General features: G+C 45.7%; 52 protein-coding genes and 1 pseudogene (1 of these 53 only partly in view). 18 read left to right on the top strand and 35 right to left on the bottom strand.

Annotated elements, in window-relative coordinates; all coding sequences use genetic code 11:
• Positions 1 to 36 precede the first annotated feature (36 nt).
• Together ntrB and ACLHG7_RS10685 are read left to right on the top strand one after the other, a co-directional pair.
• Positions 37 to 966, top strand: a complete 930-nt coding sequence (ntrB, locus tag ACLHG7_RS10690; RefSeq protein ID WP_410211008.1) for a nitrate ABC transporter permease — start codon at positions 37 to 39, stop codon at positions 964 to 966.
• The gene (locus tag ACLHG7_RS10685) at positions 963 to 1,799 is read left to right on the top strand and encodes an ABC transporter ATP-binding protein (RefSeq protein WP_410211007.1); all 837 of its coding nucleotides are present in this window, start codon (positions 963 to 965) and stop codon (positions 1,797 to 1,799) included. Before ntrB ends, ACLHG7_RS10685 begins: the two co-directional genes overlap by 4 nt.
• Positions 1,800 to 1,929: 130 nt before the next feature.
• On the opposite strand, the gene ACLHG7_RS10680 is transcribed toward ACLHG7_RS10685, so the two are convergent.
• The 6 genes from ACLHG7_RS10680 to ACLHG7_RS10655 form a co-directional block, all read right to left on the bottom strand.
• Positions 1,930 to 2,433 carry a GNAT family N-acetyltransferase gene (locus ACLHG7_RS10680; protein ID WP_410211006.1) on the bottom strand — a complete coding sequence of 168 codons (504 nt, stop codon included), beginning with the start codon at positions 2,431 to 2,433 and terminating at the stop codon, positions 1,930 to 1,932.
• Positions 2,434 to 2,532: 99 nt separating this feature from the next.
• A complete protein-coding gene (locus ACLHG7_RS10675) occupies positions 2,533 to 4,263 on the bottom strand; it encodes an ABC transporter ATP-binding protein (protein ID WP_410211005.1) in 1,731 nt (576 codons plus the stop codon).
• A 32-nt stretch (positions 4,264 to 4,295) separates the two neighbouring features.
• Positions 4,296 to 5,456, bottom strand: coding sequence for an ABC transporter permease (locus ACLHG7_RS10670; protein WP_410211004.1), 1,161 nt, complete (start codon positions 5,454 to 5,456; stop codon positions 4,296 to 4,298).
• A gap of 11 nt (positions 5,457 to 5,467) precedes the next feature.
• Positions 5,468 to 6,406, bottom strand: a complete 939-nt coding sequence (locus ACLHG7_RS10665; RefSeq protein ID WP_114898005.1) for an ABC transporter permease — start codon at positions 6,404 to 6,406, stop codon at positions 5,468 to 5,470.
• 209 nt (positions 6,407 to 6,615) lie between these two features.
• Entirely contained in the window at positions 6,616 to 8,394 is a 1,779-nt protein-coding gene (locus ACLHG7_RS10660; protein ID WP_410211027.1) for an ABC transporter substrate-binding protein, read from the bottom strand.
• Between the two features lie 192 nt (positions 8,395 to 8,586).
• Positions 8,587 to 10,344: an ABC transporter substrate-binding protein gene (locus ACLHG7_RS10655; protein WP_410211003.1), complete on the bottom strand. Its 1,758-nt coding sequence runs from the start codon at positions 10,342 to 10,344 to the stop codon at positions 8,587 to 8,589.
• A 746-nt stretch (positions 10,345 to 11,090) separates the two neighbouring features.
• Here ACLHG7_RS10655 and ACLHG7_RS10650 point away from each other — a divergent pair.
• From ACLHG7_RS10650 to ACLHG7_RS10625, 6 genes are all read left to right on the top strand, one after another.
• Positions 11,091 to 13,745 carry a TonB-dependent receptor gene (locus tag ACLHG7_RS10650; protein WP_410211002.1) on the top strand — a complete coding sequence of 885 codons (2,655 nt, stop codon included), beginning with the start codon at positions 11,091 to 11,093 and terminating at the stop codon, positions 13,743 to 13,745.
• 258 nt (positions 13,746 to 14,003) lie between these two features.
• Positions 14,004 to 14,654, top strand: coding sequence for an energy transducer TonB (locus ACLHG7_RS10645; protein ID WP_114898002.1), 651 nt, complete (start codon positions 14,004 to 14,006; stop codon positions 14,652 to 14,654).
• A gap of 61 nt (positions 14,655 to 14,715) precedes the next feature.
• Positions 14,716 to 15,603 carry a MotA/TolQ/ExbB proton channel family protein gene (locus ACLHG7_RS10640; protein WP_114898001.1) on the top strand — a complete coding sequence of 296 codons (888 nt, stop codon included), beginning with the start codon at positions 14,716 to 14,718 and terminating at the stop codon, positions 15,601 to 15,603.
• A gap of 2 nt (positions 15,604 to 15,605) precedes the next feature.
• Positions 15,606 to 16,028, top strand: coding sequence for an ExbD/TolR family protein (locus ACLHG7_RS10635; protein ID WP_410211001.1), 423 nt, complete (start codon positions 15,606 to 15,608; stop codon positions 16,026 to 16,028).
• 31 nt (positions 16,029 to 16,059) lie between these two features.
• On the top strand, positions 16,060 to 16,488 hold the full coding sequence (locus ACLHG7_RS10630) for an ExbD/TolR family protein (RefSeq protein ID WP_210009315.1): 429 nt from the start codon (positions 16,060 to 16,062) through the stop codon (positions 16,486 to 16,488).
• 100 nt (positions 16,489 to 16,588) lie between these two features.
• Positions 16,589 to 17,158, top strand: coding sequence for a GNAT family N-acetyltransferase (locus tag ACLHG7_RS10625; RefSeq protein WP_410211000.1), 570 nt, complete (start codon positions 16,589 to 16,591; stop codon positions 17,156 to 17,158).
• Between the two features lie 82 nt (positions 17,159 to 17,240).
• On the opposite strand, the gene fur is transcribed toward ACLHG7_RS10625, so the two are convergent.
• Positions 17,241 to 17,681: a ferric iron uptake transcriptional regulator gene (fur, locus tag ACLHG7_RS10620; RefSeq protein ID WP_410210999.1), complete on the bottom strand. Its 441-nt coding sequence runs from the start codon at positions 17,679 to 17,681 to the stop codon at positions 17,241 to 17,243.
• 330 nt (positions 17,682 to 18,011) lie between these two features.
• Here fur and ACLHG7_RS10615 point away from each other — a divergent pair, with 330 nt between their 5' ends.
• Positions 18,012 to 18,437, top strand: coding sequence for an outer membrane protein assembly factor BamE (locus tag ACLHG7_RS10615; protein ID WP_114897997.1), 426 nt, complete (start codon positions 18,012 to 18,014; stop codon positions 18,435 to 18,437).
• Between the two features lie 47 nt (positions 18,438 to 18,484).
• Here ACLHG7_RS10615 and ACLHG7_RS10610 read toward each other — a convergent pair whose 3' ends face one another.
• The 3 genes from ACLHG7_RS10610 to ACLHG7_RS10600 all read right to left on the bottom strand — a co-directional run bounded on the left by ACLHG7_RS10610 (position 18,485) and on the right by ACLHG7_RS10600 (position 20,480).
• Entirely contained in the window at positions 18,485 to 18,805 is a 321-nt protein-coding gene (locus ACLHG7_RS10610; RefSeq protein ID WP_410210998.1) for an RnfH family protein, read from the bottom strand.
• Positions 18,806 to 18,813: 8 nt separating this feature from the next.
• The gene (locus ACLHG7_RS10605; RefSeq protein WP_410210997.1) at positions 18,814 to 19,941 is read right to left on the bottom strand and encodes a hypothetical protein; all 1,128 of its coding nucleotides are present in this window, start codon (positions 19,939 to 19,941) and stop codon (positions 18,814 to 18,816) included.
• Positions 19,942 to 20,117: 176 nt separating this feature from the next.
• The gene (locus ACLHG7_RS10600; protein WP_410210996.1) at positions 20,118 to 20,480 is read right to left on the bottom strand and encodes a c-type cytochrome; all 363 of its coding nucleotides are present in this window, start codon (positions 20,478 to 20,480) and stop codon (positions 20,118 to 20,120) included.
• A gap of 203 nt (positions 20,481 to 20,683) precedes the next feature.
• Between ACLHG7_RS10600 and yihA the strand changes: the two genes are divergently transcribed.
• Positions 20,684 to 21,448 carry a ribosome biogenesis GTP-binding protein YihA/YsxC gene (yihA, locus tag ACLHG7_RS10595; protein WP_410210995.1) on the top strand — a complete coding sequence of 255 codons (765 nt, stop codon included), beginning with the start codon at positions 20,684 to 20,686 and terminating at the stop codon, positions 21,446 to 21,448.
• Positions 21,449 to 21,560: 112 nt separating this feature from the next.
• Here the strand turns inward: yihA and ACLHG7_RS10590 are convergent, their stop codons facing one another.
• Together ACLHG7_RS10590 and ACLHG7_RS10585 are read right to left on the bottom strand one after the other, a co-directional pair.
• Positions 21,561 to 22,451: an acyl-CoA thioesterase gene (locus ACLHG7_RS10590; protein WP_410210994.1), complete on the bottom strand. Its 891-nt coding sequence runs from the start codon at positions 22,449 to 22,451 to the stop codon at positions 21,561 to 21,563.
• Between the two features lie 126 nt (positions 22,452 to 22,577).
• On the bottom strand, positions 22,578 to 23,750 hold the full coding sequence (locus ACLHG7_RS10585; RefSeq protein WP_410210993.1) for a magnesium and cobalt transport protein CorA: 1,173 nt from the start codon (positions 23,748 to 23,750) through the stop codon (positions 22,578 to 22,580).
• Positions 23,751 to 24,011: 261 nt separating this feature from the next.
• On the opposite strand from ACLHG7_RS10585, the gene plsB reads away from it, so the two are divergent.
• The 3 genes from plsB to ACLHG7_RS10570 all read left to right on the top strand — a co-directional run bounded on the left by plsB (position 24,012) and on the right by ACLHG7_RS10570 (position 27,595).
• Positions 24,012 to 26,639, top strand: coding sequence for a glycerol-3-phosphate 1-O-acyltransferase PlsB (gene plsB / locus ACLHG7_RS10580; RefSeq protein ID WP_410210992.1), 2,628 nt, complete (start codon positions 24,012 to 24,014; stop codon positions 26,637 to 26,639).
• Positions 26,640 to 26,694: 55 nt separating this feature from the next.
• On the top strand, positions 26,695 to 27,006 hold the full coding sequence (locus ACLHG7_RS10575) for a TfoX/Sxy family protein (RefSeq protein WP_410210991.1): 312 nt from the start codon (positions 26,695 to 26,697) through the stop codon (positions 27,004 to 27,006).
• A 64-nt stretch (positions 27,007 to 27,070) separates the two neighbouring features.
• Positions 27,071 to 27,595: an SRPBCC family protein gene (locus ACLHG7_RS10570; RefSeq protein ID WP_410210990.1), complete on the top strand. Its 525-nt coding sequence runs from the start codon at positions 27,071 to 27,073 to the stop codon at positions 27,593 to 27,595.
• A gap of 167 nt (positions 27,596 to 27,762) precedes the next feature.
• Here the strand turns inward: ACLHG7_RS10570 and ACLHG7_RS10565 are convergent, their stop codons facing one another.
• The 5 genes and pseudogenes from ACLHG7_RS10565 to rpmI form a co-directional block, all read right to left on the bottom strand.
• The gene (locus ACLHG7_RS10565) at positions 27,763 to 28,059 is read right to left on the bottom strand and encodes an integration host factor subunit alpha (protein ID WP_114897987.1); all 297 of its coding nucleotides are present in this window, start codon (positions 28,057 to 28,059) and stop codon (positions 27,763 to 27,765) included.
• Entirely contained in the window at positions 28,056 to 30,458 is a 2,403-nt protein-coding gene (pheT, locus tag ACLHG7_RS10560) for a phenylalanine--tRNA ligase subunit beta (RefSeq protein ID WP_410210989.1), read from the bottom strand. Before pheT ends, ACLHG7_RS10565 begins: the two co-directional genes overlap by 4 nt.
• Before the next feature lie 59 nt (positions 30,459 to 30,517).
• Positions 30,518 to 31,495: pseudogene (gene pheS, locus ACLHG7_RS10555) on the bottom strand (phenylalanine--tRNA ligase subunit alpha); the annotation flags it as partial.
• A 241-nt stretch (positions 31,496 to 31,736) separates the two neighbouring features.
• Positions 31,737 to 32,096, bottom strand: a complete 360-nt coding sequence (rplT, locus tag ACLHG7_RS10550; RefSeq protein WP_114897985.1) for a 50S ribosomal protein L20 — start codon at positions 32,094 to 32,096, stop codon at positions 31,737 to 31,739.
• A gap of 11 nt (positions 32,097 to 32,107) precedes the next feature.
• Positions 32,108 to 32,308 carry a 50S ribosomal protein L35 gene (gene rpmI, locus ACLHG7_RS10545; protein ID WP_114897984.1) on the bottom strand — a complete coding sequence of 67 codons (201 nt, stop codon included), beginning with the start codon at positions 32,306 to 32,308 and terminating at the stop codon, positions 32,108 to 32,110.
• A gap of 176 nt (positions 32,309 to 32,484) precedes the next feature.
• On the opposite strand from rpmI, the gene ACLHG7_RS10540 reads away from it, so the two are divergent.
• Positions 32,485 to 32,961 (top strand): T6SS immunity protein Tdi1 domain-containing protein, encoded by a 477-nt coding sequence (locus ACLHG7_RS10540; protein WP_410210988.1) that lies wholly within the window; start codon positions 32,485 to 32,487, stop codon positions 32,959 to 32,961.
• Between the two features lie 122 nt (positions 32,962 to 33,083).
• On the opposite strand, the gene ACLHG7_RS10535 is transcribed toward ACLHG7_RS10540, so the two are convergent.
• Together ACLHG7_RS10535 and sppA are read right to left on the bottom strand one after the other, a co-directional pair.
• Positions 33,084 to 33,920 carry an alpha/beta fold hydrolase gene (locus tag ACLHG7_RS10535; protein WP_410210987.1) on the bottom strand — a complete coding sequence of 279 codons (837 nt, stop codon included), beginning with the start codon at positions 33,918 to 33,920 and terminating at the stop codon, positions 33,084 to 33,086.
• Between the two features lie 19 nt (positions 33,921 to 33,939).
• Positions 33,940 to 34,965, bottom strand: coding sequence for a signal peptide peptidase SppA (gene sppA, locus ACLHG7_RS10530; protein WP_410210986.1), 1,026 nt, complete (start codon positions 34,963 to 34,965; stop codon positions 33,940 to 33,942).
• Positions 34,966 to 35,277: 312 nt separating this feature from the next.
• Between sppA and ACLHG7_RS10525 the strand changes: the two genes are divergently transcribed.
• Positions 35,278 to 36,192, top strand: coding sequence for a lysophospholipid acyltransferase family protein (locus ACLHG7_RS10525; protein WP_410211026.1), 915 nt, complete (start codon positions 35,278 to 35,280; stop codon positions 36,190 to 36,192).
• A 15-nt stretch (positions 36,193 to 36,207) separates the two neighbouring features.
• On the opposite strand, the gene ACLHG7_RS10520 is transcribed toward ACLHG7_RS10525, so the two are convergent.
• On the bottom strand, positions 36,208 to 38,598 hold the full coding sequence (locus tag ACLHG7_RS10520) for a DNA internalization-related competence protein ComEC/Rec2 (protein ID WP_410210985.1): 2,391 nt from the start codon (positions 38,596 to 38,598) through the stop codon (positions 36,208 to 36,210).
• Between the two features lie 162 nt (positions 38,599 to 38,760).
• On the opposite strand from ACLHG7_RS10520, the gene ACLHG7_RS10515 reads away from it, so the two are divergent.
• Complete coding sequence (locus ACLHG7_RS10515; RefSeq protein WP_410210984.1) at positions 38,761 to 39,342, top strand: DUF2062 domain-containing protein; 582 nt, start codon at positions 38,761 to 38,763, stop codon at positions 39,340 to 39,342.
• Between the two features lie 43 nt (positions 39,343 to 39,385).
• Here ACLHG7_RS10515 and lolD read toward each other — a convergent pair whose 3' ends face one another.
• Positions 39,386 to 40,138 (bottom strand): lipoprotein-releasing ABC transporter ATP-binding protein LolD, encoded by a 753-nt coding sequence (gene lolD, locus ACLHG7_RS10510; protein ID WP_410210983.1) that lies wholly within the window; start codon positions 40,136 to 40,138, stop codon positions 39,386 to 39,388.
• The gene (locus tag ACLHG7_RS10505; RefSeq protein WP_410210982.1) at positions 40,131 to 41,366 is read right to left on the bottom strand and encodes a lipoprotein-releasing ABC transporter permease subunit; all 1,236 of its coding nucleotides are present in this window, start codon (positions 41,364 to 41,366) and stop codon (positions 40,131 to 40,133) included. The genes lolD and ACLHG7_RS10505 overlap by 8 nt, the downstream gene beginning before the upstream one ends.
• Before the next feature lie 416 nt (positions 41,367 to 41,782).
• On the opposite strand from ACLHG7_RS10505, the gene ACLHG7_RS10500 reads away from it, so the two are divergent.
• The gene (locus ACLHG7_RS10500) at positions 41,783 to 42,421 is read left to right on the top strand and encodes a PilZ domain-containing protein (RefSeq protein ID WP_410210981.1); all 639 of its coding nucleotides are present in this window, start codon (positions 41,783 to 41,785) and stop codon (positions 42,419 to 42,421) included.
• Positions 42,422 to 42,477: 56 nt separating this feature from the next.
• Here the strand turns inward: ACLHG7_RS10500 and ACLHG7_RS10495 are convergent, their stop codons facing one another.
• The 12 genes from ACLHG7_RS10495 to rsgA all read right to left on the bottom strand — a co-directional run bounded on the left by ACLHG7_RS10495 (position 42,478) and on the right by rsgA (position 56,285).
• Positions 42,478 to 43,437, bottom strand: a complete 960-nt coding sequence (locus ACLHG7_RS10495) for a DMT family transporter (RefSeq protein ID WP_410210980.1) — start codon at positions 43,435 to 43,437, stop codon at positions 42,478 to 42,480.
• A 322-nt stretch (positions 43,438 to 43,759) separates the two neighbouring features.
• Positions 43,760 to 45,148, bottom strand: coding sequence for a hypothetical protein (locus tag ACLHG7_RS10490; RefSeq protein ID WP_410210979.1), 1,389 nt, complete (start codon positions 45,146 to 45,148; stop codon positions 43,760 to 43,762).
• Positions 45,149 to 45,296: 148 nt separating this feature from the next.
• Positions 45,297 to 46,616 carry a hypothetical protein gene (locus ACLHG7_RS10485; RefSeq protein WP_410210978.1) on the bottom strand — a complete coding sequence of 440 codons (1,320 nt, stop codon included), beginning with the start codon at positions 46,614 to 46,616 and terminating at the stop codon, positions 45,297 to 45,299.
• 27 nt (positions 46,617 to 46,643) lie between these two features.
• Complete coding sequence (locus ACLHG7_RS10480; protein ID WP_410210977.1) at positions 46,644 to 48,779, bottom strand: DUF6160 family protein; 2,136 nt, start codon at positions 48,777 to 48,779, stop codon at positions 46,644 to 46,646.
• A gap of 13 nt (positions 48,780 to 48,792) precedes the next feature.
• A complete protein-coding gene (locus tag ACLHG7_RS10475; protein WP_410210976.1) occupies positions 48,793 to 49,485 on the bottom strand; it encodes a hypothetical protein in 693 nt (230 codons plus the stop codon).
• 14 nt (positions 49,486 to 49,499) lie between these two features.
• Complete coding sequence (locus ACLHG7_RS10470) at positions 49,500 to 51,095, bottom strand: hypothetical protein (protein WP_410210975.1); 1,596 nt, start codon at positions 51,093 to 51,095, stop codon at positions 49,500 to 49,502.
• 379 nt (positions 51,096 to 51,474) lie between these two features.
• Positions 51,475 to 52,044 (bottom strand): dCTP deaminase, encoded by a 570-nt coding sequence (gene dcd, locus ACLHG7_RS10465; RefSeq protein WP_114897967.1) that lies wholly within the window; start codon positions 52,042 to 52,044, stop codon positions 51,475 to 51,477.
• 149 nt (positions 52,045 to 52,193) lie between these two features.
• Complete coding sequence (locus tag ACLHG7_RS10460) at positions 52,194 to 53,345, bottom strand: mechanosensitive ion channel family protein (RefSeq protein WP_410210974.1); 1,152 nt, start codon at positions 53,343 to 53,345, stop codon at positions 52,194 to 52,196.
• Between the two features lie 254 nt (positions 53,346 to 53,599).
• On the bottom strand, positions 53,600 to 54,094 hold the full coding sequence (gene secB / locus ACLHG7_RS10455) for a protein-export chaperone SecB (RefSeq protein WP_410210973.1): 495 nt from the start codon (positions 54,092 to 54,094) through the stop codon (positions 53,600 to 53,602).
• Between the two features lie 117 nt (positions 54,095 to 54,211).
• Positions 54,212 to 54,502: a glutaredoxin 3 gene (gene grxC / locus ACLHG7_RS10450; RefSeq protein WP_410210972.1), complete on the bottom strand. Its 291-nt coding sequence runs from the start codon at positions 54,500 to 54,502 to the stop codon at positions 54,212 to 54,214.
• Positions 54,503 to 54,565: 63 nt separating this feature from the next.
• Entirely contained in the window at positions 54,566 to 54,982 is a 417-nt protein-coding gene (locus ACLHG7_RS10445; RefSeq protein ID WP_410210971.1) for a rhodanese-like domain-containing protein, read from the bottom strand.
• A gap of 226 nt (positions 54,983 to 55,208) precedes the next feature.
• Positions 55,209 to 56,285: a ribosome small subunit-dependent GTPase A gene (gene rsgA, locus ACLHG7_RS10440; protein ID WP_410210970.1), complete on the bottom strand. Its 1,077-nt coding sequence runs from the start codon at positions 56,283 to 56,285 to the stop codon at positions 55,209 to 55,211.
• A gap of 164 nt (positions 56,286 to 56,449) precedes the next feature.
• On the opposite strand from rsgA, the gene orn reads away from it, so the two are divergent.
• Positions 56,450 to 57,031, top strand: coding sequence for an oligoribonuclease (orn, locus tag ACLHG7_RS10435; protein WP_410210969.1), 582 nt, complete (start codon positions 56,450 to 56,452; stop codon positions 57,029 to 57,031).
• A gap of 73 nt (positions 57,032 to 57,104) precedes the next feature.
• On the opposite strand, the gene metG is transcribed toward orn, so the two are convergent.
• Positions 57,105 to 57,671, bottom strand: the end of a protein-coding gene (gene metG / locus ACLHG7_RS10430; protein WP_410210968.1) for a methionine--tRNA ligase. The gene runs 1,551 nt beyond the window's last position; 567 of the gene's 2,118 nt are visible here — the last part of the coding sequence; its start codon lies off the right edge, out of view — the gene reads right to left on this strand; its stop codon occupies positions 57,105 to 57,107.

Genomic DNA, 57,671 nt, shown 5'->3' with positions numbered 1-57,671 from the left:
ATCAAGGCTTCACTCCTCCAAATGAGCGATGACATCATGAGTAATGACACGAATGCCACCTCTGTCGATGCCGTAACGTTGGACGTTGCAAAAATAGCGACCTCCGCTGATGACGTACATGACACGAAAGACCTCATCACACCCGTAGAAAAGAAAGAGTCTGAATCCGTGAAAAGAATGAAAGAAGGACTGGTCAGCATCATTAAAGTGATCATTCCCCCCATGATCGGTATTGCGTTGTTCCTTTTTGGCTGGACCTTACTCAGTCAATATCGCCCAACATTACCGAACCCTTGGGTGACCTTTTTATCTGCGTTGGAATTATTTTCTCATCCCTTTTATGTTGAAAGCGCAAACGACCAGGGCATCGGCTGGAATATCCTATCGTCTCTAGGGCGTGTCGGCACAGGCTTTGGCTTGGCTGCACTGATTGGGATTCCTCTCGGCTTTATCATTGGTCGGGTGAAATTCATGCAAGCCATGTTATCACCCATCATTTCTATTTTACGACCCGTTTCACCGCTGGCCTGGTTACCGATCGGCATGGTGGTGTTTCAAGCCGCCAATCCTGCATCGATTTGGGTGATCTTCATCTCCAGTATCTGGCCAATTATTCTGAATACTTCGGCTGGCGTCTCGCAAGTGCCGCAAGATTACCTCAATGTCGCACGGGTATTGCGCCTATCAGAATGGAAGGTCTTTACTAAAATTTTATTGCCTGCGTCATTACCCTACTTATTAACGGGGATTCGTTTGTCGGTCGGTGTGGCATGGCTGGTCATCGTCGCAGCTGAGATGGTCAGTGGCGGAAAAGGCATTGGCTTTTGGGTATGGGATGAGTATCAAAACTCGCAATATGCACACATCATCGTTGGGATTTTCGTGGTGGGAATATTAGGACTGATTATTGAGCAGCTCTTAATTCTGATCACTAAACTGATTTCACGTGGGGAGACAACATCATGAGCGACAATACAATCATCAGCGCGAATAAGCCGTTAGGCACTAAAGATTATGTCTCGATTGAACAAGTCGGCATGAGCTTTAAGACCAAGAAAGGTCAATTTGAAGCCCTACGTGATATTAATCTTAAGATCACCAAGGGTGAATTTATCACTCTCATTGGTCACTCGGGTTGTGGTAAATCAACCCTGTTGAACCTGATTGCAGGACTGACGCTACCCACCAAAGGGGCATTGATCTGTAATGGTCGTGAAATTTCAGGTCCCGGTCCTGAGCGTGCAGTGGTGTTTCAGAACCATTCCTTGCTACCTTGGCTAACCTGTTTTGATAATGTGCACTTGGCGGTTGAGCGTGTTTTTGGCGCAACCGAAAGCAAAGCACAATTGAAAGAACGTACCGAAGCTGCGCTGACCATGGTCGGCCTCACACATGCCATCCACAAGTACCCCAGTGAAATATCAGGAGGCATGAAACAACGTGTGGGTATCGCACGTGCGCTGTCCATGGAACCACAAGTGCTCTTGCTTGATGAACCTTTTGGGGCACTGGATGCGTTGACGCGTGCACACTTACAAGATGAGTTGATTGAAATCGTTCAACAAACTCATGCAACCGTCGTTATGGTCACCCATGATGTCGATGAAGCCGTTTTGCTGTCTGATCGCATCGTCATGATGACCAACGGTCCAGCGGCGACCATCGGTGAGATCTTGACTGTGGACCTTCCTCATCCACGAGATCGTCTGCAATTGGCGAATAACCCGCAATATCACCAATTGCGCTCAAACGTGCTCGACTTTCTCTATCACAAAATGAAGCATCCTGTTTCGGCTTAGAATTCAGGACCAATACCAATAAAACGCAAGGACATGCAGCAACCTTCAAGGATTGAAGGAATCTTCCATTCCCATCAGCTTATTTTAAGGGAATTTAAAATAAGCTGACTTTCACAAATGCTCTCAAATGCTAAAAACTGACTGCAAATACATTCAGCTCTACACCAGTTTGCGGATGAATCATCGTGGACTCAAACACTAACCCGAGTTTCGCCAGTAATTTTTCAGAACGCTGATTACCCATATCAGTAATGGCAAGGATACGCTTAAAATCAAGTTGATCTCGCCCATAATGAAGCATTGCTAGAGCCGCTTCAAAAGCATATCCCTGATACCAGTATGCCTCTGAAAAGGCATAGCCGATATCAGTAGCTTGTAAGAAATCACGCTGAATCAAGCCGCAAACACCGACAGGAATATGGCTTTCTTTTAACGTCACCACTCGAAAACCCATCCCTTCGGCTCTGGATGTCAGTCGATTCAATATATGAATCTTGGCATCTTCCAAGGTCTTCACTGTAGTATTGCCAATAAATTCCAACCATCCTCGCTCATTCATTAAAGCCAAAAGGAAGGCAGCATCATCGGTATTCATTTTCCGTAAAATCAGTCGTTCCGTTTCAATTGCATCCAACACAATATCTCCTGTCAAACACCCATGCCATAAAAAGAAACAAAACTAAAAAGGGACAAAAACTTGTCCCTTTTTAGTTGAATGCACAACCCTATAATTTTAGTGCTGTAAACCCTTAGGAATTGCGCTGAGCAATTGCTTGGTATAGGCATGTTGAGGATTGTGATAAAGCTCATCCGAGTTCGCAAGTTCCACGACTTTGCCATGATTCATGACCATCACCTGATCGGCAATGTATTTCACAACCGACAGATCATGTGAAATAAAGATATAGCTCATGCCAAACTCTTCTTGCAGATCTTGAAGGAGATTCAAGACTTGCGCCTGCACAGATACGTCCAGTGCTGAGACCGACTCATCGCAAATTAAGACCTCAGGCTTCAAGGTTAAGCAACGAGCAATCGCGATACGCTGACGCTGACCACCAGAAAACTCATGCGGGTAACGATAAAAGGCCGCAGTCGGCAAACCCACTCTTTCCAATAACTGCATGGCCAGTTCAGTCCGACGCTCATCATTACGACCAATGTGATGAATCCGCATCGGCTCCAGCAAAATCTGACCTATCGTAAAGCGTGGATTGAGTGAAGCATAAGGGTTTTGAAAAATGATCTGGATACGGCGTTTGTAGTCATTAAACTCTTGATTAGACATCCCGATAATGTCACGCCCTTCAAATAAAGCCTGTCCACCTGTAGCTTGATGCAAACGCATCAATGTCAAACCTACGGTCGTTTTACCAGAACCCGACTCGCCCACAACCCCCAACGTCTTACCGCGCGCAAGTTTGAACGAGACATCGCTTACCGCCTTGAATTCTTTCTGACCAAAGAATCCCTCGCGGGTATAGAAACTCTTGCTCAGGTTCTGTACATCCAGAATAATGTTTTCATCACCAGTCAATCCCCGTGTGCGCTGCTTATCTGCTAGGGCCAAGTGCGCTGTATTTTCCTCGCAGGCATCGTTGATGAAATCACTGATCACGGGCAGACGCCAAGGACGCGTATCCAGTGTCGGACGACAGCGCAATAACGCTTTGGTGTACCCATCCTGCGGGGACTCCAAAATCTGACGTGCAGAGCCTTGTTCACGGATGACGCCATGTCGCATGACAATCACCTGATCAGCAATCTCACCCACCAGCGCCAAATCATGGGTAATAAACAGCACCGACATCTTATGCTTCACACGCAGGGCTTCGATCAGATCAACGATTTGCTTTTGAATCGTCACATCCAGTGCCGTTGTTGGCTCATCGGCAATCAAGAGCTTTGGCTCACAGGCGATGGCCATTGCGATCATGACGCGCTGCTGCTGCCCACCCGACATCTGACTGGGATATGCATCAATCTTGGTTGCTGGGGATGGAATACCGACCTCTTCAAGTAACGCAATGGCACGGGCACGCGCTTGCTTACCCGTCATCCCCATATGCAAACGCAAGACTTCTTCAATCTGGAATCCAACCGTGAATACGGGGTTCAATGAGGTCATCGGTTCTTGGAAAATCATGGCGATGTCTTTGCCGCACATTTTGCGTCGTTCAGCAATCGACATTTTTAGCAGATCTTTGCCTTCAAACTCCAGATAGCTGGTTTCGGCTATCTTTGCGTTATCTGGCGGGAGCAAGCCCATGACTGCCAGTGAACTCACTGACTTCCCACTGCCCGACTCACCCACTAGTGCAACCGTGGTGTTGTAGGGGATATCAAAGGTCACCCCTTTGACCGTTTCGATGAATGTCTTTTTGTCTGCACGGAAACTCACGCGGAGATCTCGGACACGGAGTAAAGGCGCCTGTTCTTGCTGTGGTTGATCTAAAGGATTCATGATCGTCTCTCTTAAATTTTGGCTGAGTTGAATTATTTCAATTTAGGATCAAGTGCATCACGCAGCGCATCCGTGAAGAGAGAAAATGCTGTGACCAGCACCGCCATCGCCACACTAGCTGCAGTCAACTGCCACCACTTACCGAGAATTAATTCGTTCTGCGCCTCATTCAACATGCTGCCCCAAGACACCACACCGACAGGAACACCAAAACCCAAGAAACTCAAAATGACCTCAGATTTAATAAAACTCACCACCAAGATCGACATCTGAACCAATGCCACATGACTGACATTCGGGAAAATATGACTAAACATTTTACTCAAGTGACTTGCGCCAATCGCATCGGCAGCAAGTACGTACTCGCGCGTTTTGTGCTTCATATATTCTGCACGAATCAAACGATACGTCCCTGTCCACCCCGTCAACGCCAAGATCAGCACAATAGACAAAATCCCTTTCTGCTGTAGAACCGCTGCAACAGCAAGGATCAGCAACAAGTAGGGAATCGAGGTAAATACGTTATAAAACCACTCCAATGCAGCATCGACACGGCCACCAAAGTAACCAGAAATCGCACCAAATATCGTCCCCAATGCAACCGCCAATAATGCAGCGATCAAACCCACGACAATCGAAGTCTCAGAACCTTTGATGGTTTTGTCGACGATATCATGACCCCATTTATCAGCGCCAAAAGGAAGAGTTTCCTTACGTACGATAGCGATCTTTTTACCTTCCGTCGCAAGCTTGGCGCGGATTTCATCCATATCTGCTTGCAGAGGATCTTTGATGCCGTAATCATTAAAGACTTCAGGAGTTGCAGAGGGCGCTGCCCCATCCTTAGCTCGTAAATCTTTGATAACACCAGATAGTGGATCCACAGGATTCTCAGGGAGAGCTGCTGCAGGTTTTGCTTCACTGGATTCGGTAATGTCTTCTTTCTCTGCACCAATGAAAGTTGGAGGTGCATAGTTCACACCAACCTCCTGATCCCAATTTTTGGCAATCACGCCGGTTACAGAAAGGATCAGCATCACTAAATACGCGACAACGATAGCCAAAGACACCATCGCCACGCGATCAGCACGTAATCGTCGCCAAGCCAACGCCCAAAGGCCACGTGATACCGCATGCGTCGCAGGAGCTGCTGAATGTGATGAAGCCGCGACAACGGGATTTGAATGAGTCATATCCTTCTCCCTTACTTCAGTTGTACGCGAGGATCAACCGCTTGATACATCAAGTCGGTCAACAAGTTAAAAATCATCGTCGCTGCAGCCACATACACCGTAATTGCTTTGATGACCGGAAAATCACTGCGCTCTACCGCCAAGATCACCTCGCGCCCAATGCCGGGAATACCGAAAAAGCGCTCAATCAAAAATGCACCAATAAGCAATGCGGGCAGGTTAGACATGACATCCGTGATGATTGGAATGGCAGCATTGCGTAGTACATGAACCCATAGAATTCGTCGCTCACCCATACCTTTGGCACGTGCTGTGCGGACATAATCCTGATTAATTTCATCCAGTACGAAGGTCCGGTACAAACGCAGGCTTGGTGCAATACTCACCACCAACATGATTAAAATCGGCAGTAAGGAATAATGGAATAAATTCTGAGTAAAGTTATCACCCCAGCCTTGTACAGGGAACAAGCTCCACTTATACGCAAACCAGTATTGGAACAAAATGATATAAACCAGAATGCTAATCGACATACCAACAGTACATGCGATCATTACCATACGATCAGTTAAGGAGCCACGCACAAATGCAATCGCCAGCGCTAACGCAACAGCAATCAACGTTTGAAGAATGGTCAAAGGAATCAGAATCGTGAGCGAAGGCCCTAAACGGGTCAAAATGATATGTGACACCGACTCGCCCGTACTCCAGCTCGCACCAAAATTAAAGGTTAGGATTTGCTTAATAAAAATCCACAACTGCACATAGTACGGCTGATCAATCCCCAATTGCTTACGAATGTTGGCAATCATGTCCGGATTAGGCATCTTGCCTGCCAAGATATACGCAGGGTCTCCGCCCACCCAGTTGAACAAAAAGAAGATCAACACGATCACACCGAGCATGGTCGGAATCATTTGCCCCAAGCGGCGTAAAATATAAACGGTCATGTGACGTCCTTATTATTCATGTGGTGCAAATCCTTGCATGGGTAAGATCTTTGCGCATCTTGCGGATTGTTTGCAAATGCCAACCCGATCAACATCGTAAGTAACGGTGTCTTGGGTGGCAAGAAAAATGATGATGGTTTCATACATTTCCTATCAATAAATTCATTTCAGTACGATGATGATAAAAAACAGCTAAGCGCGGGCTGAGCTTATTTGCTTTTATCAATATCCATAAACTCCCATTCGCCATGGACGACTGGGTGTTTTTTATAACCCATGACGCGAGGCTGAGAGAGCATATTGCGATAACGGGCATAACCCATTCGATAAGGCATATAGACTTCGAGAATACGGGCCATTTTATGATAAAGCACATCGCGCTCTGGACCGGCAGGCATCTGCTGACTTTGCTCATAGAGTTTGTCGTATTCAGGAATGATGGAACAGCCATTATTGGTCGCATAAGTATTGGGACCATAAAATAACTGCATAAAATTGTCACCATCAGGATAATCGGCAAACCAAGGGTTGGTGCGGCTTTGCAGTTTACATTGCTTTTCGGCTTTTAAAATTTCAGGGAAAGGTTTGACGTCACCGATCATATGGATATGAATTTTATCATAGGTCTTTTTCCACATTTCGGACTGCTCTTGACTTGCTGATCCAGCCCGCACGGAATAGTGGATGACCAATGGCTTACCATCGGGGAGTGTTCTCCAGCCATCTGGACCTATTTTATACCCATATTTATCGAGCAGTAGATTTGCTGCATCAGGATCGTATTGGACACTACTCTTATAGTTCGGGTCATACCCCACTACACCTGGAGGAATCGGATATTCCAGAGGAACAGCATCCCCATTCCATACGACTTGAATTTCCTGTTTGACGTCATGCGCCATGCCTATTGCACGGCGGAGTGCAATTTTGTCTTTGGTCAGCCCACCAACGATGGGATCTTTCATATTCCAATAATAATCACTCTGTTCGGGATCGACAATTCTCGACAGTTGTACCCCTTTTTTAACAAGTTCCGGCTTTAATTTGCCATTCTCAAGGGCCTGCGGCACCAACGGACCTTCTAACTGGAACTGATCCACTTCATCATTTTGGAAAGCCAACCAGCGTGATTGATCTTCGATCATGTCATAGATTTCGACACGGCCAATCTGCGGCATATGCTTACCCTTCATTTGGGCGACAATTTTTTGGTCCTCAGGATCAGTACCTGCTTTAAAGTCCCAGGTATAGCCACGATATTGTGGATTGGCGACCAGTGTTGTGCGTGATCCAGGCACCCACTTCTCGAGTTGATAGGCACCTGTGCCAACGGGATGGCTCATCACCCAGCCAGACCCATCTGCATATTTCTCAATCACTTCACGAGCAACTGCACCTGCAGGTTGATGCGCAAGAATCATCCCAAGATTAAAATCAGGCTTGGTGAGATGAATCCGTAGGGTATATCGATCAATCAGTTCAAAGCCTTCGACTTTACGATCATAATCAAATTTGCCCGTTTTCTTGGCATCAGCAATCAACTGATCCATGCCTTTGATTTTCCCTTCGAACATCCAGCCGTTCGGCGAGTGAATCTTAGGATCCAGCAAACGCTCATAGGAATAGACATAATCGGCCATCGTCAATTCACGCTTCTTGCCACCAAAAGCAGGATCAGGCGTGAAATAAATGCCTTTTTTCAAGCGGATCGTATACGTCTGCCCCCCATCAGTCACTTCTGGCAACGCTTCAGCAGTACGAGGAACCAGCTTTGCAGGTCGTGCAAGATAATCGTAAGTAAACAGCCCTTCATTGATGGCATAAACCACATGGGAGGAATACAAATCATTCACTACGGCCGGGTCATATCCTGTTTCTGCCGCAATAAAGACAAAGCGCAGTACTTTTGCCGGGTCAGCAGGATTCGTCGGTTTTTCAGCAACAGCAACTTGCACAGACAATCCACACACCAAACCAGCCAACAGCATTTTTTTAAACAAAACTGAATTCAACTCAATCCTACTCCTCAATTAACCTTGCTATACCAGAACCGAACTCACCAACGCGGGCAAACTCAGCCTCGTACTGAAGCTTCAACGCATGCAGCCTGAATGCTACATTTGTGCCAAAATCATTCACCCCAAGTAGCGTTTTTGTATTCCACTCGGGTTTTCTCAATTTCAATGCGGCACAATATCCAAATATTGCCAATCCGCACGTAAAATAGGATGCTTTTTAAAGCCTTTTACCCATGGGCGAATCAGCCAATTGCGGACAGGCGATACGCCGACTGACCACACACTATCAGCCTCTAATTGCCGATTCATCTGGATATACAAAGGCTGACGCGCGCTTCCTGTCGGTAGCGAAATTGCTTTTTCATATAGTGCATCAAATGCAGCAGAGGCATAGCAGGCATGATTACTCTGATGAGCATTAGGTCCATAGAGTAGCTGCACAAAATTCTCGCCTTCTGGGAAGTCCGCACTCCAGCTACTCGGAGAGATCATAAGCTGACACAACGTTGCGGCTTTCAAGTTGTCTGCAAAATTGCTCACCGCAAAACTGGATTGAATACCAATACTATCCAGCCCACGCTTCCAAATCTCAGACTGAATCATCTTATCTGTGCCAGACGCCACTGCAAATTTAAGAACAAGCGGTTTACCATCCGGCAATGTTCGATAACCATCCGTGCTACGTTTATAGCCGAAATGATCCAATAGCTTATTCGCAAGTTCGGGATCATAAGCCACACTGCTGCGATAGGTCGGGTCAAATCCTTCAACCCCTTGCGGGATAATCATTTCAGATTTAACAGCCTGACCCATGCGCATTTTTGAAACTTCTTGATCGACGCTATACGACATGATAATTGCACGCCTAAGCGCAATTTTCTCTAGGCTATTGCCACCAATGATGGGATCTTTATAGTTCAGAAACGTGTAAGTTAACGATGGCTCGACTTGTCGATATAAGTGGATATCCTGCTTAATAAAATCAGGTTTTAACTTCTCACCACTCAGTACCGTAGGCGCAACCGTTTGTGGCAGCTTATCAAAATCAAGTTGTTTACCCAGAAATGCGAGCCACCGAGATTGCTCTTCTTCGAGGATATTGATTTCAACACGCCCAATTTGTGGCATTTTTTTGCCTTTCATGTCACGAACGATTTGATCATCTTCCGAAGTTCCTGAAGACTTAAAATCCCAGACATAGCCTCTATAATTGGGGTTTGCGACCAAAATGACTTTGCTATGAGGCATATACTTTTGCAGCATATATGCCCCTGTTCCGACAGGATGACTTTGTGTCTGCCCACCGTAGGTTTCAATCACTTCTCGCGCAACAGCACCGAATGCGCTATAGGCCAGAATGGATAGGAAGTTATAATCCGCTTGCTTCAGTATTACTCGTAAAGTGTAGGGATCAGGTGTCTGTAGGCCGACAACTTTGGCATCATAATTAAAACGCCCCGTAGCATTCGCCTGCGCGACTAACTCATCCATACCGACAATCTTGCCACTCAAAAAATTGGCTGAAGGAGAATGATTCTTGGGGTCTAAAAAACGCTTTAGCGTATAAGCATAATCTTGCGCACTAAGCTCACGCGGCTTTCCTTTAAACGCCGCATCTGGCGCAAAGTAGATGCCCTTTTTAAGATGAAAAACATAGATCTTGCCTTGCTCTAGGATTTCAGGCATAGACTCAATGGTGTTTGGAATCAGTTTCGCTGGGCGAGCCATATAGTCATAAGTCATCAAGGGTTCAATAATCCCATTGATCACCCAGTTTGAATAAGCGTTAGCAGTACGGACCGGATCAAAGCCATCGTCAGCCGCCTCAAATGCAACCCGAACGACTTTGGCAGGATCAGCAGGATTGGTTCCTGCAGATGTTTTTTCAGAGATGAAGGAGATACTCAACACAATAGTCATCGTCCATTTGCACAATAACGGTGCACCAAAACAACACCTATTCAGCACATCATTGTGCATTTACACTCCCCTTCATACTGCTTACACAATGCCATGAAAATCCACTGGAAAAATTCTTACAAACCAAAACAACAAACACCTACATGAACCATATGGTTCAGCGTACTTCAAAACAAAAATATTGGTTTACTTTAAATAAAATACAACAATATAAATCATTTGCTTTTAAATGGTTAAAACAAAATGCGTAAACAAAAGGATGTTGACCCTGATGCATATTCGACACTTTTTTAGAATACACCCTTTCACATCGCTTGAATACACACCGCCCCATCCTGATCACAATCGCATAAAACTGCTCTTTTTTGGTGCCACATCAAATGAACCAATCCGTCCAAAATCTATCTTTGCACTAAAAATGACTCGCCAGTTTAAACACAACAACAAACAAGACCAAACAGTCCAATCCTGCTATAAAACCCCCTTTAACAACTCAACATAAACACATGTTTAAACTTAATTTTTCATAAATTTATTTGACAAAAATACAGCTCAATTCCTTTATCTAAATTTCGTTTAAAACACATTATATAGATGCACCGCTTATCTGTTTATTCAAAAAAATGACTTGGCAGATTATTTAAATTTGGATATAAGCATTATTGGGGATTGTGAATAATTGGTTACAGTGTGTGGCATAGTTATTGCTGACTGTAACGATAACTTAGTAGAGGGGTTACATTGTAATGAAACTAAATATATTGGCTCATTCACTTCGTGTGATATTTACCGGCGGTATGACCGTTGGTATGGGCTTAATGGTTAATACTGCACACGCCGACGACAAAGTCGAACGTGTAGAAGTGACAGGATCGTCGATTAAAGGCATTGCAGCACAGAGTGCATCACCGATTAGCGTTATCAAAACAGAAGATTTGGCACGTGCGGGTGTGACAACAGCCTCTGAAGCGCTGCAAACCCTTTCAGCCAATCAAACACAGTTCACCGCATCCAATAATGTCGGTGCATCAAAAACATCTGGTCCATCAGCCGATTTACGTGGCTTAGGTGCTAACAAGACGCTAGTACTGCTCAATGGTCGTCGTATCGCCAACAGTGCATTTGATGGCACATCAGTGGATTTAAGTATTATCCCACTTGCTGCACTTGATCGTATTGAAGTATTGCGCGACGGTGCTTCTGCGATTTATGGAACTGATGCAATTGGTGGTGTTATTAACTTTATTACCAAACGTTCAGTCACTGGATTGATCGCAACAGTTGAGGGAAGCACTCCAACCCACAGTGGTGGTGGACAAGAAGGGCGCTTTAACATCACTGGTGGTTTTGGTGATTTGGATAAAGATGGCTTCAATCTGTTTGGTGTTGCAGATTACCACTCACAACAAAGTCTGCTTGGTAAAGACCGTAGCTTCACAGATCAAGGTGGTGTTCGCCCTGATCTAGGCATCAGTTCAACCAGCGGTAACACATTCCCTGCAAATTTCTATGATCCAACTGCTGATTTTAGCGGGAATCCATACGCCGCTACTGGATGTAGACCACCATATACATTTGCCAAAGGTGCTATCTGTCGTTATAACACCCAAACTCAAATCGGTATTGTACCTAAGACCTACGAATTTTCATTATTAGGTAAAGGGACCTTTAAGATTGATGACAACAACAAGGTAGGATTCGAATACTTACATTCTGAAAGTAATATCAGAACTACTGTGGCACAAGATCTCCTTGCAGGCGGTGGATCTGACTACTTTGTGCCAAACACTAGCAAGTATTTTCCAGGAAATGGAATTACTCCAGCAGTGGATGGCTTAAGCGGAGATCCTATATCTGTTAACTACCGGGGTGTCTCAACAGGACCTCGTATCAACGATACGGTCAGCAAACAGGATCGAATCTTGTTTACTGCTGACGGCACTGCATTTGACTGGGATTATAAAGGTGGCGTTTCATACACCGAAAGCAATGCAGCAGACCGTTTACTCGCGGGCTATCTGAATAACGAAGCAGGCCGTGAAGCGCTACTCAACGGAACATTAAATCCATTTGGAGCTCAAGCACCTGAAGATATCGGAGTTCCAAGCTCTCTGACTCTTGAGGGTCCTTATGAATACGCTCGGATTAAAGCAACGAACGTAGACTTCACTATCAGCCGTGCCATTGCTGACCTTCCTGCTGGTCAACTAGGTTTTGCCTTAGGAACTTCGTATCGTCACGAAGAAGCAAACTATAATGTCGATTATGACATTGCTACTCTTGTAGAAAGTACTGGTGGTGCCGATTCGAAATCAGCAGCAGGACGTCGTGATGTCAGTGCTATATTTACAGAATTCAAAATCCCTATTTTGCCATCATTAGAAGCTCAGCTTGCCTTACGATATGACAATTATAGTGATGTTGGTGGTACAACAAATCCTAAAGTTGCATTCCGTTGGGAACCCCTGAAGCAAGTGATGTTCCGTGGTTCTTATTCAACAGGTTTTCGTGCACCAAGTCTGTACGAGTTGAATAACCCTAACTCAAAAACTTATACTGCTAATGCATATGACGACCCTGTCCTTTGTCCTGGCGGTGTAGGCGCTCCTGGTTCAGTTTCAGCACGCGATTGCGGACAACAGTTCTACCGTCTCACTGGTGGTAATAAAGACCTCAAACCAGAGACCTCAAAATCATATACCTTTGGTACAGTGATTGAGCCCGTTAAAAACGTAACTGTCTCTGCGGACTATTACAACACCACTATCAAAAATGAAATCAGTACGCTATACGAAGCTGATATTTTTGATGATCCTGTAAAATATGCCAATCAATTTGTGCGTAATGCGGATGGCTCTTTGAATTACATCTTAAATACTAACCTTAACCTCGGCGGTGTCAAAACCTCAGGTGTTGATCTTGGCTTTAACTGGAAAATTCCAACTACTGATCTTGGAACCTTTAACGTCAGTCTCGATGGTACTTATGTGAATACATATAAATACCAAACTGCTGAAGGTGGCGAATGGTTACAAAATGCAGGTGTTTACTCAGGTGCAGGTCCATTCTTCCGCTGGCGCCACATTGCAAGTCTGAACTGGAAATTGGCTGATTGGAGCGCATTATTCCAACAAAGCTACCAATCAGGCTATCAAGATGACAACACAGCAGCGATTGCTGGATATGATGACCATAAAGTACCATCATGGATCCATTACAACTTGTCAGGCACTTACTCTGGTATCAAAAACCTGACGTTGACTGCTGGTGTGAAAAACATCTTTAACAGAAACCCACCTGCAACCAATACAACAGCGAACTTCCAAATCGGCTATGACCCACGTTATACCGATCCACTGGGTCGAGTATTGTTCCTCCGTGCTACCTATAAATTCCTGTAATTTAGGAATTTAAAGGAAACACACTTAAGCTTAACGTGTTTAAAGATCGCCTAGCTTGTCTAGGCGATTTTCAATTTATAACACAAACGACATACAGCTTATATATGATATCAGGCACGCTTATTGCAATTTTAACCATATGGTTACTCTTAATTAGCATATGAGTTTGCCCACTTAATGAATTAACATTCGCATGGAGTTTTATTTACTATGGATCTTGCCAGTAACTAACCATGTTGTCTCGGAGGTAAAGAAAGCATGAATTTCACGCAGGATGGAAAAAATCCATCCAAGAACTACGTTGGTATAGGCGTGGTGATTCTGCTGCACATCATCATTGTCTATGCACTCATCAACGGGCTTGCCCGTAAAGTGGTCGATGTGATTCAGCCCCCGGTTGAAACACAGATCATTAAGGAAATCGTTCCTCCTCCTCCAGAGAAGAAACCTGAGCCTCCAAAGATGGTCAAAAAGTCGGTAACGCCACCACCACCGAAGGTGACACCGCCGCCAACTTTTGTACCACCTGTAGAGGTTAAAGTGGCTACGCCTGCACCTGCTGCGATTCAAGTGTCACAGACACCGCCGCCGCCTGCTCCGCCTGCTCCACCACCTGCTGCGCCGAAGATCACTGCACCCTCTGCCAGTTCCATGAGTGGATGTTCTCAACCAGAATACCCTCGTGATTCACTGCAAAATGAAGAAGAGGGGACGACACGCTTGGCATTGGTCATCGGTCCTGATGGCAATGTGAAGAATTCAAAAGTCGATAGAAGTAGTGGTCATAGTCAATTGGATCGCGCTGCGCTTAAAGCACTGAGTCTTTGCCATTTCAAACCTGGAACCAGCGACGGACAACCTGTCGAATCAACGCTGAAGATGGATTGGGTTTGGAAACTAAACGACTAATCTTTATTTTTTTATGATGATGTGAATCATCTGGTACATTTTTTAAATTCTTGGAGTAATTATGTTGAACAACACCACTAAACGCATGACATCATTGATGGCTGCCCTATTGATTTCCAGCTCAGCATTAGTCAGCCCTTTCGCCTTTGCTGAAGATGCATCGGCACCAGCTGCAGCAACTGCTCCCGCTGCTGCACCGTCTGATATTTCGTCAACCAGTGCACCACTACCACCACCAGAGCCAGCAACCAAAGAAACCGTCAGCAATCCTTACGGTTTGGATGCTTTATGGAAAGGCGGTGACTTTGTAGCACGCGGAACTTTGATCATTTTGGTCATCATGTCGATGGGCAGTTGGTACATCATCATTACCAAGTTGCTTGAACAAGCCAAACTCATGGGTCAATCAAAAGAAGCGAAGAAGTCTTTTTGGGAAGCATCTTCTGTTGAAGAAGGTATCCAAGGTCTAAAACCAACCAGCGCTTATCGCTATATCGCACAAACAGGTGCTAATTCAACGCAACATCATGATGGTGCATTGCTTGAGCGTATCGACCTGAATACATGGATCTCTATGTCCATCCAGCGTTCAGTGGATAAAGTCAAAAGTCGCTTAAGTGGTGGTTTGGCTTTCCTGGCAACTGTCGGTTCAACTGCACCATTCGTAGGTCTGTTCGGTACCGTTTGGGGGATTTACCATGCATTGACTGCGATTGGTATTGCAGGTCAAGCCTCTATTGATAAAGTTGCAGGTCCAGTCGGTGAAGCATTGATTATGACTGCAATTGGCTTGGCTGTTGCGGTTCCTGCAGTACTGGGCTACAACTGGTTGGTTCGTCGTAATAAGAAAGCACTTGAAGAAATCGTCGAGTTCAGCGATGACTTACATTCCGTATTACTGAGTGGTGTGATGTCTGCCAGTGGTAATACCAGCAAAAAGGCTGACTAATTATGGGCATGAATGTTGGTTCTGAGGGCGATGATGAAGAAGTCATCGGCGTCATCAATACCACCCCACTCGTGGACGTGATGTTGGTGTTGCTGATCATCTTCTTGATCACAATTCCCGTCGTAACACATACGATTCAGGTCAAACTTCCCGAGGAGATTGACCATCCGTATAAGACTAAGCCAGAAAATATCATTCTGGCAGTGAACAAGACTGGCGATGTCTTTTGGAATGAGCAGTACGTTGACTCTAACGAACTGTTGAAACGTTTAAAAGAAATCGCGGTTAAGACACCACAACCTGAAGTGCATATCCGTGGCGATCAACAGACCAAGTATGAGTCGATTGGTAAGGTCATCGTCACGACCCAACGTGCAGGCATAGCCAAGATTGCCTTCATTACTCAACCCCCTGCCCGCGGTTAGGTCAGGGTCAGTTTAAATTGAGGAGATCATTATGGGTATGAATGTAGGTTCAGGTAGCAGTCAGGAAGATGATGTCATGTTGGAAGTGAACATGACGCCGTTGATCGACGTCATGTTGGTGCTGATCATTATGCTGATCATCACGATTCCCATCCAAAATCATGCGATTAAGATGGACAATCCGATTGGCGATCCACCACCACCATCAACGCCCCCTCTCGTCGTCAATGTTGATATTGATGCTGCGGGGACGATTCTTTGGAACGGTGCGCAGATTACCAGCCGTGCTGATTTGGAAAGTAAGCTACATAGTGTAGCAACCAAACCAGATCAAGACGAAGTGCATCTACGTCCGAATAAAGCAACGGAGTTTAAATCTGTCGCGATGATTATGGCTTCAGCCCAGCGTTTGGGGGTCACCAAGATTGGGATCGTCGGCAATGAACAATATATGCCGTAAGATTTTCATCTTACTGTAGATCCATTGCAAAGCATGAAACGCCCTAGTGGCGTTTTTTGTTTTTAAAAAATTCAACTCTATGGCCAGAGGGTATACTCAAATGACGCTTGAACGCTTCCCCACACAGGGGATACAAACACCCAGATTGATACTGCGTCTTGCAAGCCCAGTATATGCCGCAGATTTGTTGACATTCTATCAAAGCAATCAATCCCACCTGCAGCCTTGGGACCCACTGCGTAACGATGATTTCTATACATTACAAACCATGCGTCATACGCTTGAAAAATATGAGCAAAAAATTAAAGCAGGGCTATCCCTCAATCTACTTATCTACACAATTGAAAACCCTGAATTGATTGGTCACTGTAATTACAGCAACATTGTGCAAGGGGCCTTTCAAGCCTGTCATTTAGGCTATGCCATCAGTGCGGCATTTGAAGGAAAAGGATTGATGTGCGAAGCATTGACCGCAGCCAATCTCTATATTTTTGAGAGTTATGGACTACACCGCATCATGGCGAATTACCGTCCAGAAAATCATCGCAGCGGCGCTTTATTAAGTCGTCTGGGCTTTGAACAGGAAGGTCTTGCCAAATCCTATCTGAAAATCAATGGCGCATGGGCCGACCATGTATTAACGTCAAAGATTAATCCAGTTCATCTATAACGCGAGCGCGCCTCGACCTAAAGCAAAAAAAAAAAACGCCAACAATGGCGTTTTTTTTGAAAATAGACAGTCTCGGAATGTTTTACTTCCGCTTTTTACGTGCCTCGATACATTCTGGCTTATCACAGAATACATAGAGATTAAGCGAGTGACCAGTGAGCTCAAATCCAAATCGTTCAGCAACCGCATGCTGTTCTGCTTCAATGATCGGGCTGGTAAATTCAACGACACGCCCACAATTTTGACACACGATATGATCATGATGATCGGCTTGTAGAATCTCGAATACCGAATAATTATTTTCAAACTGGTGGCGTTCGATAATACCCGCCGTTTCAAACTGGGTCAGCACACGATAAACTGTCGCAAGACCGACATCCTCACCCTGCTCTAACAGTGTTTTATAGATATCTTCAGCACTCAGATGATGTTCTGTTGAGCGCTCAAGCAGTTCGAGAATTTTAACTCGGGGTAAAGTGACTTTGAGTCCAGCTTTGCGTAAATCTTGATTGGTAATCGACATAACAGTTCCATCATGGGCAGCGTGATAAAGGCATGTTAATATGACCCAACTTGCGCAGTTCATACTGATGCTAGGCATTCAATGCCGTGTATTGTTAAGCAAATTTTCTGCTTCCGACTAAAGTCCAAAGCGTAAAACGATATTGAAGTATGTAGCGTATAGTCAGATGTGTTAACTATTTGCTACCAAAAACTTAGCGTTAGTTTAGCTCATAACGGTAAACAACATCTAGAATACTCGTAACAATCTTGGTAACAAACCGTCTCTAGGCGCTCTGCCGTAGACAATACCAGCAATCATATAGCCAAAAGATGGGGCAAGTGTATCAAAATGCAAAAATTCATGCTGACTCGCATCACTGTGGGCATTCTCGCAGTTTCCTTACTCAGCTTATCGCAAAGCGCGTGTTCGATATTCGGTGTCTATAAAATTGATATTCCGCAAGGCTCACCGCTGACTCAAGCACAAATTGCCCAAGTCAAAGTTGGCATGACCACCCAGCAAGTGCGTTATTTGCTGGGAACACCGACCATCACAGATACCTTAAATCCGAATCGCTGGGATTATGTGTATACCTACATCCCCGGTACCCTTGCACGTAATGCAGGATTAAAACCAGCCAGTGGCGAACATCTGGTTATTATATTTGATGATAGCGGCAAGGTCGTCAGCATTGATGGTGCAAATACCTTCCCTGTGACACAGCCCGGTTTGCCTGGCAGTAAAGATCCTCTTCTGAATGCCCAGCCGTTATAACACTGCAAAAAAAAAAGCCCAACGATTGATGTTGGGCTTTTTTTTGACTAGGATTTTGGCTTAAGCCGTCCAACGGGGTGCGCACGAGCACGGGCGCGACGAACTGCCATCGGGCTTAAAATCAACGGCTGGTAGAGCTCCAGTCGATCGCCATCCTGCATGACATAATGCTCAGGATCTGCAATTTTATGACTAAAAACACCCATCGCTGGTAAAGTCTTGTGATCGGGAAAAACATTGCTCTGCCGCAATAACGTCGCGGCAGTGGTCCCCGCAATCACCTGTAGTTTGCACAGTTCAGGCTTACCCATCTGATTTACCCAAGCCAAGATGACTTCGATCATAGGGATATCTTCAGACTGTTCCATTGGATGAATCACACATATTGTCCAATTAAACCCGCTATAGCCAATACAACTGCTAAAGGGACAAGAATACGGATTTGTACGCGCCAAACATTATAAAGCGCTTCATTATTGAAATTTAAAGCTTTGCGCAGATGGCTACTCTTCATTTTCCAGCCGCTGAAAATCGCATAAATAGCGGTAATCATGATCGCAACCACGATTGCGGCAGTCAATAAATAGTCTTGAATCGGTAGAACCCAAACCGCCAGACTCACCAGAATCAGAATACTGGTGACCATTGGATTAAAATCTCGCGCCATCAATTGTTGGCGCGCAAAAGAAAGCAATATCCCTGCACCGATCAATGCTGCTAGAGCATATAGCGTAACCACAATACTGACATGGGTTGCAGCAGTATGAACATCAGCAACCTGAGTCGTCGTTAGCCCTAATGCGAAGATAAAACCAGCAATGACTTGAGTCAGCCAGATGGGTAAAACAGTACGGTGCGGTGTATCACTTTGGCCCTTAGTCTGGTTGGTTAATGCAGATGCCCAATAGAGTCCCAAACCCAGCCCTGTGGATGCCAAAGCCAGAACTACAACACTGGACCATTCAACCCAAGTGAACGCAGTCCACTGCCATACAGAAAGTGATACGCCTTGAGTCAAATCAACACCCACAACGCCAAGCAAGAGTACCACACCAAAAATGGGTAATCCTTTGGGGATATAAGACAGCACCAAGGCAATAATTAAAATAATAAATGGCAACAGCTTTAGAATATTGGCGGGCAAAGTCTGCTGATTCGGATAAACAGCAACTGCATTGTTGACCAGTGTTCCCACTTGAGCCGCCAAACTTCCCGCAAGCAAGAGTACGCCAAGAATTGCAAGCCAACCGACGATACGCCATGTTGGACTCGCATCGGCGTCACGGGTTAATGCCGGTAAAGCTTGCAGCGGAAGCGCTTTAGTGCGCTTTGCCAGCGCGGACTCCAGCAAGAGTACCGGCAATGCGAGAACCACCATGCTGACGAGCCACACCAGCCAAAAATCAATCTGGTGGATGCCCGCAAGAGGCTCCAGTCGACCCGCCAGCAGAATCATCATCAAAAAGGCAAGCAGCACGCCCTGCCATCGATTTAAAAAAATCATGTTTCATCTCTTTGTATTGATATTCAATGTAAGTGCAGACTCATCACAAGCCATTGCCAGATTATGCTTCTTGATGCAAAAACTCCCCATGCCAAGGGGAGTTTATTTTATAGGATCATCAGCCATAAAAACCAATGAGGGATGACTTGTTTTGCAATCGATCAAAGGTCACAGGCTTACTTGGCCATGAGCTTAATGAGATTTGCATAGTCATCATCTGTGCAGGTGTTACACAGTCCACGTGCAGGCATGTTTTTATAACCTTCTTTGGTATGTTTGACCAAAGCAGGGATGCCTACCTTTAGACGTGCGGACCAAGCAGCGGTATCACCCGCTTTAGGAGCGCCTAAAACACCCGCACCATGGCATGTTGCACATGATTGCTTATAGAGTTCATTGGTATCTGCTGCATGAGCACGACTCGCCCAAGCTGATGACACGCCAATGACTAAAAAGATGAGTACGGCCAGCGCCATTACTTTTAAATCTATTGCTTTTTGAACCACCACTGTTTCAATACTAACGGCATTGTTACGCATAATTGATGCTCCATTCGCCACATCATGACATGAAAATCATCGTTATCGCTAGTGAACGCGTAAAATTTACCCACTCTGATGACGCTGATTTCGCGCAGATTGTGCGTTAAAACCATTATATCGTTATATCTATCGAAACTTAATAGCGGTTTGTGCATTGATTCGTTTTATAATGCATCTGAATTCGCCGGACTCAAGTCACCATGCCCACCACACCAGAAAACCAGAAGCCTTCAACAGAAAACGGTGCAACTGCCGTTGATCCTAAACCACTGATGCAGTGGCTACGCCGTGCTGAGTTTATGACAAGTGCACCAAAGCTTTCATTATGTCCACCCGATACGGGCTTTGAAATTGCTTTCGCAGGCCGATCCAATGCTGGCAAGTCGAGTGCGATCAATGCCATTACCGCCCAGCGGCAACTCGCGCGCGCATCCAAAACTCCGGGTCGTACGCAGATGATTAATTTCTTCACGCTGCAAAATACCAATCAACGTTTAGTCGATTTACCTGGTTATGGTTATGCAGCAGTCCCTGAGGCCATGAAACTGGTTTGGCAAAAAGAACTCGAGAAATACCTCATTCAGCGGAAAAGTCTTGCAGGGCTCGTTTTGCTGATGGATATTCGTCATCCGCTTAAGCACTTTGATCAAATGATGCTGCAGTGGGCAAAATCACGTAACCTCTTTGTTCACGTTCTTCTGACTAAAGCAGACAAACTGAATCGCGGCCCAGCCAATACCGTCTTGCTGGATGTTAAAAAGCAACTGAATGCCGATGGCCTTGATTTTTCAATTCAGCTCTTCTCAGCGATGCGTCGTCAGGGTTTGGAGGATTTAGCCATCGTCATGGCGGATCGTCTACATTTTGGCAGAATGCCTGAAGTGTCGCCTGAAGAAGCAGTCATAGAGACTGTGGTTGACCATAAACCAAATATGATGAAAGACTATCGTCTTGATGAAATATAAGTTCACAACGTAAAAAAATGCGTGAGTCCGTCACGCATTTTTTATCTTGACTGAGACTTATAAAGTAGCAATCACCTACCGCAGAATGAGAATACCCAAACTACCGATTCAATTACTTTTGCTCAGTTTCGCGCAACCGCATCAAACCCTCTTGATTAGTACTGACAACTAACTGCCCATTCTGCCACATCCGGCCAAAATTCAATCCACGCGCATTTGCAGTCACTGTTGCTTCCATATCATAGAGCAACCAGTCATCCGCACGCGCAGGACGATGGAAATGCATGGAGTGATCGATACTGGCGGCTTGTAGGCTTGGAGTCATAAAGCTGACGCCATGCGGCATGAGTCCTGCACCCATTAATGAGAAATCGGATGAGAACGCAATGATGGATTGATGTAGACTCGGATCATCAGGTAGCCGTGTCGGCACACGCATCCAATGGGCACGGCTTGGCGCTTCAGGCACAGGTGCAAAAGGATTGGTTGGATTAATCGGGCGAAGCTCGACTTGCCGCTCACGCATCAGATTAGCACGGACTTTTTCCGGTAAAAACGGTGCAATGAGCTTTTTCAACTCCTGTTCAGTTTTCAGTGATTCAGGCTCAGGCACGACTGGCATATCGATCTGAAAATTCAGACCCTCCTCAATCGGCGCGAAAGACACCAGCATGGTGAAAATCAGCTTGCCATATTGAATGGCTCGCACCTGACGACTGACGAAACTGCGCCCATCACGCAGTCGATCGACCTGATATACGATCGGGGCAGCAATATCGCCCGCATTCAAGAAATACGCATGCAAGGAATGCGCAGGACGTCCATCGGTGGTCAAACTGGCTGCACGCAGCGCCTGCCCAAGCACTTGTCCTCCAAAGACACGGTTCCCAACAAAATTACGACTCTGTCCCCTAAACAAATCTTCCTCAATCTTTTCAAGGGTTAAGACATCAATGAGTTCTTGGGTCAGTTCTCGTTTTGAATCTTGCACTTTTGTTGTCATGGCACTGTCCTACAGATGTTCTTAGTCGATATGAACCCATCATAAAACAAAAAATCTTGAATACACTGAACTGATTAGTCAATTTTTTGATCTAAATGGCCATATCCATTCAAGATACGTTACCGTTTAGAGCCATTTCACTTTTTTGAGTTTGCGATAAAGTAAGTAAGACGCCAAGACCATAATTGCAACCCAGATATAATAGCCATAATACCAATGCAGTTCAGGCATATTGCTAAAGTTCATTCCATAATAACTGGTCATCAATGTCGGCACCGCCAAAATACCCGCCCATGAGGCCAATCGTTTCACAATCTCGTTCTGCCCGACACCCACCAACGCCAAGTGGGTATCCATCGCCAAGCGTAGCACCTCACTCTGCCCTTCTATCGCATCCAGAGTCCCTAAAACATGATCCTGAATATCGCGGAAGTATGGTATCGCACTGGAGGGGAAATAGTTTTTTAAGTCTTCGTTATCGTGATAGAGGAAGTAGCCACAAATCTCACGCAGCGGAATCACTGCTAAACGTAACTTGATCAGCTCTGATTTCAGATCATAAAGATAACGCAATGTACCTTTATTGAACTGTTCTGAGAAAATCTCCCCTTCCAACTCATGGAGTTGTTTACCCAGTTTTTGCGTAATGGGAAGAAAGTTATCAACAATGAAATCCAAAATACCATGCATCACATAGCCTGGGCCCATTGCCTTCATTTTTTGAGGATGCTTCTCACAGTGCGCCCGAACCGTGGTGTAACTGACCGATGCCCCTTGACGGACTGTAATCAAAAAACGCTCACCTAAAAATAGGGATGTCGAACCAAAAACAATCTCACGGTCAACCAGTTGTGCAGTACGAACTATCACAAATAAAGAGTCTTCATAGCTTTCAATCTTGGCACGATGATGACCGCGTGCGGCATCTTCAACCGCTAGCTCATGCAAGCCAAACTCATGCTGTACCTCATCTAGAACCTCAGCAGGGGGCTCAAACAAGCCAATCCAGACAAAAATATCGGGGTCTGCTGCCATCACCTCACTGACATCACTCAGGGCCAAATAACCGACACGTAGTCCTGTTGTCCGGCTATAGGCAAAACAATTCACAACTCCCGGGCTTTGTGGACGTCCTGAACAATGCTGAGTCAAAAGCGCCGATTGCGCCAATGCAACCTCTGAAACCACGTTGTCATTCGTCGTTGTTAATCCACTGGTTTGCATAATGACTAAATCCCAAAACCCTAAATACCGTTGAACGACTTTAAATAAAAAATCATACCATTGCACATGACGCATTCAGTCCCATAGTACACAAAATCAGTATGAACGACTATGTTGACGCTGTTTGCCATTACGTCAGCCCCAACTAACATATACGATCATCATGACAAGATGATTTGGTGTTTTATGCCTATTTGCATAAAACACCAAGCAGTCTTAAGTCTGTCGCTATAGAAAATCAACGTAAATCCAACTTGAAATCAGGCACAGGCTGGCTCAGTTGTGGCATGATACGGCGATATAATTTCAAGCTTAATACAAAGGGATTTCTGTCCTATGTCGAATAAATTTCAATCCAATATCAGTAATTGGTATCGTCGTTTGTCGGGAAAATTACTCGATACGGTTGCAACACCACATTTACTCGGAGATATTCCAAAAGGGCTGCAATCCCTACCCGCCAAGTTAGAGCCTCTCGCAATCAGTCCGCAAACAGAAGCTGGTGAGAGTACGTCTCCGGCAGTCATTGGACATGAGCGGGCCATCTGCTATGTGTTCTTTGAACACTCTATGAGCAATGCATTATTGGTTGACGGTGAAGCACGACGCCAGAACTTACCCGCGCCCCTTAATCCAATGGTCAGCCACCGTTTAAACGAAGAAACTGCAATCCTGTATATTAAAAATACCGACGAAGGCAACCCATTTCGCACACCAACGGATACTCAGCCACCTCGTTTATTGCGTTTGATGGATGCTGTTGCACAGTTCCCAGATCTGGATGTAGAGCTGGTGCCAATCACCATCCTGTGGGGACGCGCTCCTGACAAAGAAGACTCTTTGTTTAAACTGCTTTTTGCAGACTCGTGGGCAACACCGAGCCTGCTGAAGCAATCAGCGAATATTATCGTTCATGGTCGTCAGGCTTTTGTACAGTTTCATGATCCACTGGCCTTGCGTGCACTCGTTGCAGACATCCGCAAACAGGGTCCTAGCGACGCCAATGAAATTGCTAAAAGGATCATGCAACAACTACGTGACTACTTGACCCGCCAACGTGAAATTGTACTGGGCCCTGATCTCTCTGATCGCCGCAATATGGTCGATGACCTGATGAGTACTCAAAGTATCCAAGAAGCGGTTCAACGTGAAATGACCCGCAGCAATAAGACATCCATTGAAGTTCATCACGAAGCACATGGTTATCTGGATGAAATCGCTTCCGATTACTCGTACTCTGCAGTTCGTTTTCTTGAACGCAGTCTGACATGGCTCTGGACACAATTGTACGATGGCGTTGAAGTTCACCATTTCCAGAGCGTACGTAATATTGCTGATGAATATGAGCTGATCTATACGCCATCGCATCGCAGTCATATTGACTATTTACTGCTGTCCTATGTCATTTATAAACGCGGTATGATGATCCCGTACATTGCGGCAGGGGACAATCTCAACATCCCAGGTGTAGGTCCATTACTGCGTCGCGGTGGCGCATTCTTTATCCGTAGAACATTTAAGGGAAATCCTCTATATGTATCTGTCTTTAAAGAATACCTTCATAGTATTTTGACCCGTAACAACCCGATTGAATACTTCATCGAAGGCGGGCGCTCACGTACTGGACGTCTACTTCCACCGAAGACCGGCATGCTCGCCATGACCATTCATAGTCATATGCGTGGTGCAGGTAAACCCATTGCTTTTATTCCAACCTATATTGGCTACGAACGCCTTATGGAAGGGGCTACCTATGTGGGTGAAATGTCGGGGAAGCCAAAAGAATCAGAATCAGTCTGGGGTTTACTTCAAGCAGCCAGAAAAATTGAACGTATTTTTGGTAAAGTACACGTGAGCTTTGGTGAGCCCGTCTTTTTAGACCAAGTGCTAAAAGCCCATAATGCCGATAGCATACAATTGCTTAGCAATGATGATCCTATGCCCCGTGAAGCTAAACTGGCAGTGGATACCGTTGCCGAAAACATCATGCAGAATATCAACCGCGCAGCGGTATTGAATCCTGTATCGTTGCTATCGGTAGTCCTGCTTGCAACGCCTAAACATGCACTGGATGAAGAAGTCTGTATCAAACAATTAGACACCTATCGCTCGCTTGCCGAAGCGGTGCCTTACGATGAGCGGATCGAAATCACCACCTTCTCAGGTCGAGATATCATTGCCTATGGCCTAAAATTAAAACTCATCAAACGCGTCAAGCATTTGCTGGGCGATATGATTGCCATCGAAGACGGTCAAGGCGTGCTCTTGACCTACTTCCGCAATAACATCTTGCACCTCTTTATCCTACCGTCTCTCATTGCCTCTCTGGTACAGCACAATGGTCGAATCAGCCGGGAAGAGATCGGCAGCGTGATTCAAACCCTGTATCCCTTCCTACAAGCCGAGTTGTTCTTGAAATGGCGCAAGGAAATGTTAGATGAGGTGATTGATCAACAGCTGGCTGCTCTGATCTCTGCAGAACTAGTGCTCGATGATGGCTCAAATACCGTTTACAGCCCTCCACCCAATAGCGAAGCATACAATCAGCTTGGTGTTCTCGCGGCACCAGTACAGCAAAGCTTAGAGCGCTACTTCATGACCTTAACGCTACTTAGCCAACAAGGTTCAGGACGTATTACCGCCAAGCAAGTCGAAGATCTCAGCCATTTGCTAGGTCAGCGTCTCTCCGTACTCTATGAATTCAATTCGCCTGAGTTTTTTGACAAAGCCTTGTTCCGTAGTTTTGTTGCCGCGCTATCTGAACTGAAATATGTGACGATTGATGATCAGGGGCTCATTCATTTTGACCATCGTCTCATCAATATGGCCGAAGACTCACGCCTAGTGCTGAATGCAGATACCTTGAATGCCTTACAACATATGACCAATGTCAGTGAAGAAGAGATTCAATCTGCCATTGCAGCACTTGCCAAGAAGAAAGAACGTAAGCCTAAAGCCAAATAAGCTTTGGGTTCGCAGAAAACAGGAATGACTCATGGCCACCTAATTTACCGACTTTTTGCATGAGGTTTTTGCACAATTTGGGGTCATTCGGATTCGACGCATGTTCGGTGGCTATGGTGTTTATCACCATGATTTGATGTTTGGATTAGTCGCGGACGAAATTCTGTATCTCAAAGCAGATGCTTTAAGTCGTCAAACCTTTGAGAAGTTTGGACTACCTCCTTTTGAATTTGATCGGGAGGGTAAAGCCATTAAAATGTCTTACTACCAAGCACCTGATGAAATTTTTGAAGATTTTGAACAAGCTGCACAGTGGGCAAGACTTGCTTATGCTGCGGCAACCAGAGCGCAAAAGCCCAAAAAGTAGACGTCTCACCTTTTAAATTTAGTGGCTGCACGCTCATCCTTAATCGCTATGGGAGTGTATTGTCATGTTAATCCTAGCCATCATTATTGTCATTATTGCGGTCGTACTGCTCTTTGCGGCGACCAAGCCGGATACTTTCCAACTACACCGTTCCATCCGCATCAGCTCCCCGCCTGAACGAATTTTCCCACTCATCAATGATTTCCACCAATGGCAGTCTTGGTCACCGTGGGAGAACATTGATCCAACCATGATCCGTACTTTTGACGGCACCCCAGGAGGCTTAGGCACGATCTATAGCTGGGTAGGTCAGGGTAAAGTGGGCGCAGGCCGGATGGAAATCACGCTATCTAAGCCTTTTGATCAAATCATTATTCAGCTCGACTTCCTAAAGCCCTTCGAAGCACATAATGTTGCAGAATTCAGCATCGTGAATCTGGGTGACTCAACCGAAGTAACCTGGGAAATGCGCGGGCCAAGTCCTTTTATCGCGAAAGTGATGGGATTATTCTTCAACATGGATCGCGTGGTGGGCAAAGACTTTGAAACGGGACTCAGTAATATCAAAGCCATTGTTGAAAAAGCATAACAACGATCCCACTCTACGACCTTCATTTTCCAAGAGTCTTGTCTAAATCCAAATGACTCAGATTTTAAACGTAGAAAACCTCTAGCCTGTATTTAGACTAGAGGTTTTCAATAAAGCAGAGGGGACGAAACGATCAGAATTGATAGTTGATCGCAAAGATTACCTTATTATTCGTCAGCACCTTCACCAACACGGCGACGGAATTTCTGACCAGCGCGGAAAGTCACTACACGACGTGCAGAAATTGGAATCTCTTCGCCAGTCTTTGGGTTACGACCTGGACGTTGGCGTTTATTACGCAATTCAAAGTTACCAAAACCTGATAACTTAACCACTTCACCTGAAATTAAGGATTTAGAAATTTCAGCAAAAAAGAGTTCAACCAATTGCTTGGCTTCACGTCGATTGATGCCTGTCTTTTCACTTAAATTATCTGCCATTTCGGCTTTAGTTAGTGCAGTCATGATGCCCTCAAAGTTGCGCCATAGGTATGAGACAGCGCCTCAACCACACGCTGCATCCCATCTTTAATTTCCGTATCTTCTAGAGTGCGCTCTGGGTGTTGCCACAATAAAGCAAATGCAAGCGAACGCAATCCAACATCAACACCTTGCCCTGTATATTCATCAAACAACCAGACTTTGGTCATCGAGTCTCCAGCCACAGCAGCAATCGTTGTTTGAATCTGGCTGACCTGAATACTATCACTAATTAAAACAGCAATATCACGCCTAACTGAAGGAAAACGTGATAATTCTGTAAACTTGGACACCTGTGGCGCTGTCAAAGGGGCGATATCCAGTTCCGCAACCCACGTCACCCCTAAATCTAGGCTGTCTTCTAACGAGGGGTGCAAACGTCCAAGATATCCAATAGTTATGCCATGCTGGATAATTTCTGCACTTTGTCCCGGGTGAAGCCACGGACGTGTCGATTTGATGAAACTAACGCCGATTCTTCCAGAAAGCAAGACTTGTGAAACATCTGCTTTAAAATCATAAAAATCCATCTTCGGTTTGGCTTCGGTCCACTGCTCTGGAACCCGTCCACCTGTCGCAATTAACGCAAGCGTTGGAATCTGTTGTAATTCACTGATCTCTTGCGCAGCATTTGGCACAAAGCGTAAGCCAGTTTCAAAGAAACGCACCCGGTTTTGCTGACGATTGAGATTGTATTGTACACAAGGGATGAGACTCGACAGTAAGGTCGTGCGCATGACACCCAATTCGCTAGACATCGGATTAGCAAGATGCAGTGGGTTAACGTCTGGGTTTAAAATGCGCTCAAGCTTCTCATCGACAAAACTAAAGCTGACCGCCTCTTGATAGCCCAAAGTAACCAAAGTCTGACGCAATGCTTGCGTACTTAGACGATCTTCGGTTGGAATCAAGGTCATCGGTTGAACCGGAAACTTCACCGGAATATTGTCATAACCATAAATTCGCGCCACTTCTTCACTCAGATCTGGGGCAATACTCATGTCAAAACGATGTGATGGCGGCGTTGCGTTCCAGCCGTTCTCATTGCCCGTAACTTGCAAGCCTAGGCTCAGCAATGTATGCAAGACAAAATCAGCCGTGACTTCAAAGCCTAGTAAGCGCTGAACTTGTCCTAGGGTGAAATAAATCGGAGCGCGCTTCGGCAATGCCGCCACTTGCTCAACCACAGTCACTGGACCCGCATGACCACCTGCGAGTTGTAAAATCAATGTAGTGGCTCGCTCGATCGCAGGCAAGGGCAACTCAAAATCCACACCGCGCTCATAACGATGTGATGCATCGGTATGCAGGCCATAACGGCGTGCACGACCAGCCAAAGCCAACGGCTCAAAGAAGGCACTTTCAAGAAAGATATCGGTTGTCGCATCCGTCACACTAGAGCGTAAACCACCCATGACCCCTGCCATGGCAACGGCACCTGACTCATCACAAATCAGTAAGGTATCGTTATCAAGCGTCACTTCTTGATCATTGAGTAGCGTCAGCTTCTCACCTGCTTCAGACACACGAACAGAAATACCCCCTTGAAGAGTATTCGCATCAAACGCATGTAGCGGTTGACCCAATTCAAGTAGGACATAATTGGTAATGTCAACCAGTACACTATGGGTACGCACACCTGAACGTACTAAAGCATCTGCCATCCACGTCGGTGTCTTGGCTTGTGGGTTGATGCCTGTGATCACGCGACCTGCATAACGTGGACAGCCATGACGCTGTACATCATCCGCAATCTGGATCGAAAGCTTGCGATCTGAAGTAACAGGGGCAATGGCGATAACGGGTTCATTCACGGTCAGACTATTAATGACGCCCAGTTCACGAGCAATGCCCTTCACACTCAAACAGTCGCCACGATTTGGTGTAATGCCAAGTTCCAGAATACGATCATCGAGTTTAAGGTACTCACGAATGTCCACACCAATCGGCGCATCACTCGGTAGCAGCATCAAGCCATCAACACCATCATCCAAGCCAATTTCAGTTGCACCGCACAGCATGCCTTGTGAATCAACACCGCGCAGTTTACTCGGTTTGATTTTAAAATCTTTCGGCAATACGGCACCGATCAGCGCCACGGCAACTTTTAAACCGACCGCCACATTGGGTGCACCACAGACGATCTGCAAGGGTTCACCATTATTCACGCTCGCGCCAGCATTGACCGTCGTTATACGCAAACGGTCTGCATCTGGATGCTGCACGACTGTCAACACCTCACCGACGACAACGCCATGGAAAAAAGGCGCGACCGACTCATTGCTGTCAATTTCAAGGCCAGCCATCGTCAATTGATGGGCAAGCGCTTCACTATCTACGGCAGGATTAACCCAACTGCGCAACCAACTTTCACTGATTTTCATGCTTGCACCTCAACTGACTGGACTGTGGATGGTTCTGGCTCAGTAGAAAAAGTTGGCACTGCAAATTGTCGCAAGAAACGCACATCATTTTGATAGAACATCCGCAAATCGTTGACTTGATAACGCAACATGGCAAAACGCTCAATGCCCATGCCAAACGCAAAGCCGGTATATTTCTCAGGGTCGATATTGCAGCTCTTCAGTACATTCGGATGCACCATGCCACAGCCCAACACCTCAAGCCAGCGACCATGCTCATTCATGATGTCCACTTCAGCACTCGGTTCAGTGAAGGGGAAATAAGACGGGCGGAAACGAATCGTCAACTCACGCTCGAAAAATACATTCAGGAACTGCACGATTAAACCTTTCAACTCGGCAAAGCTGGTGTGCTCGGTCACAACCAGACCTTCGATCTGATGGAACATCGGCGAGTGCGTCTGGTCTGAGTCGCAGCGATAGACACGACCTGGGCAGATAATCCGAATCGGTGGCTGCTGTGCCTCCATCGTACGTATCTGAACCGAGCTGGTGTGCGTGCGCAGCAAATGATGCGCATCAAAATAAAACGTATCATGCATCGCACGTGCGGGATGATGACTGGGGATATTCAGGGCTTCGAAATTATGATAGTCGTCCTCGACTTCAGCACCCGACTCAACAGTAAAGCCTGCTTTGACAAAGAACTGACACATCCGCTCCATGACCTGAGTCACGGGGTGGATGCTGCCCGGTTGCTGACCACGCCCCTCTTGGGTAATGTCGATGGTTTCACTGGCGAGCTTGGCATCAAGGGCCGCTTTTTGCAGCAAGGCTTGACGCTGATTCAGGGCATCGTTGATGCTCTCACGGATCGTATGCAGTACCGCGCCTTGCACTTTACGTGCTTCAGGGTCCAGCTTTCCTAAACCCTTGGACACTTCAGCAAGTTGGCTTTTTTTACCAGTAAACTGGACACGGACTTGTTCTAAACTCGCCAAATCATGGGCGGCTGCGATGGCGGTAAGCGCATTGGCAGTTAAGTCTTCTAATGGCACTGCGACAGGCGAGGCATTAGAAACAGCGGAATCTTGTGACATATCATTTCTCGTCATTACTGCTGATCACAGCATTTTGTAAGCGCATGGTGAACCACTAAAAACGGGCTACGAATTCTAACTTAAAATCATCATTTGCGGAGGCTTATCCCCTCAAGAACCCACAAAAACGACAACAAAAAAGCCACCCTTTTCAGGTGGCTTCTTGTTTTGCAACTTAACGATTATTTATAAAACATCATTAAGCAGCGAGCGCACCTTTTGCTTTTTCAGCAATGGCGCTAAATGCAGTCGCATCATGCATCGCGATATCAGCCAATACACGGCGGTCGATAATCACTTCTGCTTTTTTCAGGCCATTGATCAAACGGCTGTATGACAGACCATTCAAACGTGCACCTGCATTGATACGTGCAATCCACAATGCGCGGAAAGTACGTTTCTTTTGACGACGGTCACGGTATGCGTATTGACCGGCTTTCATCACAGCCTGTACGGCTACTTTATATACGCGTGAACGCGCACCGTAGTAACCTTTTGCACGGGCTAGAACTTTTTTATGACGGCGATGAGCCGTTACACCACGTTTTACACGAGCCATTTAATATCTCCTTAAAGGTATGGGCACATACGGCGAACAGCTGCAACGTCACTGACGTGAACCATTACACAACCGCGTAGTTGACGAATACGCTTCGGAGACTTTTTGGTCAGAATGTGGCGTTTGTATGCTTGCTTACGCTTGAAACCATTCGCGGTTTTTTTGAAGCGCTTTGCAGCTCCGCGTTTAGTTTTGAGTTTGATTTTACTCATATCAGCCTCTTTTTTGGAACCCGTTTAGTTACAAGACGCCCAACTGCGTCATGACCTGCGGGTAAGGGAGGCAGGATTATACGGGAAGTGTTTAAGGATTGGAAGTCAATTCACTTGATTTGATAAGGCTGCGATGTTAAAAATCAGATTTATTCAAATACCTTGAGGTTAAACCCTTGTCTATTAAATGGTCTGACCTGCATTTCAAACCAAATGATGAAACAATACAACAAATTGTCTCATCATGGGCGTGGCTTTTACCTGAGTCTTTTACACCAATCCTGTTTTCTATCATGGGCGACATGTTTTTCCAAAGCGATTCATCCGAAGTGCTTTGGTTAAATACAGGAACAGGTGAAATTACACCTGTCGCCAACTCTGTCGATCATTTCAACGAATTGTTGAACTCAGAAATTGCAGATGAATGGCTAATGCCATACTTGGTAGAGCAACTGCATGAGGCTAGAAAAATTCCAAATGAGGATCAATGCTATACCTACGTCACGCTGCCAGTCTTTGCAGAAGGGAAATATACCATTGAGAACCTTAATGCCGTGCCTGCTCGCGAACACTTTGCAATCACTGGCCATATACTCAAGCAAATTCAAGAATTGAAAGATGGCTCTCAAGTGAAGATTGTTATAACGGATTAAAACAAAATGACTCCATCATCATAGAAATACAGAAAATAGCCCTCTCAGCTATCGAAAAAATAAAGGGAGAACTACTGTTCGTAAAAATAACAGCTGTTCTCCCTTTAAACTCTACACATTGATTAAGGCTTAAGAGCAAACCCCTTAATCACCTCTTTAATCATCGCCGCCGTCTCAAGCGGTCTCTCCAGCGGAAACATATGCCCGCCGTCACTCAAGGTATACGGAATCCCTTGCTGCCTCTGCAAACGCTGCGGAAAGCCGCGACCATAGAACTGACTGTCACGTCCTGCAATCATATGGGCAGGCACTTTGGGTGCACGGCGCGGAGATAACCAGAACCATGACGGGTTGGTCTGAAAAATCTTTACCTCGACACTCTTCGGGATAGTCAGCGTCACACCACCATCAGGGGCATCCTTGAGGCCATACTGGATATAGGCATCAAAGCAATCCTGATCAAAGGCTGAAAATAGCCCACGACCACGCAGCTTTTCAGCGGCTTGCTCACGGCTATCCCAATGATCTCGTCTGCGACTCGACAGTGCTGCTGGCGTCCGCTTATCGTAGGCAGTTGGCGCAAAAGTCTTAGCCAAGTGCATACCTAACGAATACAGACCGTTGATCAATGGCGGGTCCAACATCACCAGACCACTCATCAGCTCCGGCACCTTATACGCCGCCATATAACTAAGTAGTCCACCGAGTGAATGACCCAGCGCAATGACGGGACGACAATTCCCCTCTGCATCCACAGATTGACGCTGAATGCTATCAATCAACTGGTCACGAAGATTGGTCCAATGATCATTGACTGGGAAACGTGGATCCACACCAATTAACGGTAAGGTTACGACATCAAAACTACCGCCAGCTTCATCACGCAGTGCTGCAAAAATCTTTTCATACACTGCGGATGGAATACCATTGGCATGGGCAAAGTGAATCAAAGGTTTCATCGCGTTACTCATTTTAGTCTCATTTCAGTGATGCTTGCGAATTCATGTCACTGACAGACGATTTCAATGATGCACCGATGCCTACACCCAAGGTCGTACCTAAACGTCCCATGATTTTTTCAAGAGAACTGCGGTCTACGCTATAGTCTGCAGTATCTTTAAGTTTTAATTCGCGTTTCAGGCTATCGACGCTACCCGCCTTATCCGCCAAACCTAAATTAATCGCCTGCTCACCGCTCCAGAACAAACCAGAGAAGGTATTGGCATCTTCTTTTAAGCGCTTACCACGGCCCTCTTTCACCGCAGCAATGAAGTGCTGATGCACATTATCCAGTACACCTTGCACATGTGCTTTTTCAAAAGGATCTAGCGGCTTGGTCATGCTCAAGATATTCTTGTGCGCGCCTGCGGTCATGGTGCGATCTTCAACACCCAATTTCTGAGCCAGACCGGTTACGCCGTAGTTCGGCATAATCACTCCGATCGAACCCACGAGACTTGATGGGTTGACATAGATTTCATCTGCCGCAGAAGCAATATAGTACGCACCAGAGGCGCCCATATCACCAATCACTGCGTAGACTTTCTTGTCTTTATGCAGTTCACGCAGGCGGCGAATTTCTTGCCAGATCTGATCGGATTCAACAGGTGAACCACCGGGTGAATTGATATTCAAAACGATAGCTTTGCTTTGTGAAGCATCAAATGCTGCATTCAATGCGGTGATGATGTCATCACTGTTGGCTGGCTTGCCTTCACCGATTTCACCTGTAATATCGACAATGCCCAAATGCGGGCTGGTATTCACAGCAATATTCTCTTCCTTGCCACAGCTTTTCGCCAAAGCAAAAAAGAACAGTAGAAAGAAAAAGAAGGTCGTCAGTTTGAAGAAGATACTCCAGCGTCTAGCACGGCGCTGCTCTTCAATGGATGCCAGTAGTGTTTTTTCCAAAATCCGCCACTCTTGACCTGCAAGCTGCGGATGAGGTGGTTGTGGATCTGGAGTTTGCTGCGGAGTATTTGGATTCGGTGGCCAACTAGACATGAAACAACCTTTTATATGATGCGGTGTACGCGAATTTAGACATTAGCCATACCTTGCTATAAATGCAAGGAAATGTCTATGCCGATCCGGTTACTCATTCGGTTAAATGATTGCCTGCGTATATTTTATTGAAGGGTTTAAAGGTATGAATACCTCAGATGTGTTAAGTTCTGTTTTTAAGATCTTTTTATAATGCGCAAGGCACGCAAAGTTGACCCTTAAATCCAGACTCCTTTAAAATGGGCCACGCTGAAATAAATAAACCATTATATAAAAGCCAATGTTATGACTAGCAAAGAACGCCAAACCCCACTGTTATTTATTTTGAAATTTTTCGCATGGCTTTCCATCGGATCATTACAAGCTTTTGCACGTGGCGTTGCTGGCATTGCCATGTGGTTTCCCAATAAAGGCGTGGTCTGGACCGTCCGTCGTAATCTACTCATCGCCTTCCCAGAAAAATCTGAAGAAGAACGACTTGCACTCGCGGCTGCATCACTGCGCTCACAAGCCATGAGTATGCTGGAGTTTATCAAGAGCTGGGGCAATCCGCCTGAGTTCAGTGTGAGTCAAATCAGAACCGTACATGGCGAAGACATCTTTTTAGAAGGATTAAAAAATCCCAAAGGATTGATTGGAGTCATCCCACATTTTGGTACTTGGGAAATGATGAATCCATGGGTGAATCAGCATACTGCACCCACGATCATGTACAAACCTGCGGATGATCCTTCGCTGGATGCCTTTGTGTTAGCAGCGCGTAGTCGCCTGCAGGCAACATTGGTTCCGACCGATGAACGTGGCGTACGCGCTCTATTTCGCACCTTAAAACAAGGTGGCTTTAGCGCAATCCTACCGGATCATGTGCCGGATGAGTCAGGTGGCATTCTCTCAAAATTCTTCGGTCATCAAGTTCTAACGACTACACTAGTTTCACGTCTAGCCCAAAAGACGGGTTGCGGAGTCGTTATGATGTCCTGTGTCCGCTGTGCGGATGGTGATGGCTTTGATATTTACTTTGAGAACCTACCTGACTCGATCCGCAGTTCCGATTTACAAACTTCCGTAGATACACTGAATCACGCCGTGGAAAGTCTCATCCGACGTGATCCAATCCAGTATCAGTGGGCGTACAAGCGCTTTAAAGATGCTCCGCATTTTGCAGGAATTTACCAGAAAACTGATGCGGAAGTCCGTCAGATCCTGATTGATAAAGCATCCATTTAAATCCAAGCTTTGGGATTAGCGCTTTAACCAGATGTATTGATCTCGATAGCGGGAGAGATCGAAATGGTCTTGACCGCCTAGATCAATGGTCAGCGTTCCTCCTGTCACGGTAGATTCGACTGCAATATTTTTTGCTTTGAGTCGGGCGATGATCAGATCCGAAGGATACTTTTTACTGAAAACTCCTGATGAATAGACAGCAAGCTCCGGCGCAACCGCATTAATAAATGAGTCCGAACTGGCCCGATTCGAACCATGATCACCCAGCAGCAAGACATCAGCAGCAAGTGACTTATTTTCCGCGATTAATCGTGACTCCACATCAAAACCAGCATCGCCCATCAAGAGCATAGATACCCGATGATTTTGCATCAACGGGGCGGTGATCTTTAGCACACAACTTTGGTCTTTGTCGTCGATCACATTCCAATTCGGCCATGGTGCCAGAATATCAAAATCCACTCCATCCCATTGCCAGTGCTGACCACTCTGGCATAGCTCGGTAGGTACAGTAAGTAGCGCTTTACTGCTACTCACATGATCTACAGGTAACTTCGCAAGGATTGCAGCCAAACCGCCGTTATGCTCATAGTCCGCATGACTAATCATGATCCGATCAAGGTGAAAAAGTCCCGCTCCGGATAAGGCTGGAAGTACCACACGCTCTCCCATTCCTTCCCGTGCTTCGGCACGCTTGGCACCCGTATCAAATAACATGGCATGCTTTGGGGTTTGAATCAGAACAGCCAATCCCTGTCCCACATCCAATACCTGCACTTTCACTGGTGCATCATGCTGCGAACCAAAAAGCGGTCTACTCATCCACATCGGCAGAAAACAAATGGCGAGGCAAGGCAAAACTAGTCCTCGCGGAATACTTCCGCGCGGCATCAATCCAACGAGCATTACTACCGCCAATGCGGCAAGTCCGATCGGCGTGAGCGTTAGAGAAAGAACCTTCACAGGTAAGATCAGCAGCAATGCATGCAACTGCTCTAGCAGCCACGCTGCCAAAATCCAAATCGCATCGGCAAGACCGGACCATACAGGCAGAATGAACAAGGCCATAAATGCCAAGGGGACGATCAATAAACCAATCAGCGGAATTGCGATCAAATTCACCAGAATGGAGAGCACAGGAATCTGGTGAAAAAATGCGAGCGTCACCGGAATCAATAAGAGAAACATCGCTGTTTGCAACTTCAGTAAACCTTTTACATGCTGCAAAGCGCGCTGCCAGCGATGACCAGTAACAATCGGCTGCTGAACCCAACTGATTAAAATCGCGGTTGCGACAAAGGACAGCCACAAGCCGCTTTGATAGATCGCCAATGGGTCAATCAATAGCGTCAGTGCCAATGCCATTAGCAAAATATAAACGGTTGACCAGCGCTTGCGAAACAATGCCAGACCAGTTGCAATACAAACCATCAGCACGGTTCTCTGAGCAGGAACTCCCCAGCCTGCGAGAAGGGCATAGAGCACAACCACTGTAATCACAACGGGGATAAGCAAGATACTGCGAGGCACTTTTAAATAAAGCAATGGACGAATATTCAGAATACTCTGCATCACCCACGCCATCATCAACGCTGCAAGTACGACATGAGGGCCTGAAATGGCCATCAGATGACTAATCCCCGTCTGCTGATAAAGCTGACGCAAATCAGGATCGATTAAGGCACGATCACCCGTCAACAGTGCGAGCAGCACTGCCCGAGCAGGTGAATCCAGCATCGATAAATGATCGTGCAAATGCTCACGCAATCGATCAATCCGATCTAAAGGCAATCGTATGCCACCCGCTTCGGAGTTGATGAGCGTTGCCGACTCCAATGACCCTGTTGCACCGATATGCTCAGTGAGTAGCCATTGCTCCTGATCAAATGCCGCAGGGGACGCAATGCCATGGGGTGGAGTAAGTTTGACCCTGACGCGCCAAAGTTCGCCTGCCTGTAAATTTGCAATAGGGCGGCGCTGCTCATTGGAAATAGAAAACTTAGGATAGAGTAGCCAGCGTTTAGGAATATTAGGCTGTGGATCAACAACTTCCACGACTTGTCGCCAATTTTCATCCACGCCATCACTAATGCCCATGACACGAACAACCGTTTCAACGGTTTGCGGTGTTTTCAGTCGATCATCTAATGCGGTTTGCAGGGTAAGCTGGGCATAGCCTAGACCAAAACCAAACGTCGCCAACATGGATAATGCACAGAACAATAATGATCGCTTGCGATGATATCGGGTCCAGAATATGGTGGGAACAGCGAGAAGACCTGACCAAATCCATACAGAACTGGCGGTCGGGTATACGATTGCCGTCATGACACCCATGACGAAAGCAACTAGAATAAAAGTGAATAAATTCAGTTGAACGACATCAATTGCCTGTTTTTCATCCATAATATCGATCGTTCAACGCATCCTTTAATAAAAAGTCATCATAAAGTGTACTGATATTTGTTATGGTACTTATAGAACAATTGATGACGCCGTTGAAGAGGTCTTGCCTGATAACTTCAGCATAAACCAGATTATCGCAAATCTCCTAGAACCAAGAGTCACATGCCCAAAAAATTTATCCGACGTTACATTCCGACCCCTGAACGAATCGCAGCGCTTCCCGGCATACATCGACTTGGCTCTAGAATTACCGACCCAAACCTATGGCATATTAATCGCCGATCGATAGCCGGAGCGATGTTTTGGGGCATTGTGTGTGCTTGGATTCCGCTCCCCTCACAAATGCTGATTGCTGCTGCGTGCGCAATATTATTTCGCGTGAATCTGCCGCTTTCAATCGCGCTAACTTGGATCTCTAACCCCTTTACCATGCTGCCGATTCTCTACTCCAGTTATTGTATCGGCTCTTTGATCTTTGGTGTGCCCATGTTGGACATCACGCAGATTAAACACATCATCATTCAGTTGACCACCAGCCTCTTCGGGGACTCTGCAAGTGCAGTCCCCACTCAATATCACTTCAATCTCGGTGCACTGCTAGTCGGTTTATTGATTGAAGCCGTAGTGCTGGGAGCGATTGGTAATATTCTGGTGAAGCTATTATGGCGCTGGCATGTGGTTCGAGACTTACGCGAGCGACAAATTCAGCGGAAACAATACCGCCAAGATCAGGGAAAATCATAAAAAAAGAGCTGCTCATGCAGCTCTTTTTGATATCCAGCGGACTCTAGCTTAACCAGCGCCCATCCTGCATATGCATAATACGATCTGCAGCACCTGCCAACGACTCATCATGAGTCACTACCAGCAGGGCCATGCCTAAATCTCGGCGCAGATCCCCAAGCAAAGCCAGAATATCAGTCGCGGTTTTACGATCCAGATTCCCCGTGGGCTCATCTGCAAGAACCACCGAAGGACGAGTAACCAGCGCACGCGCCAATGCCACGCGCTGGCGCTCACCGCCTGACAGCTCGCCCGGTTTGTGATCCAAGCGATGACCAAGCCCAACCTTCTTCAGTAATTCGATCGCTTGACTACGCGCCTCATCCACATGAACATCTCTCCGAAAAAGCAGCGGCATCGCGACATTCTCAACAGCGTCAAACTCGCCCAGCAAATGATGAAACTGATAGACAAAGCCCAAAGACTTGTTGCGCACATCACCCCGTTTGGTTTCATTCATGGCAGAGAGGAGCTCACCATGCACACGCACTTCGCCAGAGGTTGGCAAATCTAGACCACCCAATAGATGCAGCAGCGTACTCTTGCCAGAACCACTGGAACCAATGATCGAAACGAACTCACCAGCCTGTACGGATAAATCAAGATCGTGTAAAACCGTCACACTATTTTTACCTTCATTGAAGGTCTTGGACAGTTTAGATGCAGCAAGTACGGGCAAAACATTTTGTTGATTCACAGTCAAATCATCCACCTTGGATTCATAATTTTGCTGAGCATTGCCAATTAAACTACTCATATCGTAGTGCCTCAGCCGGTTGGACTCGAGCCGCACGAAGCGCTGGATAAATGGTTGCGATGAAACTGAGCACTAAAGAAACGCCGACAATAAGTGCAACATTCGTCCAACGTAACTCTGAAGGTAGATAGTTGACAAAATACGCATCGAGTAGATGCAATCCAAAAAAGTTATTAAGCCAAGTTAAAAATGGACTAATGCCTAGCGCAATACCAATGCCAAGTAGAGTCCCAGAAAAGGTTCCGACAGCACCGATCACAAGGCCTTGAACGACAAAAATTCGTGTTATTGTTTTTGGTGAGGCTCCTAATGTTCGCAGAATAGCAATATCAGCCTTTTTATCATTCACAACCATGACTAAGCTGGAAAAAATATTTAGCGCCGCAACCAAAATAATTAAAGAGAGAATGAGTCCCAGCATTGTCCTTTCCATCTGTATTGCTGAGAACAAATTTCCCTGTGTTTGAGTCCAATCGGAGGCATAAAATCCGCTTGGAAGCTCTCGCGCAAAATCATTAGAGATTTCACGGGCTGAAAAAAGGTCATCTAACTTCAAACGCACGCCTTGCGCACCATCGGGCAAACGCAATAATTTTGCGGCATCATTAAGCGCGATATAACCTAGGCTGGAGTCCATTTCTGCACCGACGCTAAATATCCCAACAATCGTAAATCGTTTAAATCGCGGCACAACCCCAGCAGGTGAAGCCGTAGCCTCTGGCAACACTAATGTCACCTTATCCCCTTTCATTAAACCTAGGTTATCAGCCATAGTCTTGCCGATCACGATGCCAAAACTGCCATCGGTTAAAGCATCTAAAGAACCTTCCGTCATATGGTTTTGAACGATCGATACATTCTTTTCAAGATCAGGCTCAATTCCACTGATCACAACACCCGCAACTTGCCCTTGAGCGGTTAACATGCCCTGAACTTGCGTAAATGGCGCAGCTCCAATCACATGGGGTTGTTGTTTAGCTTTAGCCACAAGTAACTGCCAATCTGGAATAATCTGGTTAGAAGAAACTGTAGCCTGCGGGATCATGCCCAGAATACGGTTTTTCAGTTCACGATCAAAACCATTCATAACAGACAATACTGTAATGAGAACGGCAACACCCACCATAAAGCCTATAGTCGAAATAAGGGCAGTAATGGAAATAAATTTATTGCTCCGCCTTGCGCGGGTATAACGCAGACCAACAAATAACGACACAGGTTTGAACATACGCAAGTTCCAGCATACAAAATAACAATGAACGCGAAGATAAACGCGGGGAAGAATGATTTATTCTAATACATCGCTAGAATACCTGATAGAAAATGCTAGATATGTATGAATTAATTACATATGATTGCTGATAAGTTGATCTTGTTAAATGACGTGATCAATGTGAAACTACAGGTGCAGTACCCATCGTACTGGGTGTAGAAAATTTGCAAGCCATAAGAAGACAAGATGTTTGATATTTGTCCGTAAAAACTTGATAATAGTGATGTATTACTCACTTTTGATATGTTACTTTAAACATTACAAAATTTGTAAATAAACAAGGCTGGCGATTAAGCACCGCTTCAGACTGATATTGGTAAGGATACCAAGAAAATTGGCGATGCACTTGCCAGAGCATAATAGGATGTTATATGGAAACTACGACGACTCATCACATTGGCGACAACTTAAGCCCAGAGCATACTGAGCGCCGTTTGCTATCACGCATTAATGACACCTTACGCATCAACTATCAGTTGATTACGCGCACCAGTGCCATGATTGATCCTTATGACTCTGAATTCGCAATTCCACGCTACTTTCTGTTGTTGGCCGAACTGGATGAACTTGAAACCGTCCAGCAAATGACGTTAGATGCACTGGCCGTCCAACAACCTGAAGTTGCACGTGTGCTCGATCTGATGAATAAGAAAATCGCACTACTGACAGGTTCACTTTACGACAGTATGGTCGAATCCCTGCTACCCAGTCCTACCCGCGTCAACATTTCTGAAAGTGGTTTGTCTTTTTACGCCCGTGAGCGCATCCCACCGGGTTCACATATCCACCTGACACTGAGCCACCCCAGCAATGCGTTTCATCTTGCTGCGACCGCACGTACCGTCTATTCAGAAGAAGAAGATCTGGAAGGATTCCGTACCGGTGCCTATTTTATTAGCCTACACCCTCACGATCGGTCCAAGCTTGCGGAATGTATTCAACAAAAAACCATCGACGAAGCCAATTTACGTGAATATCAACTGCCGGAATCATTCAAGGCAGAAGAGTAATGCCCATAGATGCGTATCGAGGCTCTAAGACTCGATACGCAAGTTGGAAAGTCGCTTCAAGCGTTCTTCGCCCGCCACCAATCCGGTGCAAAATAGAGCAATAATCCCACCAATACAATTGCCGCTCCCGTCAGCATCGACCATGTCAGGTGCTCATGGTTGATCCACATCCCAAGCCCCATAGCCAGGATGGGTGTCATAACGGTCGTCAGTGACAACGTTGCAGGCTTTACTCGGCTCACCAAATAGAAATAGCAAAACATAGCCAGCACCGATGCAAACGTTGCACTATAGAGTATCGCGCTGACACATAGCCAACTTGGTATTGCCATAGGTCGTTGCTCCCAGTAAAACGGAATCAAAACCAGCAAACCGATGCCAGATAAGAGTAATGATCCAGTTGTTTGAGCGAGAGAGTGCAGACTGACCCCACCCTCTCGGTTATTTTCATAACGCAACCAAAAGATTGAACCGACATAACAGAGCACGCCAAGCAGCACATAAATAATGCCGACGACGATATTTCCTTGCATTTTTGCTGCGCCAAAAATAGCGGCTAAACCTAAGACCGCAATAAACATCCCCGCCCACTGAATAAAGTTAAGACGCTGCGATTTAAACACTACATGGGCAAAGAAACCCGCCACCAAGGGTGATAGTCCATAGATCAATGAAATTAACCCTGAAGGCAGATATTGCGCACCCAGATAGGTAAATAGCATAGCCCAAAACAGACTAAAGCTTCCCGCTAGATAACAGCGCATTGCCGCTCTATCCATGGGTAATGGCTCTTTGAGCAACCACAACACCCCGCGTGCAACAACGAGTGCCAACAGAAATCGAATCGTGAGTGACCATATCGGGTTTAACTCACGCAGACTCAGTACAACGGACAACGGTGTCGTCGACCAAATCAGGACGAGGCCAAGATAAGCTATCGATGTATTAAAACTTTCTGTGGCATGTCCTGCCTTCAATCCAGAATGGGTTGCGGATGTATCAAGTTCAGCATTCACGGTCTTATCCTAAAGTCACCCATCGCCACAAGCGGGTAATTGATTAAATTGATCTCATCATATAGCGCATCAATATGACAAAATGAGCACAACAAAAAGGCCGCTACATGAGCGACCTTGAGAAATTAGAACCACATATAAATCTCTACAGTCGCTCAGACAAGCCAATACGCGCCTTCACAATGGCGTGAATGGCGGGGACTTGGGCGAGAGAAATCATAAAAATGTTCATGCCTTGATCATGAACGTTTGGTTCAAAATCGTCAATGCTTTATTGAAAATATAAAAAAGCAGCCAAAGAGGCTGCTTTTATCGTGTCACATTAGCAGAACTTTAATGTGCCATAGCAGTTGGGTTTTACATTCTGATTACCGTCCAAAGGCAAGTTTGACAATCCAATGGTTGCCACACTACCTGATAAATTAATCGGTGGTACGGTTGCCGTGAGGTAACCTGAGACTAATGCTTGCAAACCTTGCCCTGTATCGATCGGAGGAATCAGATAAGGGGGACCTGCATTCAACTTTGCACTCAAGATCGTTGCAAGTTGAGGGAATGCTGAGGAAATGTCCACTTTATTCTGGGGATTAAGTACGCCCAAATTAAGAGGGTTTTGCACCGCTAACCACCACCCAGGTTGCGCAATATCATCAACAGGGCGACCTGGATAACGAATCGCTTGACTCTGCAGGGACAAACCTAAGCCATTACCACTGAGCGGCAAATTATGGATGTATCCCAGACCCTCGGAGAAATTAATCTTTACTCCCAAATTTTGAATAGTTGAGGTCATTTGAAATTTAGTGTTGCTCAGACAAATCAAGAATGCTACGCAGACGGTCTGATTAAGATTAACATACAAGCTACCACTACTCGGTGTAATTGGGATATCTGGGACAATTGCATTGGCCACTACAGGGGCTGAAGTAAGGCGTGTCCCCGAAACAGTCGTGGCAACTGTCGTAAATGGGACGTTCATAGAGGGTATAGAGAGCCCTGCCGATTGTGATGGGTCGGTTGTAATCCCCTTGCCGCTACCACAGCCTGTTGTACAAAGTAGAATATTGATGTCGACTTTACCAGTTACCGTTTGACCTGCACCTGTACCAAAGACAGCAGCCTGAGTCTGTGCGGTACCTGTTGACGATGCAATCGGCAAATAACCACTCAAGGTATTAATCCCATTGGCGGTACCGTCATTTTGACCTGTGGTAAGCAGTCCTGCAACACTCTGCGCACCAAGATTGAAGCCTACAATCTGTCTAGTGGATAGCGAAGTCGGATTTTTGATTGCGATTTGAAGAAAAGGATTTGTCAGTGTCGCATCACAACTTGCACGAGCAGCACCGCTGGGACAACTCCCAACACCGGGTGTTCCGCTAAGGCTTAGATTATTAATGTCGATATCACAGCCAGGACCATTCACACCACCACAACCCAGTTGTAAATGTTGAATATTGGCATTGATATCAAGTTTGGCTTGCATACCCACCGTAAAGAAACCAAAGTTTTCAGTATTGCCTGGAGCACCAGATCCTGTTTGAGCAGTATAATTTGTATAAAATGCGGCTTGACCCACGACATTACTCATCGCATCTTCATCCAAAGGACTCATTGCTCGAGCAGAAACAGAGAAAGTAAAGGCAAATAGCCCTAAAACAGACCAAAGACAAACTGAACGTTTTTTTAAAACGCCATAAAATATAGACATTCCAACATCCCTATCGTTGATAACGAATACGTCGCATCCTGCGGCGATTTTTTAATGAACTAAATCATATTCTCTTTAGATCATAACATAACCAACAAAGTCTAAAAGAAAAAAACGACCAACGGGACCACCGGATCGTTTTTTGTCTTTAACAAAACTTCAAGTTTCCATAGCAGTTGGGCGGAAAGCTTTGTGCCGCTAATTGTAAATCCGTCAAAGGGAATGCCACATGAGCATTGGTCAAAGCAACATTGCCTACAGCCAATGCACTACCGCCAACGCAGCCAGTCAATAAATTGCCACAATCGGTAGGATTATTCGTCAGATAATTACTAATTTTAGGAATAACCTGAGCCAAGACTGCATTTGTAATTTGCACTTGCGATGAAGGCGTGACATTACCAATATTGATTGGATCATTAAATGCCATCCACCAACCAGTCTGGGCAACAACAGGTGCTCCAGGCCACATCACATCTTGCTTCTGGAGTGACAGTGAAAATGGATTATTCAGCGGAATACTATGAACAAATCCTAGATTCTCTTGAATGGTTAAATCTGCAATCAATCCAGTGATATTACCCGTAACTTGTTTATTGAGATTCAGCAAACCTGCAACCGTCGCCGTCAGCGGACCTGCAAAATCAATTTGCCCGACATTGGCTGTTCCTGTTAATCCAATACTGCTTAGACGTTTACCATTAACCACTGTCGCATTCGTTGTTAAAGGTGCAGTTGCAGAAGACAAATTGAGTGTATAGTTTGTCGATGAATAGCTCACATTGATACAAGGGTCTAGAAACCCGCCACAAGAATTGGTCAAAAGTGATCCTTTCACTTGACCATTGATCGCTTGATTACCTGTATCGGCATAGGTCATCGACCTTGCAGCCGTCGTTGCAGTACCTGAAGACGCCGCAACGCTCATATAACCACTGAGCGAATTAATTCCATTTGGTGTCGTACTATTTTCGGTACCAGCTGTTAGCAATCCAGTGACATTCTGTGCACCGAGCTGCAACCCTACAACTTCGCGCGTAGCCAGTGTTGTCGGATTTTTAATCGCTAAACGTAGAAATGGATTCGTTAACGTCGCATCGCAACTTGCACGTGCAGCACCCGATGCACATGAACCCGTACCAGGGTTGCCGCTCAAACTTAAATTATTGATATCGATATCACAACCAGGACCATTGACACCACCGCACCCTAATTGCAGGTGTTGAATATTGGTGTTGATATCTACTTTACCCTGAACGCCTAAAGTATAAAAACCAAAATCCGATGCAGTCGACCCTGAACCTGTGCCTGATGGCGCACCATAGCTCGTATAAAAAGCGGCTTGACCAGTTTCCTCTCCTAGAGTTTGATCATCTAAAACCTGCATAGCACTAGTTGGCGTAGCAAAACCCGCTAAAAAACCGCCCATGAAAACAATACTGAGCTTGAATCTCTTAATACTTTCCATTGAATACTCTAATAAATTCCTAGCTCTTTAGCGTAACACTGGGGCAACGGTCAAGTTACTGATAATCTGCCCACCGGTCATCACAATCTTTCCTACAGGGTTTGCACTGCCACCGTTTGGATAGAAGTTCAGCGTCCCCAAGAGCTCTCCACCTGCTACATTTCCTGGGTTAATATTCAATACATTGGTAAATGTACCACTGGTTGCATTAACACTGATTTGACTACCACTTCCGAGTTGTATACGACCCGTAAGACCATCTAATCCCAATGCGGAACCAGAAGGCTCGACCAAGCGAATAAAGCTAGATGCATCACTATTAAGCGTCAAGTCTGCATTCAAACCTAATGCTCCAGTACTCGTTGTGCTTAAACCGATATTATTGGTCGAACTGTTGGTCGCACCTTTTAATTTGACATTTAGACCATACAATTTGTCTTTATTGGCAGGATCAGAAAACTTAGCAAAGTTAGCTGGCTCTGCACCAGGAAGATAACCAGCCGCCAAGTCGCCAGACAAGGCTAGCAGGAAATTAGGCAGGGTTAATTTAATACAGTGGGTCGCGCAAGTTGCATCTGTCGATGTATCATTAATTTGGATGACACCATTTGCCTCTAAAAATAAGTTAATATTTCTCAGGCCGATATACTGCGCTTTTGAGGGTGTACTGGTGTCTGCTAAAAACAAACTGGTGGTCTTTACTTCGGTCGCCGAATTATTGCCCACCTCACCGGTTTGACCATTTGTTCCTTGAGTACTGACAGCCAACGTATATCCCAATGTTGTTGCACTGGCTGCATTTAAGGTCAGATTCGCATTCACATTATTCAACACAGGCATTAGTGCAAAACCTGGGACGGCACCACTGGTGACTCGGCCTACGCCATTTTGATAAAAATAGGTTTGTAGAGGAACACCTTGGATATTCAAACCACGAACACCAATGTATACACTATCTGCAGTAACTGGCTGAGTAAAATCAGCAGCAGTCAAATTAAAGACGTTGACGGGTGTATAGGCAGCTTTCGTGGGTGAACAATCAGACCCTACGGTAAACACACACTGTACGGGCATAGTCAAAGTACTTGCACTGATTAAATTCAAGTAAATATTGCCGCTATCAAATGTGGGGTTCGTTCCAGTAGAAACATTAGAGAATGGTACGAAATTGGTCATTTGAATACCATAACCACTGCTACCAGTCCCTACACCGCCAAACTCAAGTTGAAAGCCCGTCCCGGTTCCATCTGCATTCAGTGCACCAGACTGCACCTGCCCTGTGAGTCTTGCAGCAAGACCTTGATTGCCAACAAGGGCGCCGATGGTATCTTCGTTTGCTGTTGTTCCTTTCGCACCACGAACGTATAGATTGGTATTGAGCACATTCCCAGAAATACCGAGGCGTACTAAACCACCCGCAGTTGGCGAAACGGTATTTAAACTAGAGCCCGATTGTGCAGTCTGCAGCATTAAAGAGGCTTGAATACCCGCGCGCGATGCAGAGGCTGCTTTTAGAGCAATATCACCGCCAAACCGGAGACCATCAGTGGCATCAATCCAGATTCGCCCATTAGTCGAACTAATGTTTGCACGAATATCCGCACCTACGATCTGATTGCCATTTGACGTAAAGAACGTATTGACACCATCTAGCAAGATGGTTACCGATGCAGTACCAGCACTATTAAATAGGCCATTGGTAGTCGCTAAGGCGATTTGAGAATTCTGTGTGGTTTGCAAGCCAAAAGCACCCAGACTATTTGCTGGGCATACCGTCGCGGTACACACCTCAACTCGAGGCGCATAGAAGGTAAAAGGTGCAATATTCAGGTTTAGACTCAAAGCAGGTGTTGTACCGCTGGAACCCGCATTAACTTTAGCGGTGATCAGTGGATTTGTTGTACTGCCTGGCGTTAATGTTACTTGGTTAGCAGCCGAAGCCTGATCCAACTGCAAACGACGAACGGTTCCAGAATTATCGATTTGATCTTCCCAGTAAAGGCTACCAAAGGTAAACTTGTCCGCCTGAACTGTCACAGCTACCCCATCAGCACCTGTCACATCACTTAATGCCTGATCCGATATCGACTCCATGGCATATGCAGTAATACACAGTGTATTCAAAACAGTGATGGCAGAAATGGAGAGCGCTAACTTGGTCATTCTTGCTGATATTTTATTTAGCAAAAACATAGAGCGTACCTCCAACGTTGAGGTTGCCATTCATGGTGACGCCCATGACACCTGTTTCCTTACCAACATCATATGCCGCAGCCGAATAATTCGCAGCAGCCGAGTTCGTATTCTGATAAACAGGTGGAGTTGGATTGCCCCCCACTAAACTGAGATATGAATTTTGATTGTCAGAAGCACTTAGTGTCCCAAAGGACTGATTGCTATTGACCGCAACCCCTAATGTATAGCTGACATTGCGAAACTGAATTGCGGTATTATGCGTCGCATCAGGAAAGGCTACATTGATTGCAATGGCTGACTGAAGCTTACTAGGGTCCCCGCCCTGACTAGTGGGCAACTGAGACAAATCTGCACCGTACAATACAACATTGGGGATGTTGATATAACCATTTAGACCTTTGAATAACAACCAGTTTGGCTGATTATTAAACTGCACACCCAAACGACAAAAAACCACATTATTACCAGCGCAAGCAGGTAACAATGCTCCTGCATTACCCGTACCCGCATTGACTTGATTGATTCGAAGTTCGAGGCCGAGTTGCACGCCTGTAGATTGTCCCTCTACAGCTGCTAACTCTTCATTGGTCAATGTACTTAATGCCGCATGTACTGGCATGATGACCAAACACGACAAAGACAACACTAAACCAGAATAAATACGATTAATCATGGCCATACATCTCCCTATAGACCAGTCAAAGTCATCTTCATGTGATTAATCATCAGCCCGCTAATCGCAGCAGTCCCTAAATTCACTGCGGCACCCGTAGCGCCAGGTGCTTTAAAGGTTACGCCATTAACAGCAGTCCCAGCGATATTGGCACTTCCAGAACCTGCACTGGTGAACATTGCATCGGAACCACCAGGATAAACGGTACTATTCACTGTAACTGGCGTTGGTGATGGATTAGATGCTGTTGCAAAAGGAGTATAAGTACCTGTCAAAGTGACATTACTACTCGTGTTATTAACATAGATATCACCCATAGTGATCGAACTATGAGTTGCAGTAGCAGAACAATTTGCAGAAGAACAGTTGCCAGCATAAGGTGTTAACCCTGTCGCTGAAGCTCCTCCAACACCCGTTGTTGTCGTACAAGTAGGACCTACCCCAGTGCAATCATAGTTAATATAAAACTGATTATATGCTGCAGCGACATTGGGAATTCGTGCAAGCTCAAGCGAGACTTGCCCAGACCCATTACTCGCTAAAATCAAGGGTTGATAATTTAAATTTCCCAATACTAAATTGATATCTGGGTTTTGAATATAAATCCCCTCATAGGGATCAAAATTACCAATTCCGCCCGAGCTAGTTCCTGCCACCGATAGACGAAGCACACCATTTTTCTGACTATTAAAACGTAACTTTCCAGAAAAGCCTAAAGTCTTGGCATAGTCAGAATTACCAGTCAAACTTCCCGAAGTACATGACGAACAATTATCAGTTGGGTACAGGTTAATTTCGGTTCCGTTAATTCCAAAGCCATCCCAAATCGCTTGAATAGGTAAAGCTGGACCTGCAATACCATTTGGACCGGAACCGGTTGTCAAAGCATTGCCAGACATTGCATTCACGCCATCGTATTGCATAATATTCGCCCAGAGTCCCAGTCGAATATTATTTGCACTATAGGCTGGATCACCAACGGTCGATGTAACATTCTTTGGTGCTGCAATTTGTAAATAAGGCAGCCCCCCAGTGATTGGAGTACCATCCAAGCCCACAGCATTTGGCAGATTAGTAGGCTGATTAGTTGTCAACACTTGCAAACTAAATGGATCTAACGCAGTACCCCAATTGATACCCGTTCCGCTAAAAAGCGTATTGTGTGCAGTCGCACCACCAGTCACCAAACCCGAAGTAGGAACGACAACACTACCGCCAGTTGGATTTGCTGTCAAATTATCGTTTTGAGAAATAGATAAACCGTACAAATAGACATCTGTTTTATTCCCGCCTGTAGCAGGACCAATTGGGCTTAAATATATATAACTACCGTATCCACCTGCTGTGCCAGCTGCACCTGCACCAAAGCTACCCTGAGCCACAGATCCGTTAAAATTCCCTGCAACTGATGGCATTTGCAACTCAATACCCTGTGCAAAAAATGCTAAACCCTCACCGGAAGCATCACTCATATCTGCATCACTGGCAGGTTCTAATGCAAAAGCAGGCGCAACAAAAAAAGCCGAGCACAAAGCCAGCACTAATGTGAGTTTAGTTTTTTTTATCTGTTTAACTAATTGGGTGGCCCCAACAGGCAATTGCACAGTCATCACATACTCCATATCGTAGTGCAGTCAGACCACGAACTTATTTTGCCTGACAAATGATCAGACAAACTGCTGTTATTATTCAGTTGTCCTTTCCTGATTTACACAACTTACACTTATAGCCGCATTATGAATTATTTAAAAAAAAATGCAAAAGCCCTAATGTAATAAACCCTATTTAGCGGGATAAATTTAGAACATTTTTGCAATTAAAACAAATACTTAATTAAACATCAGCCTAACAAACCGTTGGTCGGAACATTTAGTAAAAATGAGCACTTCTACTCAAATATAATAATAATAGTTATTAATGTAAGCTAAAGACTACAGTAAACGTAATCTAAAATAGGCATGCATTTATGCCTATTTTTTAGATCATTATTTAAGCCTTCGGTAAAGTAACACCACGCTGACCTTGGTACTTTCCACCACGATCTTTATAGGAAGTTTCACAGACTTCATCAGACTCAAAGAACAGCATCTGGGCAACGCCTTCACCAGCGTAGATCTTTGCAGGTAGATTGGTTGTATTGGAGAATTCGAGTGTCACATGACCTTCCCACTCAGGCTCCAAAGGTGTGACATTCACAATAATTCCGCAGCGCGCATAGGTCGATTTGCCAAGGCAGATCGTCAGTACATTACGCGGAATGCGAAAGAACTCTACCGTTCTAGCCAGTGCGAATGAGTTTGGCGGAATGATACAAACATCTGACTCGATATCCACAAAGCTCTTTTCATCAAAATTCTTGGGATCAATAATGGCTGAATAGACATTGGTAAAAACTTTAAACTCACGTGCACAGCGCACATCGTAGCCGTAACTGGATACACCATAAGAAATCAATTTTTCATTATTCGCGTCATGGCGAACTTGTCCGGCAGCATATGGCTCGATCATGCCATGCTGCTCACTCATCTGGCGAATCCAACGATCTGATTTAATGGACATACACTTCCCTAAAATTGACAAAAATTTAACGCATTCGTATTGGGGCTTAATGTACGCGATTTATCGCGTTTTATAAAGCATCGCGGAAGAGGGTCCCATAAATGATGCTCTTCTTTTCAAGATATGCCAATCCACTCAAAACGATCTGATTAATCCCGTTGTGGATTAGCACTTTCGCTTTCGTCACGGGTACTTGGGGCGGGCTCGGCTGTACGCACACCACGATCTGCGGGCAGATCAAGCTCACGCTCACTTCTACGCAGATCGTAACGGGCACGAACCAAGGAACGTGGGTTTTTCTGATCTGCTCGTGCAGGCCAGCCTTCACGTTGCCGGAGGCGATCACCATCGGTTTCTTCCGTTTGATCATGAAGCAAGACTTGAGACGTCGGATAAGGTAAATCAATACCGGCATCGGTCAACGCATATTTAATGGCGATTAAAACTTGATCCATGGAATCGGTAATGTCCATTTGCGCACTGTCTTCAATCCACCAGCGTAATCGCAGGGTCAAGGCAAAATCACTAAAGCCTGTCGCTACAATAGTTGGATTCGAATTGGCCGTGACGGTATCGCACTTTTTTAACGCTTCTAAAATCGCTGCCTTCGCCACGCCTACGTCATCCCCCATACCAATACCGATATCGATCTGGTTACGGCGACGACGAAATGCCGTGTTCACAGTAACAGGGGTGGTATACAACTGCGCATTGGGAATCACGATACGGCGACCATCATAGGTTCGAATATAGGTTGCGCGAATTTGGATATCCTCAACCGTCCCTTCAAATGAACCCATGATAATCTGATCTCCGATCCGAAACGGCTCAGATAACAGAATCAAGATGCCAGACAGCATATTCTGAAAAATATCTTTAAACGCAAAACCGATCGCAACTGAACCAATCCCCAAAGCACTGACCAATTTAGTCGTGGTAAATCCGGGGATGGCAACCACCATCGCAATCAATACGCCAATGAAAATGATCGTCGTTGAGCCGATACGATTTAAGACTTTGACCAAGTTTTGTCGTTTTTGTACCCGGTGAGTCAGTGTCCTTTTGATCACTAACTTAAACAGCCGCGCCAATAACCAGAAAAGTGCCAAGACGATAAAAGACGCGATCAGATAAGGAATTCGATCCATAAATTGATCAATCAGCTTATCGACGGGCGCATAAATCCCACTGTAATGCGCTACTGTTTTTTCAACCGCCTGCGAAGTCGCAGCACCGGCTTGATGGAGCGTATTCGTGGTTGCTGCACTTGCTTGCTGAATAATTGTGTTATCTAAAGCCATTGGAAATGCCTACACACCTTGATCTATTTTTCAAAAAATTAACTTAATAAATAATAACGCATATTCTGCCCGTCTCATGACGCTTTGTCAGCGCTGAATGCGTTATATCGACACGATACGCCTTATTCTCAAAAAAACATGCAAACCCAGCACCCAATTCCAACTTTTCGCTCTAAATAAAAAGCCCGCAACATGTGCGGGCTTTTTTATCTGCGACTATTCGCTCCTTTCAAGCGGTGCAGAAGATCATACGATTATGCGTGACCTGTTGCTGCTGCAGACTCTTGTTGCAGGCGTTCAACGTTTTCAGCAAATGCCGCATCAAAATTGATCGGTGCGAGCAAGAATTGCGGGAAGCTACCTTTGGTGATGATGTCACTCAATGCCTCACGCACAAATGGGAATAGGATGTTTGGGCAGTATGCGCCAAGTAACTGTGGCAATTGTTCTTGTGCAACATTTTCGATCAAGAAAATACCAGCTTGTTTCACTTCTGCGATATACGCTGGTGAGCCGCCATTATTCGCAGTCAACGTGACGCTCAATACCACTTCAAAGTGGCTTGGATCAAGCTGTTCAGCATTGCTAGACAAATTGATGTTCAGCTCAGGCTGCCATTCACTGGTGAAAACTTTGGCGCTTGGCACTTCGAACGACAAGTCTTTTAAATAAATACGCTCAAGCGCCAACTGTGGCTGAGTCTCTGCACCTGGGGCTTCTGTTGGTGCTACTTGTGGTTCATCGCTCATGGTCAATCGTCCTTAGGTCTTTAGTTTAAATTTGAAGGCATGTCATTTTAGATAAACTGATCTATACAGACATGCCAAAACATCGATAAAAAACAGCTTTACTTATACAAAAAAGGTTTATTCGGCCAACATCTTATCTAGTTCGCCGCGTTGCTCCAGCGCATACAATTGATCAAAACCACCAATAAAAGTGTCTTTGATAAATATTTGCGGCACGGTGCGTTGTTTGGTCTTTTGCATTAACTCAATACGTGCCTCTTCAGGTTGACGACTCAAATCGATATCGTTATACGCCACCCCTTTACGCTGTAAAAGTTGCTTGGCGCGCACGCAATAAGGACATACTGGCGTACTGTAAATAGTGACAGGAGCATCAGCACCTTCGGCTTGTTGTACTGCAGTATTCATCAACTATAGTCCTCATTCATTTCAATTCAACGTTGATCGTGCAAACTTCACGAGACCCGCTTATTACTTTTTGCCAGTTGGCTTGACCAAAGGTAAACCTTGACCCTGCCAACCCAAAATACCACCTTCAAGTCGATACAAGTTTTCACCACCGACCTGCTGCACAGCACTGCCCGAGGTTTGACCCATCTTGCAGACCATCACAATGGGCTGACTTATTTCGCGGAGTTCTTCCAAGTGGTTTTTGAGGCTGCTGAGTGGAATGTTACGGCTGCCACTGATGTGACCTTCACGAAACTCTTTCGCATCACGCAGATCCACAATCACTGCTTTCTCACGATTAACGAAACCACCCAATGCCTGCGGCGAAATCTTGCGGCCACTACGTTTGCTTTCTAAAATAAAGAATACAACCGCTAGGACGCCCAAAATGCCGAATAAAATCGGATGGTGCTGCATGAATTCAATAAAACGTTCCAAAACATTCACCTTAAACTGTTTAAGCCACTTTAGAAGTAAGCAAATTTAGACAAGCCACTTGGCTTGCTATCTTTTGAAAAAACCCGATGCGGATTGTATCAAGTTATCAAGCAATCATGCCTAAATGATGACATGACTGTGTAGGCGACTCTATCGTTTTTCATTGATAATGCCGCCGTCATCAATTTTCAAGATCAATATCGGCAGATATGACGCTTTTTTTATCTTAAGCGTTCTTTTCCGCCTCACGTGCCTCATCTTCCAAGCGATTGAGGCTCGCCAAACGTCTGGGTAGCACTTTTCCTTCTGCCGCTGCAGCGATCAGTGCGCAACCCGGTTCATTCTTATGCAAGCAATTGCGAAAGCGACACATGCCATAGTAGGGATACATCTCAATAAACCCGTTGCGAATTGCATCAACGGTGAGATGCCAGACCCCAAACTCACGAATCCCTGGCGAATCAATCAATGCGCCACCATTGGGCAAAGGCAATAGCGTCGTCGTCGTCGTCGTATGCTGACCGAGTGCCGAGTTCTCTGAGATAATATTCACTTTAAGGTTGGCATCGGGAATCAGGGCGTTAATCAAGGAGCTTTTCCCTACACCCGACTGCCCTACAAAAACCACTGTTTTATCAGCCATTTTAGCAATCAGTTCAGATAGATCGCCATCCGTTTGCACCGTCAAGGTGTCATAACCCAATGCGTTATATTCTGCCAGTAAATCGACCAGCCCATCCTCTGGGGTCAACAGATCGGCCTTCCCCAAAACCAATAGTGCTGGAATATCAGCCTGCTGGCAGGCCACCAAATAACGGTCGATCAGTAAGGGCGATGGCACAGGTAAAGCGGCAAAGACTACGACGATCAACGTCACATTGGCTGCAACAGGCTTCACCTTATGATAACGGTCAGGTCGGGTGAGCAAACTGGCACGAGGATGTAATGCTGTGATCACGCCTAGTTCAGTATTTTCGTCCACCTGAAAACGCACCCGATCTCCAGTAACCAGTACGGGTAAATTGGTGCGGGCGTGACAACGCCAGATCTTTTGGCTGAGTTGATCAGAGCCCTGCTGATCAACTAGAGGAATATCTTGCGGAGAGTGACCTTGCGACTCCGTAACGACTGGGGAGTCGATGTTGTCACCAAGTTCTTGAACCAAGAGCTGACGCCCGTAGTGGGTAATAATCAGCCCTTCTCGCAGTTCGCCATCACTCTCTTCATCCACACGGCGCGTTTGCTGCGCTTCAATACGGCGGGTTTGCTGGTTCGTCAGGCGACGTTTACGAATGAGCGCCATTATCGAATCAATGCTGCATGCGCTGCACGAACTGAATCTGCGGCAACACAAGTGTCTAAAGACTGCACTACACGAATTAAAACGACGCGCATGAAACGATCCAACCCAATCTTGATAAGAATATTGATAGTATAAGCACTTTGATGCGACTTATTGAGATTTTAATGGCAACTGCACCCACAAACACAAGCGGCTCAGCGGCAAATACCAGCCAGCGCCTGATCTGGATCGATTTAGAAATGACGGGGCTCGATACGGATAAAGATCAGATCATTGAAATTGCAACGATTGTAACCGATGAGCATCTAAACATTCTGGCTGAAGGTCCCGTGTTGACTGTACATCAATCCGATGTGATTTTAAATGCGATGGATGAGTGGAATACGCGCCAGCATGGACAATCTGGCCTCATTGAACGCGTACGCCGCAGTACTAAATCGGCACGTGACGTGGAACTTGAAACCTTAGAATTCCTTAAAAAATGGGTTGATGCGAAAAAATCACCGATGTGTGGTAACTCAATCTGCCAAGACCGTCGTTTTATGCACCGTCTGATGCCAGAACTTGAACAGTTTTTTCACTATCGCAATCTAGACGTTTCATCGATTAAAGAACTGGCGCGTCGCTGGCGTCCAGAAATCATGGATGGCTTAAAGAAAGACTCAAGCCACCTAGCATTGGATGACGTGCGTGACTCGATTCGTGAACTTCGCTACTATCGCGAGTATTTTTTTAGAGCGAATTAGAGTTTGGCGCTTTTAGCGGATTACGTAAAAGACAAGGGCCTTAACTCACTAGTTAAGGCCCTTATTTTTCAGATTAACTCACCCGATCCCCTACTTTTGCACCACTATCAGGCGACAGCAAGAAAATCCCATCATCATTTCCCGCAGCGAGCACCATGCCATTCGACATACCAAAGCGCATTTTACGCGGTGCAAGATTGGCAACAACAATCGTTAGACGATTGATCAGCGCTTCAGGGGCATAAGCACCGCGTATACCACTAAACACAGTCCGTGGCTCCGCCTCGCCTGCATCCAAAGTCAGTTGTAAAAGCTTATCTGAACCCTCAACCGTTTCTGCATTCAAAATCTTTGCAACGCGCAGTTCAACTTTCAGGAAATCATCAATCCCGATCACGCCGCCTTCAGTGGCCGCTGCTGGTTTAGCTTTATCAGATGACGCAGCCTTAGCAGATTTTGCCGTAGCTTTCACGGCAGGTGCTACGGGTGCTGGCGCTAGGGTGTCTTTTGAGGCATCAACCATCGCATCAACTTTGTCCTTCTCAACACGCTGCATGAGCGGTTGGAAGGTCGCAATCTCATGATCCAGCAACACGTCAAAGCGGCTGTTCCAGTCCAGTGAGCTCAGATTCAAGAACGC

This window comes from Aquirhabdus sp., assembly GCF_046462495.1.
GTDB lineage: Bacteria > Pseudomonadota > Gammaproteobacteria > Pseudomonadales > Moraxellaceae > Aquirhabdus.
This window is presented reverse-complemented; position numbering and strand designations above follow the sequence as displayed.

Coding starts and splice junctions, on each gene's coding strand:
- ntrB (WP_410211008.1), top strand. CDS start 37: ATGAGTAATGACACGAATGCCACCTCTGTCGATGCCGTAACGTTGGAC.
- ACLHG7_RS10685 (WP_410211007.1), top strand. CDS start 963: ATGAGCGACAATACAATCATCAGCGCGAATAAGCCGTTAGGCACTAAA.
- ACLHG7_RS10675 (WP_410211005.1), bottom strand. CDS start 4,263: ATGAATCCTTTAGATCAACCACAGCAAGAACAGGCGCCTTTACTCCGT.
- ACLHG7_RS10670 (WP_410211004.1), bottom strand. CDS start 5,456: ATGACTCATTCAAATCCCGTTGTCGCGGCTTCATCACATTCAGCAGCT.
- ACLHG7_RS10665 (WP_114898005.1), bottom strand. CDS start 6,406: ATGACCGTTTATATTTTACGCCGCTTGGGGCAAATGATTCCGACCATG.
- ACLHG7_RS10660 (WP_410211027.1), bottom strand. CDS start 8,394: ATGCTGTTGGCTGGTTTGGTGTGTGGATTGTCTGTGCAAGTTGCTGTT.
- ACLHG7_RS10655 (WP_410211003.1), bottom strand. CDS start 10,344: ATGACTATTGTGTTGAGTATCTCCTTCATCTCTGAAAAAACATCTGCA.
- ACLHG7_RS10650 (WP_410211002.1), top strand. CDS start 11,091: ATGAAACTAAATATATTGGCTCATTCACTTCGTGTGATATTTACCGGC.
- ACLHG7_RS10645 (WP_114898002.1), top strand. CDS start 14,004: ATGAATTTCACGCAGGATGGAAAAAATCCATCCAAGAACTACGTTGGT.
- ACLHG7_RS10640 (WP_114898001.1), top strand. CDS start 14,716: ATGTTGAACAACACCACTAAACGCATGACATCATTGATGGCTGCCCTA.
- ACLHG7_RS10635 (WP_410211001.1), top strand. CDS start 15,606: ATGGGCATGAATGTTGGTTCTGAGGGCGATGATGAAGAAGTCATCGGC.
- ACLHG7_RS10630 (WP_210009315.1), top strand. CDS start 16,060: ATGGGTATGAATGTAGGTTCAGGTAGCAGTCAGGAAGATGATGTCATG.
- ACLHG7_RS10625 (WP_410211000.1), top strand. CDS start 16,589: ATGACGCTTGAACGCTTCCCCACACAGGGGATACAAACACCCAGATTG.
- fur (WP_410210999.1), bottom strand. CDS start 17,681: ATGTCGATTACCAATCAAGATTTACGCAAAGCTGGACTCAAAGTCACT.
- ACLHG7_RS10615 (WP_114897997.1), top strand. CDS start 18,012: ATGCAAAAATTCATGCTGACTCGCATCACTGTGGGCATTCTCGCAGTT.
- ACLHG7_RS10610 (WP_410210998.1), bottom strand. CDS start 18,805: ATGGAACAGTCTGAAGATATCCCTATGATCGAAGTCATCTTGGCTTGG.
- ACLHG7_RS10605 (WP_410210997.1), bottom strand. CDS start 19,941: ATGATTTTTTTAAATCGATGGCAGGGCGTGCTGCTTGCCTTTTTGATG.
- ACLHG7_RS10600 (WP_410210996.1), bottom strand. CDS start 20,480: ATGCGTAACAATGCCGTTAGTATTGAAACAGTGGTGGTTCAAAAAGCA.
- yihA (WP_410210995.1), top strand. CDS start 20,684: ATGCCCACCACACCAGAAAACCAGAAGCCTTCAACAGAAAACGGTGCA.
- ACLHG7_RS10590 (WP_410210994.1), bottom strand. CDS start 22,451: ATGACAACAAAAGTGCAAGATTCAAAACGAGAACTGACCCAAGAACTC.
- ACLHG7_RS10585 (WP_410210993.1), bottom strand. CDS start 23,750: ATGCGTCATGTGCAATGGTATGATTTTTTATTTAAAGTCGTTCAACGG.
- plsB (WP_410210992.1), top strand. CDS start 24,012: ATGTCGAATAAATTTCAATCCAATATCAGTAATTGGTATCGTCGTTTG.
- ACLHG7_RS10570 (WP_410210990.1), top strand. CDS start 27,071: ATGTTAATCCTAGCCATCATTATTGTCATTATTGCGGTCGTACTGCTC.
- ACLHG7_RS10565 (WP_114897987.1), bottom strand. CDS start 28,059: ATGACTGCACTAACTAAAGCCGAAATGGCAGATAATTTAAGTGAAAAG.
- pheT (WP_410210989.1), bottom strand. CDS start 30,458: ATGAAAATCAGTGAAAGTTGGTTGCGCAGTTGGGTTAATCCTGCCGTA.
- rplT (WP_114897985.1), bottom strand. CDS start 32,096: ATGGCTCGTGTAAAACGTGGTGTAACGGCTCATCGCCGTCATAAAAAA.
- rpmI (WP_114897984.1), bottom strand. CDS start 32,308: ATGAGTAAAATCAAACTCAAAACTAAACGCGGAGCTGCAAAGCGCTTC.
- ACLHG7_RS10535 (WP_410210987.1), bottom strand. CDS start 33,920: ATGAAACCTTTGATTCACTTTGCCCATGCCAATGGTATTCCATCCGCA.
- sppA (WP_410210986.1), bottom strand. CDS start 34,965: ATGTCTAGTTGGCCACCGAATCCAAATACTCCGCAGCAAACTCCAGAT.
- ACLHG7_RS10520 (WP_410210985.1), bottom strand. CDS start 38,598: ATGGATGAAAAACAGGCAATTGATGTCGTTCAACTGAATTTATTCACT.
- ACLHG7_RS10515 (WP_410210984.1), top strand. CDS start 38,761: ATGCCCAAAAAATTTATCCGACGTTACATTCCGACCCCTGAACGAATC.
- lolD (WP_410210983.1), bottom strand. CDS start 40,138: ATGAGTAGTTTAATTGGCAATGCTCAGCAAAATTATGAATCCAAGGTG.
- ACLHG7_RS10505 (WP_410210982.1), bottom strand. CDS start 41,366: ATGTTCAAACCTGTGTCGTTATTTGTTGGTCTGCGTTATACCCGCGCA.
- ACLHG7_RS10500 (WP_410210981.1), top strand. CDS start 41,783: ATGGAAACTACGACGACTCATCACATTGGCGACAACTTAAGCCCAGAG.
- ACLHG7_RS10490 (WP_410210979.1), bottom strand. CDS start 45,148: ATGTCTATATTTTATGGCGTTTTAAAAAAACGTTCAGTTTGTCTTTGG.
- ACLHG7_RS10485 (WP_410210978.1), bottom strand. CDS start 46,616: ATGGAAAGTATTAAGAGATTCAAGCTCAGTATTGTTTTCATGGGCGGT.
- ACLHG7_RS10480 (WP_410210977.1), bottom strand. CDS start 48,779: ATGACCAAGTTAGCGCTCTCCATTTCTGCCATCACTGTTTTGAATACA.
- ACLHG7_RS10475 (WP_410210976.1), bottom strand. CDS start 49,485: ATGATTAATCGTATTTATTCTGGTTTAGTGTTGTCTTTGTCGTGTTTG.
- ACLHG7_RS10470 (WP_410210975.1), bottom strand. CDS start 51,095: ATGACTGTGCAATTGCCTGTTGGGGCCACCCAATTAGTTAAACAGATA.
- dcd (WP_114897967.1), bottom strand. CDS start 52,044: ATGTCCATTAAATCAGATCGTTGGATTCGCCAGATGAGTGAGCAGCAT.
- ACLHG7_RS10460 (WP_410210974.1), bottom strand. CDS start 53,345: ATGGCTTTAGATAACACAATTATTCAGCAAGCAAGTGCAGCAACCACG.
- secB (WP_410210973.1), bottom strand. CDS start 54,094: ATGAGCGATGAACCACAAGTAGCACCAACAGAAGCCCCAGGTGCAGAG.
- grxC (WP_410210972.1), bottom strand. CDS start 54,502: ATGAATACTGCAGTACAACAAGCCGAAGGTGCTGATGCTCCTGTCACT.
- rsgA (WP_410210970.1), bottom strand. CDS start 56,285: ATGGCGCTCATTCGTAAACGTCGCCTGACGAACCAGCAAACCCGCCGT.
- orn (WP_410210969.1), top strand. CDS start 56,450: ATGGCAACTGCACCCACAAACACAAGCGGCTCAGCGGCAAATACCAGC.